Origin of the sequence: Planifilum fimeticola, from assembly GCF_003001905.1 — a bacterium.
GTDB classification, from domain to species: Bacteria; Bacillota; Bacilli; order Thermoactinomycetales; family DSM-44946; genus Planifilum; species Planifilum fimeticola.
Genome location: NZ_PVNE01000017.1, coordinates 1 through 56,431 on the forward strand (window position 1 = coordinate 1; position 56,431 = coordinate 56,431).

Annotated in this window: 61 protein-coding genes (1 of these 61 cut by a window edge); 7 read left to right on the forward strand and 54 right to left on the reverse strand. The window is 58.4% G+C overall.

Annotated elements, in window-relative coordinates; genetic code table 11:
• Positions 1 to 190 precede the first annotated feature (190 nt).
• From CLV97_RS10870 to yneA, 3 genes are all read right to left on the reverse strand, one after another.
• Positions 191 to 1,897, reverse strand: a complete 1,707-nt coding sequence (locus CLV97_RS10870; protein ID WP_106345560.1) for an ABC transporter permease/substrate binding protein — start codon at positions 1,895 to 1,897, stop codon at positions 191 to 193.
• The gene (locus tag CLV97_RS10875) at positions 1,884 to 3,098 is read right to left on the reverse strand and encodes a quaternary amine ABC transporter ATP-binding protein (protein WP_106345561.1); all 1,215 of its coding nucleotides are present in this window, start codon (positions 3,096 to 3,098) and stop codon (positions 1,884 to 1,886) included. The genes CLV97_RS10870 and CLV97_RS10875 overlap by 14 nt, the downstream gene beginning before the upstream one ends.
• 329 nt (positions 3,099 to 3,427) lie before the next feature.
• Complete coding sequence (yneA, locus tag CLV97_RS10880) at positions 3,428 to 3,703, reverse strand: cell division suppressor protein YneA (protein WP_170070468.1); 276 nt, start codon at positions 3,701 to 3,703, stop codon at positions 3,428 to 3,430.
• A 228-nt stretch (positions 3,704 to 3,931) separates the two neighbouring features.
• Here yneA and lexA point away from each other — a divergent pair, with 228 nt between their 5' ends.
• Positions 3,932 to 4,552: a transcriptional repressor LexA gene (gene lexA, locus CLV97_RS10885; RefSeq protein WP_106345626.1), complete on the forward strand. Its 621-nt coding sequence runs from the start codon at positions 3,932 to 3,934 to the stop codon at positions 4,550 to 4,552.
• A gap of 404 nt (positions 4,553 to 4,956) precedes the next feature.
• On the forward strand, positions 4,957 to 6,240 hold the full coding sequence (gene ilvA, locus CLV97_RS10890; RefSeq protein WP_106345563.1) for a threonine ammonia-lyase IlvA: 1,284 nt from the start codon (positions 4,957 to 4,959) through the stop codon (positions 6,238 to 6,240).
• 50 nt (positions 6,241 to 6,290) lie between these two features.
• Here ilvA and ehuA read toward each other — a convergent pair whose 3' ends face one another.
• From ehuA to CLV97_RS10930, 8 genes are all read right to left on the reverse strand, one after another.
• Positions 6,291 to 7,115, reverse strand: a complete 825-nt coding sequence (gene ehuA, locus CLV97_RS10895; RefSeq protein ID WP_106345564.1) for an ectoine/hydroxyectoine ABC transporter ATP-binding protein EhuA — start codon at positions 7,113 to 7,115, stop codon at positions 6,291 to 6,293.
• A 21-nt stretch (positions 7,116 to 7,136) separates the two neighbouring features.
• Complete coding sequence (ehuD, locus tag CLV97_RS10900) at positions 7,137 to 7,829, reverse strand: ectoine/hydroxyectoine ABC transporter permease subunit EhuD (protein WP_211295734.1); 693 nt, start codon at positions 7,827 to 7,829, stop codon at positions 7,137 to 7,139.
• A gap of 1 nt (position 7,830) precedes the next feature.
• On the reverse strand, positions 7,831 to 8,496 hold the full coding sequence (gene ehuC, locus CLV97_RS10905; RefSeq protein ID WP_245891486.1) for an ectoine/hydroxyectoine ABC transporter permease subunit EhuC: 666 nt from the start codon (positions 8,494 to 8,496) through the stop codon (positions 7,831 to 7,833).
• Between the two features lie 48 nt (positions 8,497 to 8,544).
• Positions 8,545 to 9,417: an ectoine/hydroxyectoine ABC transporter substrate-binding protein EhuB gene (gene ehuB / locus CLV97_RS10910; protein ID WP_245891487.1), complete on the reverse strand. Its 873-nt coding sequence runs from the start codon at positions 9,415 to 9,417 to the stop codon at positions 8,545 to 8,547.
• Positions 9,418 to 9,710: 293 nt separating this feature from the next.
• A complete protein-coding gene (locus tag CLV97_RS10915; RefSeq protein WP_106345565.1) occupies positions 9,711 to 10,895 on the reverse strand; it encodes a pyridoxal phosphate-dependent aminotransferase in 1,185 nt (394 codons plus the stop codon).
• A gap of 87 nt (positions 10,896 to 10,982) precedes the next feature.
• Complete coding sequence (locus CLV97_RS10920) at positions 10,983 to 12,488, reverse strand: AAA family ATPase (RefSeq protein ID WP_106345566.1); 1,506 nt, start codon at positions 12,486 to 12,488, stop codon at positions 10,983 to 10,985.
• Positions 12,485 to 13,009 (reverse strand): hypothetical protein, encoded by a 525-nt coding sequence (locus tag CLV97_RS10925; protein ID WP_146130474.1) that lies wholly within the window; start codon positions 13,007 to 13,009, stop codon positions 12,485 to 12,487. Before CLV97_RS10925 ends, CLV97_RS10920 begins: the two co-directional genes overlap by 4 nt.
• Before the next feature lie 112 nt (positions 13,010 to 13,121).
• Positions 13,122 to 13,775, reverse strand: a complete 654-nt coding sequence (locus tag CLV97_RS10930; RefSeq protein ID WP_106345568.1) for a hypothetical protein — start codon at positions 13,773 to 13,775, stop codon at positions 13,122 to 13,124.
• Positions 13,776 to 13,948: 173 nt separating this feature from the next.
• Between CLV97_RS10930 and CLV97_RS10935 the strand changes: the two genes are divergently transcribed.
• Positions 13,949 to 14,143, forward strand: a complete 195-nt coding sequence (locus CLV97_RS10935) for a hypothetical protein (RefSeq protein WP_106345569.1) — start codon at positions 13,949 to 13,951, stop codon at positions 14,141 to 14,143.
• Positions 14,144 to 14,221: 78 nt separating this feature from the next.
• Here the strand turns inward: CLV97_RS10935 and CLV97_RS10940 are convergent, their stop codons facing one another.
• Positions 14,222 to 15,481 (reverse strand): amidohydrolase, encoded by a 1,260-nt coding sequence (locus CLV97_RS10940; RefSeq protein WP_106345630.1) that lies wholly within the window; start codon positions 15,479 to 15,481, stop codon positions 14,222 to 14,224.
• A 100-nt stretch (positions 15,482 to 15,581) separates the two neighbouring features.
• Positions 15,582 to 16,487 carry a non-homologous end-joining DNA ligase gene (gene ligD, locus CLV97_RS10945; protein WP_106345570.1) on the reverse strand — a complete coding sequence of 302 codons (906 nt, stop codon included), beginning with the start codon at positions 16,485 to 16,487 and terminating at the stop codon, positions 15,582 to 15,584.
• Between the two features lie 122 nt (positions 16,488 to 16,609).
• Here ligD and CLV97_RS10950 point away from each other — a divergent pair, with 122 nt between their 5' ends.
• Positions 16,610 to 16,843 carry a hypothetical protein gene (locus CLV97_RS10950; RefSeq protein ID WP_106345571.1) on the forward strand — a complete coding sequence of 78 codons (234 nt, stop codon included), beginning with the start codon at positions 16,610 to 16,612 and terminating at the stop codon, positions 16,841 to 16,843.
• Positions 16,844 to 16,865: 22 nt separating this feature from the next.
• Here the strand turns inward: CLV97_RS10950 and CLV97_RS10955 are convergent, their stop codons facing one another.
• Positions 16,866 to 17,810: an ATP-dependent DNA ligase gene (locus CLV97_RS10955; RefSeq protein ID WP_170070469.1), complete on the reverse strand. Its 945-nt coding sequence runs from the start codon at positions 17,808 to 17,810 to the stop codon at positions 16,866 to 16,868.
• Between the two features lie 94 nt (positions 17,811 to 17,904).
• Here CLV97_RS10955 and CLV97_RS10960 point away from each other — a divergent pair, with 94 nt between their 5' ends.
• Positions 17,905 to 18,219, forward strand: a complete 315-nt coding sequence (locus tag CLV97_RS10960) for a hypothetical protein (RefSeq protein WP_106345573.1) — start codon at positions 17,905 to 17,907, stop codon at positions 18,217 to 18,219.
• A gap of 8 nt (positions 18,220 to 18,227) precedes the next feature.
• On the opposite strand, the gene ku is transcribed toward CLV97_RS10960, so the two are convergent.
• From ku to CLV97_RS11025, 13 genes are all read right to left on the reverse strand, one after another.
• Positions 18,228 to 19,043: a non-homologous end joining protein Ku gene (gene ku, locus CLV97_RS10965; RefSeq protein WP_460416363.1), complete on the reverse strand. Its 816-nt coding sequence runs from the start codon at positions 19,041 to 19,043 to the stop codon at positions 18,228 to 18,230.
• Positions 19,044 to 19,100: 57 nt separating this feature from the next.
• A complete protein-coding gene (locus tag CLV97_RS10970) occupies positions 19,101 to 20,471 on the reverse strand; it encodes a tetratricopeptide repeat protein (RefSeq protein ID WP_106345575.1) in 1,371 nt (456 codons plus the stop codon).
• A gap of 99 nt (positions 20,472 to 20,570) precedes the next feature.
• A complete protein-coding gene (panD, locus tag CLV97_RS10975; protein WP_106345576.1) occupies positions 20,571 to 20,960 on the reverse strand; it encodes an aspartate 1-decarboxylase in 390 nt (129 codons plus the stop codon).
• On the reverse strand, positions 20,945 to 21,817 hold the full coding sequence (gene panC, locus CLV97_RS10980; RefSeq protein WP_106345577.1) for a pantoate--beta-alanine ligase: 873 nt from the start codon (positions 21,815 to 21,817) through the stop codon (positions 20,945 to 20,947). Before panC ends, panD begins: the two co-directional genes overlap by 16 nt.
• On the reverse strand, positions 21,814 to 22,674 hold the full coding sequence (panB, locus tag CLV97_RS10985; RefSeq protein WP_106345578.1) for a 3-methyl-2-oxobutanoate hydroxymethyltransferase: 861 nt from the start codon (positions 22,672 to 22,674) through the stop codon (positions 21,814 to 21,816). The genes panC and panB overlap by 4 nt, the downstream gene beginning before the upstream one ends.
• Before the next feature lie 190 nt (positions 22,675 to 22,864).
• A complete protein-coding gene (locus CLV97_RS10990; protein ID WP_106345579.1) occupies positions 22,865 to 23,857 on the reverse strand; it encodes a biotin--[acetyl-CoA-carboxylase] ligase in 993 nt (330 codons plus the stop codon).
• Positions 23,817 to 25,067: a CCA tRNA nucleotidyltransferase gene (locus CLV97_RS10995; RefSeq protein WP_170070470.1), complete on the reverse strand. Its 1,251-nt coding sequence runs from the start codon at positions 25,065 to 25,067 to the stop codon at positions 23,817 to 23,819. The genes CLV97_RS10990 and CLV97_RS10995 overlap by 41 nt, the downstream gene beginning before the upstream one ends.
• Positions 25,068 to 25,072: 5 nt before the next feature.
• Positions 25,073 to 26,215, reverse strand: a complete 1,143-nt coding sequence (gene bshA, locus CLV97_RS11000) for an N-acetyl-alpha-D-glucosaminyl L-malate synthase BshA (RefSeq protein WP_106345631.1) — start codon at positions 26,213 to 26,215, stop codon at positions 25,073 to 25,075.
• Entirely contained in the window at positions 26,212 to 26,922 is a 711-nt protein-coding gene (bshB1, locus tag CLV97_RS11005) for a bacillithiol biosynthesis deacetylase BshB1 (protein WP_106345581.1), read from the reverse strand. Before bshB1 ends, bshA begins: the two co-directional genes overlap by 4 nt.
• The gene (locus CLV97_RS11010) at positions 26,919 to 27,338 is read right to left on the reverse strand and encodes a methylglyoxal synthase (protein ID WP_106345582.1); all 420 of its coding nucleotides are present in this window, start codon (positions 27,336 to 27,338) and stop codon (positions 26,919 to 26,921) included. The genes bshB1 and CLV97_RS11010 overlap by 4 nt, the downstream gene beginning before the upstream one ends.
• Positions 27,335 to 28,339, reverse strand: a complete 1,005-nt coding sequence (locus CLV97_RS11015; protein ID WP_170070471.1) for a 1-aminocyclopropane-1-carboxylate deaminase/D-cysteine desulfhydrase — start codon at positions 28,337 to 28,339, stop codon at positions 27,335 to 27,337. The genes CLV97_RS11010 and CLV97_RS11015 overlap by 4 nt, the downstream gene beginning before the upstream one ends.
• Before the next feature lies 1 nt (position 28,340).
• Positions 28,341 to 29,144 carry a 4-hydroxy-tetrahydrodipicolinate reductase gene (gene dapB, locus CLV97_RS11020; protein WP_106345584.1) on the reverse strand — a complete coding sequence of 268 codons (804 nt, stop codon included), beginning with the start codon at positions 29,142 to 29,144 and terminating at the stop codon, positions 28,341 to 28,343.
• A 49-nt stretch (positions 29,145 to 29,193) separates the two neighbouring features.
• Positions 29,194 to 29,526: a nucleotide pyrophosphohydrolase gene (locus CLV97_RS11025; protein WP_425440566.1), complete on the reverse strand. Its 333-nt coding sequence runs from the start codon at positions 29,524 to 29,526 to the stop codon at positions 29,194 to 29,196.
• A gap of 173 nt (positions 29,527 to 29,699) precedes the next feature.
• On the opposite strand from CLV97_RS11025, the gene CLV97_RS11030 reads away from it, so the two are divergent.
• The gene (locus tag CLV97_RS11030; protein WP_106345585.1) at positions 29,700 to 30,566 is read left to right on the forward strand and encodes a YitT family protein; all 867 of its coding nucleotides are present in this window, start codon (positions 29,700 to 29,702) and stop codon (positions 30,564 to 30,566) included.
• A gap of 9 nt (positions 30,567 to 30,575) precedes the next feature.
• Here the strand turns inward: CLV97_RS11030 and CLV97_RS11035 are convergent, their stop codons facing one another.
• The 11 genes from CLV97_RS11035 to CLV97_RS11085 form a co-directional block, all read right to left on the reverse strand.
• Positions 30,576 to 31,382 (reverse strand): sporulation protein YpjB, encoded by an 807-nt coding sequence (locus CLV97_RS11035; protein WP_170070472.1) that lies wholly within the window; start codon positions 31,380 to 31,382, stop codon positions 30,576 to 30,578.
• A gap of 138 nt (positions 31,383 to 31,520) precedes the next feature.
• Positions 31,521 to 32,786, reverse strand: a complete 1,266-nt coding sequence (locus CLV97_RS11040) for a TRAP transporter large permease (protein WP_106345587.1) — start codon at positions 32,784 to 32,786, stop codon at positions 31,521 to 31,523.
• Positions 32,786 to 33,271, reverse strand: a complete 486-nt coding sequence (locus tag CLV97_RS11045) for a TRAP transporter small permease (protein ID WP_106345588.1) — start codon at positions 33,269 to 33,271, stop codon at positions 32,786 to 32,788. The genes CLV97_RS11040 and CLV97_RS11045 overlap by 1 nt, the downstream gene beginning before the upstream one ends.
• Before the next feature lie 27 nt (positions 33,272 to 33,298).
• Entirely contained in the window at positions 33,299 to 34,300 is a 1,002-nt protein-coding gene (locus CLV97_RS11050) for a TRAP transporter substrate-binding protein (RefSeq protein WP_245891489.1), read from the reverse strand.
• A 174-nt stretch (positions 34,301 to 34,474) separates the two neighbouring features.
• Positions 34,475 to 35,113 carry a DUF1405 domain-containing protein gene (locus CLV97_RS11055; protein WP_245891491.1) on the reverse strand — a complete coding sequence of 213 codons (639 nt, stop codon included), beginning with the start codon at positions 35,111 to 35,113 and terminating at the stop codon, positions 34,475 to 34,477.
• A 56-nt stretch (positions 35,114 to 35,169) separates the two neighbouring features.
• Positions 35,170 to 35,955, reverse strand: coding sequence for a menaquinol-cytochrome c reductase cytochrome b/c subunit (locus CLV97_RS11060; protein ID WP_106345590.1), 786 nt, complete (start codon positions 35,953 to 35,955; stop codon positions 35,170 to 35,172).
• A gap of 26 nt (positions 35,956 to 35,981) precedes the next feature.
• Positions 35,982 to 36,653, reverse strand: coding sequence for a menaquinol-cytochrome c reductase cytochrome b subunit (qcrB, locus tag CLV97_RS11065; protein ID WP_106345591.1), 672 nt, complete (start codon positions 36,651 to 36,653; stop codon positions 35,982 to 35,984).
• Positions 36,654 to 36,657: 4 nt separating this feature from the next.
• Positions 36,658 to 37,188 carry a Rieske (2Fe-2S) protein gene (locus CLV97_RS11070; protein WP_245891493.1) on the reverse strand — a complete coding sequence of 177 codons (531 nt, stop codon included), beginning with the start codon at positions 37,186 to 37,188 and terminating at the stop codon, positions 36,658 to 36,660.
• A gap of 136 nt (positions 37,189 to 37,324) precedes the next feature.
• The gene (locus CLV97_RS11075; protein WP_106345592.1) at positions 37,325 to 37,792 is read right to left on the reverse strand and encodes a DUF2487 family protein; all 468 of its coding nucleotides are present in this window, start codon (positions 37,790 to 37,792) and stop codon (positions 37,325 to 37,327) included.
• Between the two features lie 56 nt (positions 37,793 to 37,848).
• Positions 37,849 to 38,397, reverse strand: a complete 549-nt coding sequence (locus CLV97_RS11080) for a ReoY family proteolytic degradation factor (RefSeq protein ID WP_106345593.1) — start codon at positions 38,395 to 38,397, stop codon at positions 37,849 to 37,851.
• 95 nt (positions 38,398 to 38,492) lie between these two features.
• Positions 38,493 to 39,623: a hypothetical protein gene (locus CLV97_RS11085; protein ID WP_106345594.1), complete on the reverse strand. Its 1,131-nt coding sequence runs from the start codon at positions 39,621 to 39,623 to the stop codon at positions 38,493 to 38,495.
• A gap of 154 nt (positions 39,624 to 39,777) precedes the next feature.
• On the opposite strand from CLV97_RS11085, the gene CLV97_RS11090 reads away from it, so the two are divergent.
• Entirely contained in the window at positions 39,778 to 40,374 is a 597-nt protein-coding gene (locus tag CLV97_RS11090) for a DUF3990 domain-containing protein (RefSeq protein ID WP_106345595.1), read from the forward strand.
• 141 nt (positions 40,375 to 40,515) lie between these two features.
• Here the strand turns inward: CLV97_RS11090 and CLV97_RS11095 are convergent, their stop codons facing one another.
• The 16 genes from CLV97_RS11095 to CLV97_RS11170 form a co-directional block, all read right to left on the reverse strand.
• A complete protein-coding gene (locus CLV97_RS11095; protein ID WP_106345596.1) occupies positions 40,516 to 41,397 on the reverse strand; it encodes a zeta toxin family protein in 882 nt (293 codons plus the stop codon).
• Positions 41,398 to 41,401: 4 nt separating this feature from the next.
• On the reverse strand, positions 41,402 to 41,914 hold the full coding sequence (locus tag CLV97_RS11100) for a hypothetical protein (RefSeq protein WP_106345597.1): 513 nt from the start codon (positions 41,912 to 41,914) through the stop codon (positions 41,402 to 41,404).
• Positions 41,915 to 42,137: 223 nt separating this feature from the next.
• Positions 42,138 to 43,418, reverse strand: coding sequence for a 3-phosphoshikimate 1-carboxyvinyltransferase (gene aroA / locus CLV97_RS11105; RefSeq protein WP_106345598.1), 1,281 nt, complete (start codon positions 43,416 to 43,418; stop codon positions 42,138 to 42,140).
• A 179-nt stretch (positions 43,419 to 43,597) separates the two neighbouring features.
• Positions 43,598 to 44,695, reverse strand: a complete 1,098-nt coding sequence (locus tag CLV97_RS11110) for a prephenate dehydrogenase (RefSeq protein ID WP_106345599.1) — start codon at positions 44,693 to 44,695, stop codon at positions 43,598 to 43,600.
• The gene (hisC, locus tag CLV97_RS11115; RefSeq protein ID WP_106345600.1) at positions 44,692 to 45,795 is read right to left on the reverse strand and encodes a histidinol-phosphate transaminase; all 1,104 of its coding nucleotides are present in this window, start codon (positions 45,793 to 45,795) and stop codon (positions 44,692 to 44,694) included. The genes CLV97_RS11110 and hisC overlap by 4 nt, the downstream gene beginning before the upstream one ends.
• A 31-nt stretch (positions 45,796 to 45,826) precedes the next feature.
• Positions 45,827 to 46,627 carry a tryptophan synthase subunit alpha gene (gene trpA, locus CLV97_RS11120; protein ID WP_106345601.1) on the reverse strand — a complete coding sequence of 267 codons (801 nt, stop codon included), beginning with the start codon at positions 46,625 to 46,627 and terminating at the stop codon, positions 45,827 to 45,829.
• Complete coding sequence (trpB, locus tag CLV97_RS11125; protein ID WP_106345602.1) at positions 46,611 to 47,837, reverse strand: tryptophan synthase subunit beta; 1,227 nt, start codon at positions 47,835 to 47,837, stop codon at positions 46,611 to 46,613. The genes trpA and trpB overlap by 17 nt, the downstream gene beginning before the upstream one ends.
• Complete coding sequence (locus tag CLV97_RS11130; RefSeq protein ID WP_106345603.1) at positions 47,806 to 48,480, reverse strand: phosphoribosylanthranilate isomerase; 675 nt, start codon at positions 48,478 to 48,480, stop codon at positions 47,806 to 47,808. The genes trpB and CLV97_RS11130 overlap by 32 nt, the downstream gene beginning before the upstream one ends.
• Positions 48,477 to 49,253 carry an indole-3-glycerol phosphate synthase TrpC gene (gene trpC, locus CLV97_RS11135; protein WP_106345604.1) on the reverse strand — a complete coding sequence of 259 codons (777 nt, stop codon included), beginning with the start codon at positions 49,251 to 49,253 and terminating at the stop codon, positions 48,477 to 48,479. Before trpC ends, CLV97_RS11130 begins: the two co-directional genes overlap by 4 nt.
• The gene (gene trpD, locus CLV97_RS11140) at positions 49,243 to 50,268 is read right to left on the reverse strand and encodes an anthranilate phosphoribosyltransferase (protein ID WP_106345605.1); all 1,026 of its coding nucleotides are present in this window, start codon (positions 50,266 to 50,268) and stop codon (positions 49,243 to 49,245) included. The genes trpC and trpD overlap by 11 nt, the downstream gene beginning before the upstream one ends.
• 16 nt (positions 50,269 to 50,284) lie before the next feature.
• Entirely contained in the window at positions 50,285 to 51,808 is a 1,524-nt protein-coding gene (gene trpE / locus CLV97_RS11145) for an anthranilate synthase component I (protein WP_245891494.1), read from the reverse strand.
• Between the two features lie 213 nt (positions 51,809 to 52,021).
• Positions 52,022 to 53,128: a 3-dehydroquinate synthase gene (gene aroB, locus CLV97_RS11150; RefSeq protein WP_106345606.1), complete on the reverse strand. Its 1,107-nt coding sequence runs from the start codon at positions 53,126 to 53,128 to the stop codon at positions 52,022 to 52,024.
• A 2-nt stretch (positions 53,129 to 53,130) separates the two neighbouring features.
• A complete protein-coding gene (aroC, locus tag CLV97_RS11155; protein ID WP_106345607.1) occupies positions 53,131 to 54,294 on the reverse strand; it encodes a chorismate synthase in 1,164 nt (387 codons plus the stop codon).
• A gap of 237 nt (positions 54,295 to 54,531) precedes the next feature.
• Positions 54,532 to 54,978 carry a nucleoside-diphosphate kinase gene (ndk, locus tag CLV97_RS11160; RefSeq protein ID WP_106345608.1) on the reverse strand — a complete coding sequence of 149 codons (447 nt, stop codon included), beginning with the start codon at positions 54,976 to 54,978 and terminating at the stop codon, positions 54,532 to 54,534.
• Positions 54,979 to 55,067: 89 nt separating this feature from the next.
• Positions 55,068 to 56,054, reverse strand: coding sequence for a polyprenyl synthetase family protein (locus tag CLV97_RS11165; RefSeq protein ID WP_342749794.1), 987 nt, complete (start codon positions 56,052 to 56,054; stop codon positions 55,068 to 55,070).
• 119 nt (positions 56,055 to 56,173) lie between these two features.
• Positions 56,174 to 56,431: the final stretch of a menaquinone biosynthesis protein gene (locus CLV97_RS11170; protein ID WP_245891496.1), read on the reverse strand. The gene runs 585 nt beyond the window's last position; the window shows 258 of its 843 coding nt (coding positions 586–843); its start codon lies off the right edge, out of view — the gene reads right to left on this strand; its stop codon occupies positions 56,174 to 56,176.

Below are 56,431 nucleotides of genomic sequence, written 5' to 3' on the forward strand. Positions count from 1 at the left end.
AAACATCAAAAAAATGACCTTGCTCCTCTCGAAGAGAGGAAAAGGCTTTGTGATCCGCCTAATTTACCAAATCTAATTTCCTTTATCTGTTTATTTCCCATAAACATGCAACCCCTGGCGCTTTTCTTGCGAAAAGAGCCAGGGGGTTTGTCATCAATCTCAACCACCGCCGATAAGGCGGTGGTTCATTCTACTTCGTCCACTCCTTCACCTTGTCCTGGTGGTTCTTCACCCACTGAGCCGCAGCCTCTTCCGGCGTTTTTCCCTCCTGAATCAGCAGCATGACCTCTTCCATGTCCTGGGAGGTCCAATGGAACCGATCCATGATCCGATAGGCCTTCGGATTTTCCTCTTGAAGCCCCTTCCGGGCGAGGGTATGAATGTTCTCCGTTTCCCCGAAGGTCTTCTTGGGGTCCTCCAGGAATTTCAGCTTCATCTTGGCAAATTTCCAGTGAGGCTTCCATCCGGTGACCACGATCGGCTTTTTCGCCCGATACGCCTTTTCAAGGGATGCGGTCATCGCCGCGCTGGAACTGGTCACCAATTCCATGTCCAATCCGTAATCCTTGATCGCCTTTTCCGTCAGTTGGACGACGCCGGCGCCCGCTTCGATGCCGATGATCTGTTTGTCAAAATCACCCGCCTGATTCTTCAGGTCCTCGATGGAATCCGCCTTCACATACTCCGGAACCACCAGGCCGACTTTGGTCCCCTCCAGATTGGGGCCCAAATCAATCACCTGATCCTTATATTCAGCCATGTAATCCTTGTGGGTCACAGGCAGCCAAGCCGCCGTCGTGCCGTCCGCATCTCCGCTGGCCACCGCGGCGAACATCGGACCGGCGTCCACTTCCTTCAATTCCACATGAAAACCTTCATCCTCGAGGACATGCTTCAACACATAGGTGCTGGCCACTTCCGATTCCCAATTCACATAGGTCAGGGTGACAGTCTGCCTTTCCGCCCCTTGGTGCTGAGCCAGGGCGGCTCCGACCATCGAGAGGATGATCAGGATCGCCAACATCCCTTTCCAGCGTCCTTTGATTCCCTTTTCCGGGATGGGCGCCCTTTTCCTGTCCCGGGCCAAGCTTTGGGTGATTCGATCCAGGATGATGGCGATAATGACAATGGACAGACCGCCTTCAAATCCCTTTCCGACCTCCAGGCGCGTGATCGCCTGCAGCACGACGGTGCCCAATCCGCCGGCTCCGATCATGGAAGCGATGACGACCATGGACAGGGAGAGCATGATCGTCTGGTTGATCCCCGCCATGATCGTCGATTTGGCCAGGGGAAGTTGCACCTTGAGGAGCTTCTGTGCGGGCGTCGAACCGAAGGCGTCCGCCGCCTCGATCAGGTCGCCCGCCACCTGACGGATTCCGAGATTGGTGAGTCGAATGGTCGGCGGCATCGCGAAGATGACCGACGCGATCACCCCCGGCACGGCGCCCAGGGCAAAGAAGAAAACCGCCGGGATCAGGTAGACGAAAGCGGGCATTGTCTGCATGAAATCCAGAATCGGGGTGATAATGTTTTGCGCCTTCCGGCTACGGGCGGCCAGAATGCCCAGGGGCACCCCGATGACGACGGAAATGGTGGTGGCAGTAAGCACCAGCGAGATGGTTTCCGCCGCCTCATTCCAATAACCCAGATTGTATATCAAAAGCAAGCCGAACAGGGTAAACAGCGAGACCGACAGCCGGCTCGCCAACAGCGCCAGGGCGGCGATGAGAACAGCGGTCAACACCGGGGGCAATGCCGTAAAAAGAGACTGGAAAAAGGCTACCAGCGGCTGGATCCCCGATGAAACCAGATCAAACAGGGCGGCGAAGTGTTCCTGAAGCCATCGGACGGACTCATCCACCCATCGGTCCAAGGGAAGCTTAGGAAGGTTCATCCGGCTTCACCCCATTTCCTGCCAGGGTGGCGAAAATGGCGCCTTGCACCACCACTCCGCGCAGCTTGCCCTGATCGTCGATGACCGCTGCCGGATGAGAAAATTGTTTTTCCGCCATTTTGGGCAAGAGTTCGCTCACGGGTGTATCCTTGTGCACCGTGACGACATCTCTTTCCAACACATCTTCCATGGTCTTATCCTTGTTCTTTTCGTCCAACAAGCTTCTCGCCGCCTCCGCGGTCAGAAATCCGATCAGTTTCCGGGTCCGGTCAACCACCATCAGCCCGGAGAGACCCCTTTCCCTCATTCGCTTCAGTGCCACCCGGGGGCCATCCTTGCCCAGAACCAATTGCTCCGGTCGCTTCATGACGGAGCCGGCTGTCAACACCTTGGTGATGTTGACGTCTTCCACAAATTTTTCCACATATTCGTTTGCCGGGTTGGTCAGAATCTCTTCCGGGGTTCCGATCTGAACGATCACTCCGTCTTTCATGAGGGCGATGCGGTCCCCGATGCGCAGTGCCTCGTCCAGGTCATGGGTGATAAAAATGATCGTCTTGTTCATCGAGGACTGAAGATCCATCATCTCGTCCTGCATTTCCTTGCGGATCAGCGGATCCAGGGCGCTAAAGGCCTCGTCCATCAGCAAAATATCCGGATCGGTGGCCAATGCTCGGGCCAGGCCCACCCGCTGTTGCATTCCGCCCGAAAGTTGCGAGGGGGCTTGGTCGGCATAATCCTTCAGACCCACCAGCTCCAGGGACTCCAGGGCCTTTTCCCTGCGTTCCCGCTTGGGCACCCCCTGCACCTCCAAGCCGTATTCCACATTTTCGCGGACGCTTTTGTGGGGAAACAGCGCAAACCGCTGAAACACCATCCCCATCTTGGTCCTGCGCATTTGCCGCAGCTCATCGGCGCTCATCTTCGTCACGTCGTCCCCATCGACAAGCACCGTTCCCTCCGTCGGTTCAATCAACCGGTTCAAAAGCCGAACCAGGGTGGACTTGCCGCTTCCGGACAGACCCATGATCACAAAAACCTCTCCGGCCTCCACTGAAAAGGAAGCCCGATTGACACCGACGGTCATTCCCGTCTCCCTGAAGATCTCTTCCTTGCTCTTGCCTTGTCTCACCAAAGCCAGCCCTCGCGAGGGATGACGCCCGAAAATTTTGGTGAGATTCCTCACCTCGATTTTCGCCAAAGAGCCCCCTCCTTTCCACGATCTCTCATTTTTAGAATATTCAGATAATATGTGACGGCGCAAAACGGGGCGCTTCGGAAGCCTTTTCTTGGCCCCGACACCCTGCAATCTTGGAAAAATAAAAAAACGCACTCCGAAGGACCCATGTTTATTTTAAAAATAAAAAGATCACCGGTCAAAACCGATGACAAAGCGGTTGAAGTATCAAGTCCAGCTGATAGATGAAAAGAAATAATAGGAGTCGTTCTCTTTAGGAATCCTCCGGTATCGTGCGTTTTCCGAACAATAGCTCCCCAACCGCAAACATATGTGCCCAGATTGCCGAATGATCAATCCCTTTTTCGGACGGGAATTTTTAATGTTTGCCCGGGATGGATCACGGCATCCTCCAAACGATTGATCCGGCGGATATCGCCGATCAGTTCCCGGATGTCGACGGAATCGTCCGCATACCTTCGGGCCAACCCCCATAGTGTATCGCCGGGTTCAACACGGACATTCACCGTCGGCTCCGGACCGTCGCCGGCCGCCCTGTCCACCCACACCACCAGAACGACCATCAGAAAACAGAGGATTCCGACGAGAGCGATTCCCCTCCGGCTCATCCCATCCCCTCCGTCAGCACCCGGATGGTTCCTGCAAATGATTTCCTTCAACCCGAGCATATAACAGAACAAACGTTCTGTCAAGGTGTTCCCGAACTCATGTTTGTGTTTTTTTCACATTTCATGTATACTGAAAATGGGATGAACTAAGCGGGTATGGGTTTTCGGGTTTGGTGCCAATTTAGCCGAAGGCGGTGATTACCTGTGTCCGAGAAAGGAGATGAGCACATGTCCAAACTGTCTCCCCGGCAACAGGCGATTCTGAACTACATAAAAAAAGAGGTGGAGGAAAAGGGATACCCCCCCTCCGTCCGGGAAATCGGCGAAGCGGTGGGGCTTGCCTCCAGTTCGACCGTACACGGACATCTGTCTCGCCTGGAAAAAAAAGGCTTCATCCGACGCGATCCGACCAAGCCGAGGGCCATTGAAATCTTGGACCGTCCAATGACGGAACGTCGCGCGGAAACCGACACGGTGATGGTTCCGCTGGTCGGGAAGGTAACTGCCGGGGAACCGATCACCGCCGTGGAAAATATCGACGAATACATTCCCCTTCCCAAAAAGATGGTGGGCAACGGCAAACATTTTATCCTTTCTGTTCAGGGCGACAGCATGATCAACGCCGGCATCCTCGACAAGGATTACGTCATCGTCCGGCAACAACCCACCGCAGACAACGGCGACATCGTCGTGGCCATGACTCCGGACGAGGAAGCCACCGTGAAGCGGTTCTACAAGGAAAAGGATTATGTCCGCCTTCAACCGGAAAATGACCTCATGGAGCCGATTTTGCTTCCCCGGGTGACGATCCTCGGCAAAGTGGTGGGGTTGATTCGCCACATCCATTGAGCATATGGCGCTATTTATCCTCGCGAAATCGCGAGGTTTTTTAATTGGGCATTTTCTTCGCGAACTCCCCCTGATTCAGCCGAGATTTTTGAGAGCTCCCCTTGAGTTCATCCACCCGGCATCACATCCCCCATCCTTTGAGCCCCTTTCAAACAGTGATCGCCTTCCGCTTCGCTTGCCGGACGCTTTTCCTGAAAAAGTTCCTGAACCATCCCGGAGAATCTTAAATCTGGCCGTGCCAAGCTCCCGAGAGTGTGTTAAAATATTCCTCAATATTTGTGAAATCGCCTTTCACTCTTCAACCCGCCCGCCGGTCGCATCCCTCTCGGAAAAATGCTGGACATTCGGGCGACCGGTACGCTATAAAATCAAATAAATATCAAAAAGCCAAAGGATGAGGTGAGATGGGAAAAGCTCTGGACAAAGTGCACGCCGATCAAGCCGATCATATCAAGATTGAGGATATTCTCATCGCCAGCCAGAGATTAAAAAAAGTATGCGTGCATACGCCCCTTGAATACAATCGCCTCCTGTCCGAAGAATACGGATGCGACGTCCATTTGAAGCGGGAAGACCTCCAAATCGTCCGTTCCTTCAAGATTCGGGGCGCCTACAACACCATTTGCAGCCTCTCCGAAGAAGAGCGAAAAAGGGGCGTGGTCTGCGCCAGCGCGGGAAACCACGCCCAGGGAGTGGCCTATTCCTGCCGTCATCTCGGCATCTCCGGGAAAATTTTCATGCCGACCACGACCCCGCGGCAAAAAATCAACCAGGTGAAGCATTACGGCGGTGAATTCGTGGAAGTGATCCTGACCGGCGACACCTTTGACGATTCCTTTCAACGGGCCATGGCTTACGTGGAGGAACACCAAATGTCCTTCATCCACCCCTTTGACGATTACCGCACCATCGTCGGGCAGGGCACCATCGGGATCGAAATCCTCAACGACTTGAAACAGCCCCCGGACTACGTGTTTGTCACCGTTGGCGGAGGCGGGCTGATCTCCGGCGTCAGCTCCTATATCAAAAGCGTGTATCCACATACCAGGGTGATCGGGGTGGAGCCCGCCGGCGCCCAAAGCATGAAGGAGTCGTTGGAAAAGGATCGGGTGGTGAAACTGGAGAAGATCGAACCCTTTGTGGACGGGGCGGCAGTCAAGCAGGTGGGAAATCTAACCTTCAAGATCTGCCGGGAAAATGTGGATAAAGTGGTTGCGGTGCCGGAAGGGAAAGTGTGCACCACCATCCTGGACCTGTATAACCAGCATGCGATCGTTGTCGAACCCGCCGGCGCGCTTTCCGTTTCCGCCCTGGACTTTTTCCGGGAACAGATTCGGGGGAAAAACGTGGTCTGCATCATCAGCGGCGGGAACAACGACATTGACCGGATGCAGGAAATCAAAGAGCGCTCTCTGATTTATGAAGGGCTCAAACACTATTTCATCATCAATTTCCCGCAACGGGCCGGCGCCCTGCGCGAGTTCCTGGACGATGTGCTGGGGGAGAATGACGATATCACCCGGTTCGAGTACACGAAAAAGAACAACAAGGACAACGGCCCCGCCCTGGTCGGAATCGAGCTGAAAAACCGAGAGGATTATGCTCCCTTGATCGAACGGATGAACAAGAAGGGATTCCCTTATATCGAAATCAACAAGGATCCTCGTCTTTTCCATCTGCTAATATGATCCCCCGAAAAAGCGAAAAAAGGGAGGGCGACCGCCCTCCCTTTGCCATCTCAATTTCCGTTCATCATCATGTTGAAGCGCCTCAAAAAGTCCCGCAGGCGGTCGCTTTCCGGGTTGCCGAAGATTTTCGAGGGGGGGCCCTGTTCCACGATCCGCCCCTCGTCGAAGAAGACCACCCGGTCCGCCACCTCCCGGGCGAAGCTCATCTCGTGGGTGATCAGCATCATCGCCATCTCCCCCTCCCGGGCGATCTCCTTGATCACCCCGAGCACTTCCCCCACGGTCTCCGGATCCAGGGCGGAGGTGGGCTCGTCAAAAAGCATCACCTTGGGCCGCATCACCAGCGCCCGGGCGATGGCCACCCGCTGCTGCTGCCCTCCCGACAGGTTGGCCGGATACTGATCGATCTTGTCCAGCATCCCCACCTTCTCCAGCATGCTCTTCGCCCGCTCCTCCGCCTCCTCCCGGGAAAGCCCCAGCACCTTGATCGGCGCCTCCGTGCAGTTGCGGAGGATGGTCATGTGGGGGAACAGGTTGAAATGCTGAAACACCATCCCGATGTCCCTCCGCACCTCGTGCAGGTGCTTCTCGTCGGCGGGAACGAGTTTCCCGTTCACCTCCTTGTGCCACAGATGCCGCCCGCCCACTTCGATGGTGCCCGAATCCGGCTTCTCCAGGGTCATCAGCACCCGGGCCATGGTGGTCTTGCCGGAGCCGCTGGGACCGATGACCGCCACCCGCTCCCCGGGGTACAGGTCAAAATCGATGTTTTTGAGCACGTGATGGTCGCCGAAATACTTGTTGATCCCCCGATACCTGACGATCGGCTCCGCCTTTCGGGAAGACGGCGCCCGCTCTTCCGCCTTTGCCTTCACTTTTCAACCACTCCCTCCCGTTCATCCTTCCGCGGCGGACTTCGTCCGCTCTCCCAACCGGTTCAGATCGATCTTCCGCTCCACCCGCTTCACGAGCAGGGAGGCCGCATAGCTGAGGATCAGGAAGAAGATCCCCACCAGCGTCATCGGCTCCATGTACCGGAAGGTTTCCGCCCCGATCTCCTTGGCGGTGCCCACCATCTCCATCAGGCCGATGGCGGAAAGGTAGGGCGTCTCCTTGAACATGACGATCAGGTAATTGCCCAGGACGGGAACGACGGGGCGTATCGCCTGGGGCAGGATGATGCTCTGCCACATCTGCCGCTTGGAGAAATTGAGGGCCGTCGTCGCCTCCCACTGCCCCTTGCTCACCGAATCGATCCCGGCCCGGTACACCTCCGAAATGTAGGCGGCGTAGTGGATTCCCAATCCCAGCACCCCCGCCGCAAAGGCGCTCAAGGTGAGGCCGATTTCCGGCATCACGAAGTAGATGAAATACAGCTGCACCAGAAGCGGCGTGAGCCGGACAAACTCCACCACGCCCCCGGCGAGGCCGGAGAGGATTCGGTTTTTGGAGCGGCGCCCCAAGGCGAGAACCAGTCCCAGCACCAGAGCCAACAGAAATCCCGCCACCGTCGCTCCGATCGTCACGTGAAGGACGCCGAACAGCTTCGGAAGCACTTCCTGCCAGGTGTAATCCCACTTCCACACCATGTCAGACCGCCGCCCTTCCCGTACGGAACCGGTTTTCCACCCAGCGCAGGATCTTCGTCAGGAGATAGCCGATGACGAAGTAGCCGATCAGCAACAGGCCCAACAGCTGCGGCGTATGGCCCACGGTGTTCCGCATCTGGATGATGTTGTTGGTCATCTCGGGGATGAAGATGAGCGAGAGCAGAGCGGTTCCCTTCAGCATCTCGATCAGGAGGTTGCCGAAGGAAGGGAGCATGATCCGGAAGGCCTGGGGCAGGATGATGCTCCGCATCCGCTGGGCGGGGGTCATGTTGAGGGCGATCCCCGCCTCGTGCTGTCCCCGGGGGATGGCCAGGATGGCGCTTCGTACCACTTCCGAGCCGTAGGAGCCGTAGTTGAGGGTGAAGGCCAAAATGCCGACGAGGCCCGAGGGCAGGTTGATTCCGGTCAGCACCGGCAGAGCGAAATACAGCCAGTACAGCTGGACCAGCAGGGAGGTCCCCCGGAAAAACTCCACCACCGCGCCGGTCGCCCAGCGAAGGGGCCGCCACCGGGACAGGCGGCCGAAGCCGGCCAAAAAAGAGAAAATAAAGGCCAAAATCGAAGAATAAAGCAGCACTTGAAGGGTGACGACCATCCCCTGTACAAGGGAAGGCATGGCTTGAAACAGAATGCCGATGGCTACCACATCCTTACTTCAGCGAAAATTGCGGAGGGGCCGAAAGGCCCCCGGTCTTCAGCCCTTGCAGAGTTCCTCGGCGGTTTTATCGCCGGGCAAATTCTCCTCCGCAAAGTTGAATTGTTTCAGGATCTCCAACAGCTTTCCGCCTTCCTGCATCTTTTGAATCTCCCGGTTATAGGCCTCCAGCAATTCCTTGTCATCCTTCCTGAAGGCGGTCGCGCCGTAGCCCACAATGCTTTCGCCGTCTATTATCGGTTGTTTGAAATCCTCCACCGTTTCCACTCCGTCATCCCCCTCGGCCTTTAACACTTCCCGAAGGGCCGGGCCGGTCATGGTGATGGCATCCACCCGGCCCGTCTTCAGCATGGCCAGGGCGGCGGGCTGATCCTGCACGGTCTTGATCTGGCTTTCCTTCACACCCACCTGCTTCAAATATTGCTTCTCGATGGCTCCCTGCATCACGGCGACGGTGACATCGGAATTATCCACAATATCCTCATAACTGTGTAGGTTTTTCGGATTCCCTTTCTTCACCGCCAACGCTTGGCCGATCTTGTATTCCGGGTTGGCGAAGGCGACCTCCTTGCATCGTTCCGGAGTGATGTACATGCCGGCGGTGATGGCGTCGAACCGCTTCGCCTTCAGCCCCGGAATCAGCTGTCCGAAGTCCGTGAGGACCGGTTCGATCCTTTCGATACCCATCTGTTTGAAGGCGTGGCGGGCGATCTCCACCGCCTCACCGGTAACCTTGCCGTCCTCGGTCCGGTACGCGTAGGGTTTTTCGTTGGCAAACCCGACCTTGATCACGCCCTCTTCCTTGGCCTTTTGCAGAGCAGAACCGCCGGATCCCCCTACGTCCAGAGCGCCGCACCCGGCGGCAAATGCGGCCAACAGAGCGATCAAGGCAAACCGAATGATAAACTTCAAACCGTTCCCTCCCGATATCCGTTCCATTTTCCCGATCAATTTGGATAATTCGCGATTTGCCCATCTATTTTATCGTTTTCGGACAGAAAGGGTCAAAAAGGAGGATAAAGGGACATCGTGTTCCTGCCAAAGCCAGTCCCGCTGGTCGGGGGTGAGAAACGCGACCTTTATAAATCCTCCCGTTTCAAGCCGTATCCGTCCATATACTGACGATATACAAACATGTGTTTGCGATTCGCCGGATCAAAAAACGGCCTTCCCGCGCGGGAAGACCGTCTTGGTCTTGGCAAGATTCACCGGTGCTTTTTCACAAACCGCTCGATCCGATCCATCGCCTTTTCCAGCTGATCCATCGAGGTCGCATAGGAGATGCGGATATGATCGGGCGAGCCGAAACCGGAACCCGGAACGACGGCGACGAGCTCTTCCTCCAGCAGCGCCTTCACCCACTCATCCACGTCCCGGAACCGCCCCGACGCTTCGACGACATTCCGGACATTGACAAAGGCGTAAAAGGCCCCCTGGGGTTCCTGAATGCCCAACCCCTCGATGTTTCGGATCCGCTGGACGACGTAATCTCTCCGCTCCTTGAAGGCTTTTTTCATCTCTTGGACCGGTTCCTGTGAGCCGGTTAGCGCCGCCAGTGCCGCATACTGGGCCACCGATGTGGGATTGGAAGTGGAATGGCTGGACAGACCGGTCATGGCTTGGATCACCTCGGCATGGCCCGCGGCATAGCCGATGCGCCAGCCCGTCATGGAATAGGTTTTGGAGACTCCGTTGATCACGATGGTTCGCTCATAAAATTCCGGCCCCAGCTGGGCGATGCTCACGTGCGCCTCATCCCCGTAAATCAGGTGCTCATAAATTTCGTCGGAGATGATCACCAGTCCGTGCTCCAGGCAAACCCGGCCCAAAGCCTCCAATTCTTCGCGGTTGTACACCATTCCGGTGGGGTTGGACGGGCTGTTGATGAGAAAAGCCCGGGTCCGCTCCGTGATTGCACCGCGAAGCTGCTCCGGCGTGACCTTGAAGGATCGCGATTCTTCTCCCCGAATGATGACCGGAACCCCTCCGGCCAATTTCACCTGCTCGATATAGCTGACCCAATAAGGGGCGGGAATGATCACCTCGTCTCCCGGATCGATGAGCACTTGGAACAGGTTGTACAGGGCGTGCTTGGCCCCCGAGGTCACGACAATCTGCTCGGGCTGATAAGTCAGTCCGTTGTCACGGCGGAACTTCTCGACGATCGCCTGTTTCAGTTCGGGTATCCCCCCGGAGGGTGTATATTTGGTGTGGCCGGCGCGCATGGCCTCCTCGGCGGCCCGGAGAATCGGATCGGGCGTGTTGAAGTCCGGCTCTCCGGCACCGAGTCCGATCACATCGTGCCCTTGTTTTCTCAACGCCTTGGCCTTTGCCGTGATGGCCAAAGTGGTCGATGGCGTCAGCTGCTGAACCCGCTTGGACAGTTTCACTTTCTCTCTCCCCCCATACTCTGCTCACGCTCTATTATCCCAAAAAGATTCTCATTTAAGAAGATGTTCGGCACAAAAAAACCCGGATCAGATCCGGGCCTTTTCAGGTGCCTGTGATCGAAGCAGCCGGCGAAACTCTTCGCCGGACAAAACCTCTTCCGATAGCAGAGTCTGCAGGGACTGTTCCATCGCCCGCCTGTATTCGGAAAGGATACGGCTTGTCCGCTCTTCCAGCTCTTTCAGGATGCGAACAGCCTCCTCATGCATCTGCTCTTTGCTCACCAATTCCGGATCCACAATCCCCAGATCCGACAGTCCGGTCTGGATCAACATGCGGACATAACGGTGAGCCTGCTGAAAATCGTTTTGGGCGCCGGTGCTGCGATTCCCGTAAAATTCCCGTTCCGCCGCGGTGCCGGCGAGACAGACCATGATCCGCCCCTCGATCTCTTCCCGGGTATACAGGTAACGGTCTTCACCGGGATGCTGCCGCACATATCCCAGCGCCTGACCGCGGGGAGAAAGGGAGACCCGGGAAACGGATCCGGGTTGGACGATTTCGGCGACGACGGCGTGCCCCAATTCGTGAACCGCGACGCGCTCCCGCTCTTCCCGCGTCGCCTGCTTGTCAGTCTTCTCGCCCATCATCACCTTGTCGATGGCAGCGGAGAGATGATGGGGACCAATCTTCTTTTCCCCGTCCCGGAGCGCGTAAATGGCCGCTTCATTGGTCAGGCTCTCCAACTGGGCCCCGGAAAAGCCAAAGGTCTCTGCGGCAACCTTTTCGAGGTCCACCGCGTCGTCCAGGGGTTTGTTCCGCGTGTGCAGCTGAAGAATCTGCTTTCGGGCGCGCATGTCCGGCAAATCCACCTCGATATGCCGGTCGAAGCGTCCGGGACGCAGCAGCGCCGAATCCAGGAGCTCTTTCCGGTTGGTGGCGGCAATCACCAAGACCCGGATTTCCTGATCCGAAGTGATTCCGTCCATCTCCGTCAAAAGCTGGTTCAGGGTCTGGTCGTATTCCCGGTGTTGGGTGCCTCCTTCGCGCCTTCCCCCGATGGCATCGATTTCATCGATAAAAACCACTCCGCTCTTTTTTCCGCTCGTTTTCGCCCGCCTGCGGGCTTCCCGAAAGAGTTGCCGGATGCGCTGCGCCCCGACTCCCACATACATTTCCACAAATTCGCTCCCCGATGCGGATACAAACACCGAATCGGTGTAATGGGCGGCAGCTTTGGCCATCAGGGTTTTCCCGGTGCCCGGCGGTCCCGTCAACAGAATCCCTTTGATGGGCCGTATACCGTAGGAATCGATCTGTTTCCGGTGAATCAGGAAATCCAGGGCTTCCTTCAGTTCCTTCTTGGCCCGTTCTTGACCGCCGATATCGTCAAAGGAGGTGTCCGGTATGCTGATGTCCCGCTTCTTCCCTTTCGTTCCCGCCAAGCTGATCCCTTTGCCGGAGCGGGTGTGAAAATATGCAAAGATGCCCCCTGTCACAATCAACAACAGTACGAGAGGGAGCGGATCGTAGCCGAGATAGAGGGCGAAAACAACCCCTCCTATCAGCGTTCCGGCCAGGATTCCTCTGATCACTCTCCCTCACCTCCCTTGCCGGCCTCCAGGGGGAGCACCCGGTACAGCGAATGATCATGATGGTGAAGGGCCACATAGACGAATTGTTCGTCCATCGCCACTTCGTGACGGATCTTCGCGGTTTCGGCCTCCCTTTCAACGGCTTCCGGGATTTGGGTGTAACGCTTTCGGACCACGGCTTCGGTCACGCCGAAAGCCATCCGGTTCCAGGCCTTCTCCAACAGGGCATCGGCGCGGTCGGTGAGTTCGATATTCACCTGGCGTTTCCCGGCAAGAGAACACAGTTTTTCCCGAAGAGGGATATAATCAGAAGCCAATGAAAAATTTTCATCGGCGTTCAATCGAATCTCAATGCGATCGGGATTTACCCGCAATTCTTCCAGTGTCACATGCGGTGTCGATTGGATCATGTTTTTCAGCGGCTTTTCGACATTGAACCACTGGTGCGCGAAATAGCCTCCAAACAAGACGATCAGCGTGACAAGCAAGCTCAACACCGCGGGCATTGCGCGGATATTCACCGATGTCACGCCTCCCCTCCACACGATAAAAATTCATTTAAATTATATCATATATAACATATTGTCAGATGATAGGAATTTATGGAATAAAAAATGCGGCGGTTTGCCGCGGTTACGGATTTCGAAAGATGTATCGAACGCGCTTCTCCGAGGATGGATTCGTCGAATCCAGGTGGATTTCCATGCGGGTCAGCTCCCGGTCGCGGGTTCGGTACCACAGATGATAGCGCACCTGGATTTTTCGACTGGCGTTCAGAGCGACCTCCCGAGCCGTTTCTTGGGATCCCATCTGCTGTTCCACGATCTGTCCGATCTTCCCCTTGTCCAAAATAATCTCCATTCCCTCAATTCCCTCTTCCGTAGCGGGAATCGGCTTGATCCGTCCGGCCGCCTCCTGGAGCAAAATGAGATGGTCCCGGGGGGAAATCAGCCCCAATTGGCGCTGGGACAATTTTTCCCTGTTATCGCTTTGGACGAGTTCGATTTGATCCCCTTTCTTGGTCAATTTGATCGGTTCGTCCGTACCTTCGCTTTTCAGCGTCCAGTCCGCACCCTTTTGTTCGCCGACGAAGCGGTAATCGGAATGATCCTCAAGGATGATCGAAAAGGATAAGGGCTCGCGATCCAACTGCCGTTTCACAATCTGATTCAAATTTTCCCGAAGCGACGTCTGGTCGGATATGGTGCCGGTTGGCGACGGCTCCGTGTGCACGCTGCATCCGAGGAGGAGGAAAATCAAAGCAAACAGCCACCACAGTTTGCGCATGACGCGGTTCTCCCCTTCGTGTAGCAGGATTTCCTTCCATATGTACGCAAGCGGTTTGTCCCTTATCACCTTTCAAAAGAAAAATGCCCATCCGATGGGCATACATGAAAAAATGTGAACTCATCGTCGGGGGTCCTGCCGGAGATAATAATTTACGCGGAGGAGGTGATGAGGTGACCGCGTCCCTTTCCCCCGGATGGCTGGTCGGAACCCTGGAAACGCACCTGTCCGGGGAGGAAATGGAGAAAATCCGCCCGTTTTTGCACACGGAATCCTGGGCATCCCCTTCCCGGCGAAACCGACTGTTTGAGGTCGAAGACGAAGAAATCCCCCTCCGTTTTCGACTGAACATCGAGTTGAAAGTTTAATCTGTCGTTAGTTTTTAACAAACCTTCTCCTGCCTATTCGCCTCCCCCATCATTTACCTGCCCGCGCGGCAGGTTTTTTCACGGCCGAATCGCATCAAAAGCCCTTTGCGCATGATACCGGATCTTCTCTTCGTCAAGGGTGAGGCATTCCCGGTTCCGGAGCAGGGGCCGGCCGTCCACGTAAACATCCAACACGTCGTCGCGGGAAGCGGAGTAAACCAGATGGGATTCAACGTCGTGCAGGGGCTGCATGTGCGGCCCCGTCAGATCCACGGTGATGAAATCCGCCTTCTTTCCCGACTCCAGAGTTCCGATCCGGTCCTCCAGGAAAAGGGATTCCGCACCGTATAAGGTGCCCATCCGCAGGGCGACGGGCGCGGGAACGGCCTGGGGATCCCGGTTGACGCCCTTGTGGATGAGGGCCGCCAGCCGGATCTCCTCCAACATGTCCAGGTTATTGTTGCTCGCCGGGCCGTCCGTGCCCAACGATGGGCGAATGCCCGCCTTGAGCATCTCCGGAATCGGCGCAATTCCGCTGCCCAGCTTCAGATTGCTTCCCGGGTTGTGGGAGACTTTTACGCCGTATTCCGCCAAAATTCCGATCTCCTCCGGCGTCAGGTGAACCGCATGGGCTACCAGGGCCGGCACGTCGAAAAAGCCCAGCCGGCGCAGGTGCTCCACGGGACGCAGGCCGTATTGCTCCACATTGAGGCGGACTTCCGCCTCCGTCTCCGACATGTGGGTATGAATGGGAATCCCCAATTCCTGAGCCTTTTCCACAAAACGGACAATGTAGTCGGGGGGACAGGTGTAGGGGGCGTGGGGGGCCATCATCGTCGTGATTCTCCCCTTCGCCGCCCCGTTCCACTCCCGGGCGAAGTTGACCGCTTCCTCCAATTTGGCCTTTCGCTCCTCCTCGGAACAAAGGCCGATGGCACCCCGGCACAGGACCGCGCGGATCCCCGCTTCCTCCACCACTTGTCCCACCTGATCCATGTAGTCATACATGTCCAGAAAGCAGGTGGTGCCTCCCTTGATCATCTCCAAAACGGACAAGGCCGAGCCCCAACGATTCTGTTCGGGACCGAAGCGGGCCTCCATCGGCCAAATTTTCTCTTCGAGCCAGGTTTGCAGCGGATCATCGTCGGCAAATCCCCTGAGCAAAGACATGGCGGCGTGTCCGTGGGTATTCACGAATCCCGGCAAAATCGCTTTTCCGGTCATGTTTACCACTTCATCGTATCCGTCGGTCTCCGACGGCACCGGGCCTACATAGGCGATCCGGTCGTCCTCAACGGCCATGGCCGCATCCTTCAGGGGAACCTCTCCTTCCTTCATGGTCAAGATGGTCGCATGAACAAACAGGCGCTTCAACCGTCTTCCCTCCCTTGGCAGCTTCGACACACCCACCATATCGCAAACCTTGCGGGGAGACAAGTCATTTCCGCTTCCTCTCCACAAAATCCAATATGCGCGACAAATCAAAGCGGTTTTCCCGGGACAGAAGCGGTTGAAACAGGTCTCCCGTCTCTGCCAGGCGGCGGTGAACCGCCGGAAGGGTGAACTGCTCCGGGACAAGTCCCGGCCTCAGCTCCGACCACTTCAATGGGGTGGAAACCGTCGCTTGTTCCCTGGCTCGCGGCGAGTAGGGGGCGATCAGGGATTTTCCCCTCCAATGCTGGAGATAGTCGAAATACACCTTATCGCCGCGGTTTTTTTTGATCCGTTCCAGGGTGATGAGCCGCGGATGTTTTTCCTCCAGGTATCGCGCGATAAAATGGCTCACTCTGCGCGTCTGCTCAAAAGTGAACCGACCCTTCAAGGGAATATAGAGCTGCAATCCGGTGGCCCCGGATGTCTTCACCAAGGCATCCAGATCCAGCTGGTTCAGCACCTCCCGAGTCAGGAGGGCCACTTCCATCACCCGGCCAAACCCCTCCACGGAGGGGTCCAGATCGAAGACCAGTTCCGGCGGATGATCGGGATCGTCCACAAGGTTGAAGGAGAGATGAAATTCCAAACAGGCCAGATTGGCCAGCCAGACCAAAGTGGGCGTATCCTCCAGCAGGATGTAGGTGACCTTTCCGTCCCGAGCCGTGGGAATCCAATCGGGCGCATGGGATGGGACGTTTTTCTGATAAAAGAATTCGTCGCCGGTTCCGTGGGGATACCGAATGGTGGTCAAAAACCTGCGCCGGGAGTGGGGCAGCAGATAGGGAGCCAATCGGGTCAAGTGCAGGACGTAATCCCATTTGGTGATCCCGGCCGACGGGTACAGCATTTTCTCCGGATTGGTGATCGCGATTTCTTTGCCTTCCACCGACACCACTCGTTGGTCCGTCATCTCCTATCGCCCCCTTGCGTCCCGGACCGGACAAACGCCCAAATCGGGTGGGACAAATGTCTACCGGAGAAGCCGCTACATACATTGCAAACAGAACCACTTGCGAAAGAGGAGGAGGAAGCGTGAGAGAAAGGAAAATGGTTCCTTCACAGGATTCTTCACAAGCCGAAATCTGGGAACATTACGGAGAGGATTCCGGATACTCCCCCTACGGATACGATGGCGCTATGGGATACCCCGGATACGACCCGCGGGTCAGCGTCTTCCCCTTCTTCCCGATCATTCCCATCCCCATCTATCCCCCGATCTTCTTTCCGCCGCCGTTCTTTCCCCGTCGTCGCCGTTTCTACTGGTGATCCGCTCCAACTCCCGAAACCGTCATCCGGTGTCGGGAGTTGGATTTTTTACTTCCAGGGAGAGAATGGACGGGCTGCGCAGGGTTCCGTCGGGGGTCCATTCCAAAAAACGGATTTGAGCCCGAAGCAGGGGTTCCACCCAAATCTTCGCCGCAGGCGGGACGCGAGTGAGAGAAAGCGGGGGACCTTCCCGCCGGATGTGGGGCAACACCCTCGTCAGGGCCTCGATGCGTTCCTGATCCAGACCGGAGGAGGCCCGGCCGATGTAGGTGAAGCTTCCTTCCTCCTCCCGGGCCAGAAGCAGCGAATTGACCCGCCCCTGCCGCAGCGTGACGCCGACGACGACCGCCTCCAACTGCCGGAAATGTTTCACTTTGAGCCAAGTGGGGTGCTTTTTCCCGATGTGATAGCGCCCCAGCCGCTCCTTGATTACGATCCCTTCCAATCCCTGTTCCCCGGTGCGCTTCCATAGCGCCTCTCCGTCATCATAGCTGTCGCAAAGATGAATCCGACCTGAATCGGGGAGGATGCGGGCCAGCCGCTCCAGCCGTTTTTCGAGGGGTTGATCGGTCAGCCATTTCCCATCCAAATAGATCAGATCAAACACCACATAGTAAACCGGAATCCTCTCCATCAATCCCGGACCGATGCGTCGGGGCAGATCCCTTTTCAGCACCCGGAAAAAATCGGGTTTTCCCGTCCCGGGATCCAGAGCGATCACTTCCCCATCCATCAGCGCGCCGCTTGCGGCCGTTTCCCCCAGCGCAGCAACCAATTCCGGATAGGTTTCCGTCCGCTCCCGCTGGCGCCGGTTCCACAGGCGAACCGACCCCTTTTTCACGTGAGCCAACGCCCGGACTCCGTCCCACTTGACCTGATACAAGCGATCCGTACCTTCAATCACCCGTTGCGAAAGCACCGGTTCCATCGGCCGGATCGGTCCGGGATTCCGTTCCTTCGTCCACATATGCTCTTCGCCCCCGGATACCTTCGGAAAAGATTCTAAACCGCCGTTGATTCCCATATATTTGGTACAAACCCTTCATTCGCGGAGGATTCCCATGTCTTGGTCCGGGAAAAACCGTTGGAAAAGCGCCGCCTTGTACACCGCCGTGGCTGTCAATTTCATGTTGACCGCCCTCATCCTGGTTCGTCACTACTGGGCGCCTCCCGTCGAGGTGCCGTCGATGGCCAGGCCGGAAGCCCCGTCCTACCGTTCGGAGTACCTGGAACAATACGAGGGATCCAGTGTTCACGGCGGCTGGAAGGTGGATCATTACCGTCAAATCGAAGTAATCACCGATGAAGATGGGCATGTGGTGAAGGAGCGGCCGACGCAGGAAATGACCCACATTCGTTATTGGATCGGGGAATGATCCTGCGCTCAGCCGCCCGACTTTTTCTTCCGCTTCCCTTTCCCCTTGGGCTGGGTCGCTTCCAGACTGGCCTTGAGGGCTTCCATCAGATCGACCACCTTCTCCGGGCGGGTTTCGGGCGCCTCGACGATTTCCTCCCCGCGAATCTTCTTCTCGATGATCGCCTCGAGGGACTCGCGGTAACGGTCCTTGTATTTTTCGGGATCAAAGGAAGTGGACAAGTTCCCGATCAGCTGTCGGGCCATTTCCAGCTCCTTCTCCGGCAGCTCCGTTTCCTCCGGCAATCCGGGCACCCGATCGGCGTTTCGCACCTCGTCGGGGTAGAAAATGGTTTCCATCACCAGCGAGCGCCGGTAGGACCGGACGACCGCCAGCGACTGCTTGGATCGGATCGTCAGTTGAGCCACTCCGATCTTTCCTGTCGATTCAATGGCTTCCCGCAATAGGGCGTAAGCCCTCTCCCCGGTGTCTCCGGGACCGAGAAAGTAAGAACGGTCGAAATAGATCGGGTCGATCTCCTTGAGGTCCACAAAGTCCAATATTTCGATGGAACGGCGATTGTCCGGAAGGATCGACTCCAGTTCCTCCTTTTCCATCAACACGAATCGCCCGTCGGCGTATTCGTACCCCTTGACCACCTCGTCCCAGGAAACCTCCTTGTTGCACGTGGGACAGGTGCGGGTGTAGCGGATGGGCGTTTTGCACGGCCGGTGAAGATGGCGGAACGAGACCTGCTTTTCGTCCGTCGCCGCGTACATGCGCACCGGAATGTTCACCAGTCCGAAACTGATCGATCCCTTCCATATGGTGTGCAACCCGATCACCTCCTTTCTTAGGATGAGCGTCCGGAAGATGATTCACCGAGGAAAATCCAGGGGACATCAGCTTCGGACCAACTCTGTCCAACAATTCCGGGTCTCTTCGGGCCGTCCTTCGAGCATGTGACAAACCCCTTCGTAAAAGAGGGGATCTTTCCAGCCGGAGTCCAGATCGCGGGCTTTCCGGAAGTGGCTGGCCGCCCGCGCGGCGTCTCCTTTCTCCAACAACACCCTGCCCAGCTGATAATGCCCGAGCGCTCGAATCCGGGGCTTCTCCTGCTCGATGACCCGCTCGGCCGCCAGCTGCGCCTCTTCAAAGTTGGTCCGGTGGGTGAACACCCGGGAGCGGATCACCAACCACAGGGGCTGCTCCGACCATTCCACGGGAATGCGGTTGATGATCGCTTCCACCTTTCCGACATCTCCATGTTCCAACAAAATCCAGGCGTAGGTGAACAGGAGGTCCGGATCCCCGGGCGCCAGTGACAACCCCTTCTTCAACCAGGCCAGGGCCTCCCGACCCCTGCCGGCAACCCAGGTGTTCCAGCCCATTCCCTGATATGCGGCGATCCGCCTCGCATCCCGACTGAGAATTTTGCGATACCAGGAGATGGCCTTTTCCGTCTCTCCCATCTCTTCGTAATCCCGGGCGATGGTTTCCATCACCTGCAGGCTGTCGGTCTTTTCAAAGGCCATCATCCGCCAGTAGGCGACGCTGTCCCACTGCTTCAATTTTCGATGGCAATTGGCCAGCATCCACATCGATTCGCCGTCATTTTCATCCAACAGCAGGGCCTGATAAAAACAGGGGATCGCTTCGTGATACTCACCGAGCCGATAGTGGCAAGCACCCAGATTGAACCAGGTGTCCCCCTCGTTTTGCCGATAGGAGAGGGCTTTCCGGAACTGACGGATCGCCCCCCGCTCATCCCCCTCCCGGACGCGGACACACCCCATCATGTGATGGGCGAAGGCGATAAACACGTCGTGATTCGTCGTGGAGGCGATCAACTGAAAATGCCGGTGGGCTTCATCCATCTTTCCTTTCTGAAAGTGGCTCAAGGCCAGGTACATCCGTCCCAGCAAAAATTCCGGCTCCTCCTCCACAACTTCCCGGAAGGCTTCTTCCGCTTCGACGAACATGTTCAATTGATAAAACCCCTGCCCTTGACGGAAGCGGCGCACCACCATCTCATCCAGTTCAAATTCCCCCTCCAGTTCCTCCCCCTCCTCCGCCAACTCCGGATGCTCGCGGGACAGGCGGGCGATCTGATCTTCGATGTCGGCCCAGGTCTCCAGGAGGTTGTCGCAAACCCTCTTGATCTGAAAAAACCTCTCCCGCAGTCGCTCCCTTTCCGCCGGCGGGCTGGCAGGGTACTTCCTTTCGATATCCTTCAGCGCTCCCTTCACTGTTTGTATCCACTGGTGAAACATTTGGACCCTCCTCGACCACCAAGGGATGCTACAGGGGATTATGTCCAGTGGAAATAAAAAAATCCGCCGGGATTTTCCCGACGGATCAAAACGGACGGATCAGGAGGTAATCACCGTTCCGTGGAGCTCTTCACCGATCACCTCGATAATTTCGTTTTCTTCACCCATGATGGCGATCCGGGGACGGTGGTTTGCAATTTCCTTTTCATCCATCAGGGCATAGGCGATGATAATCACCTTGTCGCCCGGTTGCACCAATCGGGCCGCGGCGCCGTTTAGGCAGACAGTCCGGCTGCCCCGGGGTCCGGGAATCACGTAGGTTTCCATCCGGGCCCCGTTGTTGTTGTTGACGATCTGTACCTTCTCGTTGGGCAAAATATCCACCCGCTCGAGCAGTTCTTCGTCGATGGTGACGCTTCCCACGTAGTTGAGATTGGCTTCAGTCACGGTGGCCCGGTGAATTTTGGCCTTCATCATCGTGCGGAACATGGCAGATCCTCCTTTTCGTGCAGAATGATGTTGTCGATCAGGCGGGTGGATCCGAATCGGACGGCGACGGCGACGATCACCCGTCGCCCTGTAAGCTCTTTCACCGGAGTCAGTTCGGGGAAGGCAAGCACGTCCACATAATCGATCCGGGCCAGGGGTTTGGAGGAAATCCGCCGCTTCAGATAATCGATCGCCTGGCTTGCCAGGGTCATTTCCCCGCGTTTCACCTTCTCGGCCACTTCACGAAGACCCGCGGACAAAACGGTCGCCTGGCTCCGCTCCTCGGCGGACAGGTAGACATTTCGGGAACTGAGGGCCAGTCCGTCCTCCTCCCGCACCGTGGGACAGGGAACCACCGTCACGGGAAAGTGGAGATCCCGGACCATTTGTTCCACCACGGCCACCTGCTGGGCATCCTTCATTCCGAAATAGGCGCGATCCGGTTCGACGATGTGGAACAACTTGGCCACCACCGTGGCCACTCCGTCGAAGTGGCCGGGGCGGGAGGCGCCGCACAACCGGTCGGTCAATTGCGAAACGGTCACTTTGGTGAGCGGCTGTTGCGGATACATCTCTTCCACGGGCGGGGCGAAGAGAAAATCGACGCCCGCCTGTTCGGCGATCCGGGCGTCCCTCTCCAGATCCCGGGGGTATCGCGCAAAATCTTCCTGAGGGCCAAACTGAAGGGGATTGACGAAGACGGAAAGCACCACGACATCGCATTCCTCCCGGGCTTTCCGGATCAGGGAAACATGACCCTCATGCAGGTATCCCATGGTGGGGACCAGGCCGATTCGCCGGTCCCTCAGGGGGCGGAGACAAGATCGCAACTCCTTGACGGTTTCCACGGTTTTCATCCTTTATCTCCCCCTCTCCCGCCGTACAGGGACGCCTGAACTTCGGAGGAGTGAAAGACGTGCTCCTCTTCCGGGAACCGCCTTTCGCGGACATCTTCCACATAACGGCGAAGGGCGCCCAGTATCTGATCGCCCACTTCGGCGTAAGCCTTGACAAAGGAGGGCTTGAGATCGCTGGCCATCTGCAACACGTCGTGATAAACCAGAACTTGCCCGTCGCAATGGCGCCCCGCCCCGATCCCGATGGTGGGGACGCCGACCGCCCTGGTGATTTCCCGGGCCAGTTCCTCCGGAACGCACTCCAGCACCAGGGCAAAGATGCCGGCCTCCTCCAGCATGCGCGCCTCCCGGAGAATGCGCCGGGCCACCTCCGCATCCTTTCCCTGAATCCGGTATCCCCCCAACTGGTGCACCGATTGGGGAGTCAAACCCAGGTGGCCCATCACCGGAATTCCGGCGGCTGTGCAGGCCCGCACCGCGTCAACGATCGCCTCGCCGCCCTCCATTTTCACCCCCTGGGCTCCGCCCTCCTGCATCAGGCGGCCGGCCAACCTGAGAACCTCCTCCTTTCCCAGATGAGCCGTCAAGAAAGGAAGATCGGCCACAACCATGGCCCGTTTGGAACCCCGGACCACCGCCTTGGTGTGATGCATCATGTCGTCCAGGGTGACGGAGACGGTTGAATCGTAGCCCAACACAACCATTCCGAGAGAATCCCCGACCAGGATGACATCGACGCCCGCCGCCTCCGCCAACCTGGCCGACGGGTAATCGTAGGCCGTCAGCATGGCGATGGGCTCTCCCTTTTTCTTCATCCGGGAGAGAGAACGAGTCGTCACCTTTGAAGCCTTGCCCATGTGTTTCCCCCCTGTTTGCGGCTCCGGGGAGGAGAAGAAAAAACGCCTTCAGCCCACAAAGGACCAAAGGCGCTCCTTTTTCGCCAATCCTCTGTCTCCGTCCCTCGGGCTCGAAGCAGAATGTTTTCAATTGAACGAAGAAATCCGTCAGTACGGCTCCTCTCGGATGCCGCCTTCTCTTCTAGGTTAATCAAAAAGGTCGGGTTTCGCAACCCGCGCTGATTTCCGCCGAGTAGACCGGAGTCAGTCCCCCTTCCGTCTCCAGGAGCAAAGCGCCGTCCTCGTTCAATCCCCGGGCGATCCCCGTCATCTCTCCATCCGGGTTTCGTGCTGTGACCGGGCGGCCGAGGATACCCGACAGCCTTTCCCACTCCTTCCGGATCGTCGAAAAGCCCTGGTGCAGGTACTGCTCATAAATCTTCTCCAGCTCCTCCAAAATGGCGGCAATCAAGGGAGAGCGCCGAAAGGTCCTTCCCGCTTCCGTCGAGAGGGAAGTCACCTTCTCTCTAAGATCCGGCGGCCACGCCTCCACGCCGATATTCACGTTGATCCCTGCACCCAGCACCACATAATGAACCCGGTCCTGCTCACCGCGAAGCTCCGTCAGGATGCCGCACACCTTCTTGTCCCGGATCAGCAGATCATTGGGCCATTTGATCCGAACCGGAAGGCACGTCTCCCGTTGGAGAGCGCGGGTGATCCCGACCGAAGCCATCAACGTCAGCTGGGGCGCACGAGCAATCGGGATGGGAGGGCGGAGGATGAGGCTCATCCAGATGCCCGAACCCGGCGGCGAGTGCCAGGACCGGCCCAGCCTTCCCCGCCCGGCCGTCTGTTCTTCGGAGATGACCGCCGCCCCTTCGGGCGCCCCTTCCTGGGCCCACTGATGGGCGACCATTTGCGTGGAGTCGACGGTCTTCAAGGTGCGAAGGGCGCGGCCGAAGGAGCGGGTGGAGAGGTTTCGGGTGATTTCTTCTTGCAGTATGCGGTCTGGTATACAAACCAGTCTATATCCACTTCTTTGGCGCGCCTCAATTTGATAACCCTCCCGCCGCAGCTCCTCAATGTGCTTCCAGACGGCGGTCCGGCTGAGGCCGAGCTTCCGACTGATTTCCTCCCCTGACACGAAGTCGTCCCCTTTTTCAATCATCATCGCCAGGATCTGCTGTCGTGTCCCTCCCAATCCGAACACCTTCCTCTATCAGCTGTTGATGATCGTTGGCCAGTCGCCCCAGGATGACCGCATCCGCCAAGCGCTCCAGGGTGTGCCCCACCCAGGGGCCGGAGGGACGGCCCGTTGCATCGATCAGATCCTTCCCGTTCACGGCCAATTCCCCCATCCGGCGGATCGGCATCTCGTCGCTCCAACGGTTTAACGCTTCGGACTGGCCCAGGCGCTCCTCCGCATCGATCGCCCCCAGCCTTTGGGATAACTCCAGCGCTTCCCGGCAAAACCGGATTCCGTCGCGGAAAATCCTTCTCTTTCCCTCTTCTTCCGTCAGGATAGGGGGCCAGGATGCGGCGGAGCGATACAGCCGGCCGATTTCCTCCACATCCCGCCTCGGAAGGCGGAGTTCCCTGAGGCGCCTGGCTGCCTCCTCCGGCTTTTGACCGCACAGATGGAGCAGGAGCGCCCAGCGCATCCGACGGGAAGGGGCCTCATCCAGGACGGTCAAGGGGGAAAGACAAGCAGAGGAGGGCAACTCCCACCGGCGGAAGGGGGGGAGGTGGTCCATCATCCCCAGCCGAAACAAGGAGGCGATGGCCTTTGACGACCGGCGGGTCTTCCAGATTTTCTCCAACTCCTGGACAACCCTTTCCACCGACAGGCGGGCCAAATCGGGAGCCATCCGCCGGATCGCTTCCTCCGTTTCCGGGTGAAGGGTGAATTCGAGTTGCGCCGCGAGGCGAATCGCCCGCACCATCCGGAGGGCATCTTCCCGAAAGCGGTCATCAGCTGCCCCGACTGTCCGGATCACCCGCCTCTTTAGATCCCCTTGACCGCCGAAGGGATCGATGAGCCTTCCCCTCCGGTCCACTGCCATCGCATTGATGGTGAAATCCCTCCGGGCCAAATCCTCCTCCACACGCCGAACAAAACGGACATGGGAGGGTCTGCGCCCATCCCGGTACGCGCCTTCGACGCGGAAGGTGGTCACCTCCACCGGGTGCCCTCCCGCGATGACGGTCACCGTCCCGTGGCGGATGCCCGTGGCGATCGTTCGCGGAAACAGGGTTTGAATCTGTTCCGGCCGGGCGTCGGTGCAGACGTCATAATCCTCCGGCTCTCTTCCGAGCAGCCGATCGCGAACGCATCCGCCCACCAGATAGGCCTGAAATCCGGCTTCCTCCAACGCGTTGACAATCGACAGAGCGGCCTGGCAGGGATCCATCCTCCTCATCCCTCCCCGAGCACGCGGCGATAGATGGCCTCATACTGCTCTGCAACCCGATCCACGCAAAAATATTTCCGGACGCGGGCGATACCGCTCTCCGAGAACTTGCGGTGGAGGTCCGGATCGGTCAGCAAACGAACCGCATAACGCGCCATGGTTTCCACATCGCCCACCCCGGCCAAATAGCCCGTCTGCCCGTGGACGACCACCTCCGGCAGCCCGCCGGTATCCGATCCGACCGTGGGAACGCCGCAGGCCATCGCCTCCAGAGCAACCAGGCCGAAGCTCTCCTTCTCCGAGGGAAGGAGCAGGAGATCGGCCAGGGAAATCCATTGGGCCACTTCGTCTTTCTTACCCAGGAACTCCACATAGGGTTCGATATTGAGCTCCTGCACCAGCTGCACCGCCCGCGACCATTCCGGCCCCTCTCCGATCATCAAAAGCCGGGCCGGCACCTGCTCCCGGACCCGATGAAAGATGCGAATCACGTCGGTCGCCCGCTTGACGGGACGGAAATTGGATATGTGCAGCAGAATTTTTTCGCCGGGGCGAGCGATCTCCCGCCGCCAACCCGATACCTCCCGGGGATAGTAGACCCGGCAGTCGACGAAATTGTAGACGAGGTCGATCGGGCGTTCGATCCGGAACAACTCCCGGGTCTGCTTGACCAAATCCTTGGAGACGGCGGTCACCGCATCGCTCTCGCGAATGCCGAAACAGATGATATCCCGAAGGGAGGAATCCTCTCCCAACACGGTGATATCCGTCCCGTGCAGGGTGGTCACCACCTTCAGCCCGGGACCGACCATCTGCTTGGCCAGGTAGGCGCAGATGGCGTGGGGCACCGCGTAATGCACATGGAGCAGGTCCAAACGATGAACCTTGGCCACCTGAGCCATCCGGCTGGCCAGCGCCAGGTCGTAAGGGGGGTATTTGAAGACCGCGTATTGATTGGCTTCCACTCCGTGATAAAAAATGTTCCGGTCAAACCGCCCGAGACGAAAGGGCATATCGTGGGTGATAAAATGAACTTCATGCTCCTTCTCGGCCATCCACTTGCCCAACTCCGTGGCGATCACGCCGGAACCCCCATGGGTCGGATAGCAGGTGATGCCGATATTCAATCGGGTTTTCTCCCTTCTCATGCGAGCCACTCCACGGAAGGGGGGCGGTCCGCCGCCAGCCCTTCCGCATAGTCCGCGCCGATTTGTTGCCCCCAAAGCTGGGCGCGTCCCCGAACCATCGCCAGGTATTGAGGTCGGTTGAGGGGGGTGTCCACTTCCCCCTCTTTCCGGAGAAACTGGCTCCGGTATGCAAGGATCGCCGCCTCTTTTTGTTCGTAAACCTCGCTGATGTCGACGATCAGGTGCGGCCGGTCGATATCATTGATGAAATAATAGTAAAGCCGCTCCACCCGGTGGGCGGGCAAATCCCCGCCCAGGTCCAGCTTGCGGATCCCGGCGTCGAACACCGCTTCCTTCACCATCTGTCCGGCGGCGACATGATCCGGATGGCGATCCTTCGGATAAGGAGCCAGCACCACCCGGGGGCGGAAACGTCGAATCACCCGGGCCATCTGTTCAATCTGTTCCCGGCTCCCCAGCCCCCTGTCGGGAAACCCCAGATTGATCCGGTCCGCAAGCCCCAGGATTTCACCCGCTCTGCGGGCTTCCCCCCTCCGGGTCTCCACCGTGCCGTTGGAGGAAAGCTCCGCCTCCGTCAGATCGCAGATGACCGTTCTGCGCCCGGCCTTCGCATGCTTGGCCAGGATGCCCCCCGCCCCGATTTCCACATCATCGGGATGCGCCCCGAAGGCGAGGATCGCCACCGGGGTGGATTCTTTCGGTTTCACTCCTCCTTCCGCCTCCTTCCGCTTTTGACGACATCCCTCCAGGCGAAATCCCCCTGTTCGATCGATCGAATCAACACTTCCGCCGTGGCCAGATTGGTGGCCAGCGGGATCTGGTGAACGTCGGCCAGGCGCAGCAGGGCAAGGATGTCCGGTTCATGGGGCTGGGCGGTCAAAGGATCCCGCAAAAAAATGATGCAGTCCATTTCGTTCTCCGCCACTTTGGCCCCGATCTGCTGATCGCCGCCCAACGGGCCCGACAAAAAGCGGTGAACCGACAGCCCGGCGGCTTCGGCAATCCGCTTTCCCGTGGTTCCCGTGGCAAAGAGGCGATGCTTTTTAAGCAGGTGTTTGTAGGCGATGGCAAAGCGAACCATCTCATCCTTTTTCCGATCGTGGGCGATCAGAGCGATGTTCATACCCTTTCCACCCCGTCCGCGAGGGTTTTGGCATGGGTGAAGAGCGCCGGCGTGCCGCCGGTGTGCCAAAAAAGAACCCGCTTGTCCTTCCAGTCTCCCCGGCGCGCCAGACCGATCACTCCCGCCAGGGCCTTGGCCGTATACACGGGATCGACCAGAATCCCCTCCGTCCAGGCCAGCAGACGGATCGCCTCCATTCCCTCCCGGGACGGAACGCCGTACTTGGGACCGATATACTCGTCGAAAATCAGATAGTCGCCCTCTTCTCCGCCATCGACCCCCAATTGTGAAAGCAGAGACCGCTCCAGTCGCAGGGTTTCCGCGCGGGCGACGGAAGCCTTCTGCCACACGCTGAACCCGACGAGACCGACCGGCGCCGGCGAAAGCCGCTTCCCCGCGGCCAAGCCCGCCAGCGTGCCGCCGGTTCCTACGGGAACCACGAGGTAGTCGATGGGCGGAAGACTCAACTTGTCCGCTTGTCGGCGCCACTCATCCCAGGCCCGTTTGTACCCGTAATCACCGATCGGAGTGGAGCCGCCCACGGGAATCACGTAGGGTTTTCGCCCTTCCCCTTCCGCCTCACGGGCCAGCTCCTCCATCGCAGCCAGCAAGGCCTCCGAGCCGTACTTGCCCGTCATGCGGATGGATGCCCCGAAAAGTTTGTCGAGCAGCAGATTTCCCTGTTCTTCTCCAGGGTTTCTCCCGGAAAAACAGAGCCACACGTCCATGCCCGCTTTCCGGGCCACCGCCGCGGTCAGCCGGGCGTGATTGGACTGGGGGCTCCCTCCGGTGATGAGCAGATCGCATCCCCTGGAAATCGCGTCCCCGAGCAGGTATTCCAATTTGCGCAGCTTGTTTCCGCCGAAGGCGATCCCCGTCAAATCGTCCCGTTTGATCCAACAACTCTTAAGCCCGATCGCCTCGGCGAAACGGGGAAGGGGATGGATCGGGGTCTCTCCCCACAGCAACGAAACGCGGGAAAAAGATTTCACTCTTCTCACCCTACTCCTCCAGGAGATGTTCCAGACCGTAGACCAGGCGGTCGAGATTCATCACCTTTTGAATGGCCAGCTTGACGCCCGGCATGAACGATTCCCGGTGAATCGAATCGTGGCGCAGGGTCAGCGTTTGCCCGGGACCCCCGAAAATCACTTCCTGGTGGGCGACCATCCCCGGCAACCGGATGCTGTGAATGCGGAACCCGTGTCGATATCCGCCCCGGGCCCCCTCCAGAGTTTCCTTTTCTTCGGGATGTCCCTGACGGATCTCGGGCCGATTTCGGGCGATCATCTCCGCCGTCTTGAGGGACGTGCCCGAAGGAGCGTCCAGTTTCCGGTCGTGGTGCATCTCGATGATCTCCACGTGGGGAAAATATTTGGCCGCCCGGGCGGCGAACATCATCATCAGTACCGCGCCGATGGCGAAGTTCGGGGCGATCACCGCCCCCACCCGGCGCTCTTCGCTCAAGCGGGCGAGTTCTGCGATCTCCCCCTCCGCCAAGCCGGTGGTTCCCACCACCGGACGAACCCCCATCTCCAGGGCGATTTCGGCATGACGCTTGACCGCCGCGGGAATGGTGAAATCAACCAGCACGTCCGGCCGGTTCTCCAAAAGCGCCGACTCCAGGGAATCGGAAAAGGTGACCCCCAGAGAGCCGAGGCCGATCGATTCCCCGACATCCTTTCCTCCTTGCGTGCGGGAAATGCCGCGGACGAATTCAAAGGTCTCATCCTGAACCAACATCTTTACCACTTCACGGCCCATCCGGCCGTTTGCCCCCGCAACGGCAACCCGGATCGGTTTCACGGTCTGTGCGTTCCGGCCGCCGCAGCCGAAACGCTCCCCTCCCTTCCGTTCATTCCGAATCGACCCGGGTCCACCGGTCGGCGTCCCGGGTATTGTATTTGTGCATCACCCGATTGAAGGCCTCTTCCAGGTCGATGCCCATGGAATTGGCGAAACAGATCACGATGAACAGGATATCCGCCAGTTCCATCGCGATTTCTCCCTCGGCCTCATCGGGTTTTTTCGGCTTTTCCCCGTATCGGTGATTCACTTCGCGGGCCAGTTCGCCCACTTCCTCGGCCATCCGCGCCAGCATGGAGAGCGGTTTGAAATACCCTTCGCGGAATTGACCGATATACGCATCCACTTCCTGCTGCAACTGTCTCAGGGTTTTCCCGTCCATCTGCTGCATCCCTCCGATTTCTCCTCCATGGTAACTCAATTGTCCCACGAAAACAAACCCTCTCCGTATTGCCTTGGCCTTCGGGGGTATGTATAATAAAGCGGGATTGAACAGCGAAACGGCCGGAAATGCCGGCCGTTTCTTCGCATTCGAATCACTCGGAGGCGATCTCGATGAATAAGCAGATAAAGAAGCACGCAAAAAACATCCTCATGATTCTCGCGGGAGCCTTTATCTTCTCCCTGGGCATCAACTATTTTGCGGTGCCAAACAAGCTGGGGGAAGGCGGGTTTACCGGAATTGCCCTGCTCGTCCACTATTTGTTCGGCCTCTCCCCGGGGCTGGTCATCTTCACCCTGAACATTCCCCTGTATTTCATCGGTTACAAAGTGTTCGGCAAACAGACGCTGATCTACACCATTATCGGCACCAATGCCGTTTCCTTTTTTTTGTGGCTCACCGAAGGCTGGGGCGATCCCCTGCCCGGTGACCTGCTGCTCGCCGCTCTCTACACAGGCGTGTTGGTCGGCGTCGGCCTCGGCCTGATCTTCCGCACCGGCGGCACCACCGGAGGGGTGGACATCATCGCCCGCTTGGCCCAAAAATACTTGGACTGGAGCATCGGACGCACCTTCATGGTCTTCGACTTCGTCGTCATCGCCCTGTCCGCCTTTCACATCGGCAGGGAAAAGGCGATGTACACGCTGGTGGCCGTATTCGTCGGCGCCCGGGTGGTCGATTTCGTCGTGGAAGGCTTGAACGCCGCCAAGGGCGTCACCATCATCTCCAACTCCGCCGCGGCCATCTCCGAGCGGATCACCAAGGAGATGAACCGAGGGGTGACCCTGCTGAAGGGGAAAGGAGCGTACACCGGAACCGAAAAAGAGGTTCTCTTCGTCGTCCTCAGCCGCCCGGAACTCCCCCGCCTGAAACATTTGGTGCATTCGGTGGATCCCTACGCCTTCGTGACCGTGCACGATGTGAGGGATGTGCTGGGAGAAGGGTTTACCTATGAAAAGGAATCTCCCGAAGGGGCCTGACAGGCCCCCTCACCCTCGCACCGCCACCTGTTCCGCCCGGTATTTCCTCCATCCCACGTAGGCGAGCACCGAGGCAATCACCGCCCCCACCCACAGAAACGGGAGAACCTCCGGTGGATCGGTCCACCGGGCCAGGGCGATCACCTCCTCCTCCGACCCGTAAAAGAGCGGTTCCATCATCTGCTTGAATCGCTTCACCCCGTTCATCAGCCCTTGACGATCCCGTTCCGCGCCGTCGGACTGACCGCGGATAAACGCGATCATCGAATCCACCTTGGCCGTCGTCTGGGGCGTCTTGGACACCACGACAGCGGGGCGGATCAACTGGTACTCGTTGAACAGCTTTTCGACCGCCTCCCGCACTTCCCCCTCGTTCCCCGATTGCACCGCCTGCTCCAATTGTTCGATTTTCCGCATCATTTCCGGGTAGCGTTCGAGCCACAGCGGCTGATTCGGATGGGAAAGGGCGTCGAAGGCCAAGCGGAGCCGGACCGCCGAAGCGAGGATCAATTCCTGATCGGGACGGATCTGGTTCAGCTTCCCTTCCAGATCGAGCAGGCATTCGGACAGGGTGTGGATCGCCTCGATGGACACCCTCTCATCGGAAAAATCCGCCCGGGAAAAATCGGCCGCCAAGCGGGCCAGCGGTTTCCGCGCCTCCGCCCATTTCTTCTCCTTCACCAGCCGATGAATCTCTTCCGCCTGTTTTGTCCAGGAGTCGGCATCGGCCCGGTCCGCTCTCCCCAGGGCGGGAGAAAGGATGAAGACGATGATCGAAACGATGGCCAACCATCGCAAAATCTGCGGCTTGTACACAATATTTCGTCTCCCTTTCACGACCTGATTGCAAAAGCTTTTTCTTCTACCATACATATACGGTGCCTGTCCCGGGTATGAAAGGGATTTTGTGCGCCGAAGAGGGCCGGACTGCAAGCCGATTCCTGAAAAAGCCCCCTAATCTCCGATCAAGGTGAGACCGGGAACGAACGTGACCAACAGGACGTCCACGATCATGATCCACAAAAAGGGGAACACCGCCCGCACCAGCTTTTCGAACCGCACACCCCCCACCTGGGAACCGACATACAGCGAGAGCCCCACCGGCGGGGTGATCAGCCCGATCGCCAGATTGGTGATCATGATCACGCCGAAATGAATGGGATCCACGCCGATACCCGTCACCACCGGAAGCAAAATCGGCGTCAGGATGATGATCGCCGCGATCACCTCCATGAAGGTGCCGACCAGGAGCAGGAGCAGGTTGACAAGCAGCAATACTTCGATTGATGACAGATTGGCGCTCGCCAACCATTCCGCCACGCTTTGCGGAACCTGTTCCCGGGTCAACACCATGCCGAACAGAGCCGCCGTCCCGATCATCAACAGGATGACCGAAGTGGTTTCGGCCGAAGATACAAAGATTCCCCGCAATTTGTTCAGGTCGAGCTCCTTATACACGAACACCCCCACAACCAGACCGTACACGACAGCGACCACCGACGCCTCGGTCGGGGTGAACAGGCCGCTGTAAATGCCACCGAGAATGATGACGGGCATAAAGATCGCCGGGAAGGAACGGACGAATCGGCGGCCGATCTCCCTCAGGCTGACCTTCTGATCGTCGGTACGGTATCCGCGGCTCCGGCTCATGAGGTAAGCCGCCGCCATCAGGGACAAGCCTACCAGGATCCCGGGAACGATTCCCGCGAGAAACAGGGTGCTGATGGATGCTCCCGCGGATACCCCATACAGCACCATCGGGACGCTCGGCGGGATGAGAATGCCCGTTGTGCCGGCAACCGATTGCACCGCCGTCGAAAAGGGTCGGTCATAGCCGGCCCGCACCATCGCCGGAATCATGATCCCTCCCACCGCGGCCGTCGTGGCGGTGGCCGAACCCGAAACCGCGGCAAAAAACATGCAGGCGATAATGGATACATGGGCCAGCCCGCCCCGGATCCGGCCGACCAGACTGTTGGCAAATTGTACGAGCCGCTCGGAAATACCTCCGTGCTCCATCAGCTTTCCGGCCAGAATAAAAAAGGGAGCCGCCATGAGCGGGAAGGAATCCATCGCGGCAAACATCTTCTGCGGAAGCATGACCAGCGGGATTTCGGAACTTGCGGCCAGCACGATCACCGCGGACATCGCCAGGCCGATGGCGATCGGAACATTGATGACGAGTAGGATCAAAAAGACGACGAATAACAAAATGGCCATCAGCTCCGCTCCCCTCCTCTTCCCGTCCGAATCGTCCGGATGAGCACATCGATCAGGTTCAAGGCCATGAGGATTCCGCTGATCGGAATCACTGAATAGACGTATCCCATCGGGAAATTGAGGGCCGGCGAGTGCTGCATCATCGACCGATCCATCAATTCGAACCCGAAAATCACCAGCAGCGCGAAAAACACGAGGCACACAAGTCCGGCCACCGCCTGAACCCATCTCTGAAACCGCATCGGGAGGCGTTCGACGATCACCGAGACGCCGACGTGGGCGCCGCGCCGGAATCCGTAGGATGCGGCCAGGAAAGTCAACCAAATCATGAGATAGCGCGCCGCTTCTTCAGTCCAAGAGAACGACTTAGCCATGACAAGGCGCATGAGAATCTGCAGGAAGATCAGAACCACCATCGCGGCCAGAAAGAGAGCCGTCAAATTTTCCACGGTCCGGTTGATCCCTCTGATCGCTTTGTTCCACAAGAAAGCCCGACCCCCAGGATGATTGCTTCATTTCACTGCTTCAATCCGCTCCACCATGTCCCCGAAACGGTCCCTGTATTTTTCATAGACCGGCTGAACCGCCTTCCGGAACGCTTCCAGATCCAAGTCCTTCGCCTCCACCACTTTCCCGCCTTTTTTGATGAAATCCTCCTTTTGTTCCTTTTCCATCTCCTGATTGATCTGACGCTGAACCTCGGCAAATTCTCTCCCTTTTTCAACGAGAACCTGCTGCACATCCTCCGGAAGCGATTCGAACTTGTCTTTATTCATCAAAAGTGGTGCCGCCGCATAGTAAATGCCGACTTCGCTCAAATGATTCTGCACTTCATACAATTTGGTGGAGTGGAAGACACCGTAAGAGGAGTCCAAACCGTCCACGACATGCTGCTGCAGGGAGGTGTACACCTCCGGGAAGGCGATCGGAGTCGGATCGGCTCCCAGGGCTCTGTATGTCTCCACATAGACGTCGTTTTCCACCGTCCGCATCTTCATTCCCTTCAAGTCCTCCGGAGAGCGGATCGGCCTCTTGTTATTGGTTAGATGGCGCATCCCGTTTTCCCAGATGCCGAGGGCTTTAAATCCCGCCTTTTCCAGCTCGCCCATCAGCTCTTGACCGATCTCCCCATCCAGCGTCTTGTACACATGGTCCAGGTCTCGGAACAAGAAGGGCATCTCCAATACCGAAAATTCCTCCACGAAATTACCGACAGGCCCCGCGGTAACCACCGTCATATCCAGTGACCCGAGCTGCACTTGCTCGATGATTTCCCTCTCGCCGCCCAATTGCCCGTTTCCGTATATTTCGAATTTGACTTTGCCGCCGGTCTCCTTTTCCACCGCCTCGGCAAACTGATTGAATCCCTTCGCGTAGGAATGCTCCTCCGGAGCGATGTGACCCACCTTGAGCACGATTTCTCCGTCTCCGGCGTCACTTTTCCCTCCGCATCCCGTCGACAGGAGGGCGAATAAAAAAATAATGGAAGCCGTTGCGAAAAGGCGCTTTTTCACGGATGAGCAACCCCCTTTTTCAGGAAAAACGACTACCATGAGTATACATCAAATACTTTTTAAGAGTCAAATTTTTTCATATTTACTTAATAAATTTGCGTCAATTTTAACCTCCGCCCCTCCCGTTTTTCCAACCCCACAATCCCGGGAGGGAAAACCCTCCCGGAAGCCTTCTTACATGCCGACCAACCGGAAGCTCCATTTCCGCTCCTCCCTTGGCGGGAGCCCGAGCCGGGCAAACAGGAGCAGACTGACGAAGGAGAGCCCCAGGGTGAAAAGCCCGATCCATCCGTCCAGATGGCTGATGGATGCCGGCAGCCAGGGATGGATATCCAGGAGGTAGTCCATCCCGTCGTTCAACAGGGTCCAACTTCCGACCAGCACCAAGTGATGTCGCTGATAAGTAAAAAACCGGCTGTACAGGATCGCCTCCACCGCCATCCCCGTATGGGAGAACATCAGCATCCAGTCCGTCCAGTGCAGGGATTCCAAAAAGGGTTCGGTGGCCGCGATTCCCCCCAGGAGAATGACGGCCACCGCCCAAACCCCGTACTTGAACAGCGTAACGGCGGCGAAGGCCTCGATGAGGGGGCTCCTCCTCCGGAGGGCGTACAGCAGCAGCACCAGGGTAAAAGCGCTGCTGGCCGTAGGACTGTCCGGAACGAACAGATTGAGCCAGCTTGCGGTCGTCATCAGCTGATCCTTGTACCAGTAAAATCCGTAGATGGACCCGAGCAGGTTGACCGCAAAGAGCGACCACAACATCCAGGGACGATCCAGGTTATCCATCAAAAACCCGCGCAGCGGAACCAATCGGTCATCCCCCTTCACGCAAAAAAGCCCGGGCCGAGCGGCCCGGGTGCGATTTTTTATTTCTGCTTGGCCAGCCATTCGGCCAGCTTCTTTTTCTCCTCGTCCGTTCCCTGGAAGGTACCGGGAGGCATGGCTCCCCGGCCGTTGTCGATGATCTGCATGATGTCCTCAGCCTTCAACTTCTTCCCGACGCCGAGAAGGGACGGTCCGTTTACCCCTTCCAGGTTTTCGCCGTGACACTGGGCACAGGCTTGATTCTTGTAAATATCCGTATAGGCGGGATCATCGGGGGCGACGATTTCGCCGCCGCCATCCCCTCCACCCGAGGGGGCGGATGCCATCTGTTTCTCGTGCTCATCCACGGCTTGCCAGGTGAGAATCACCATGGCCACGAGCGTCAATACCATCAAGCCCGTGGTAACCGGCCGCTTGAGGGGACGCCGTTCCTTGCTCCGGTCCAGCCAAGGAGCCAAAAGGAGAGCGGTAAAGGCGATCCCCGGGATCACCACCGTGCCGATCACCACGAAGGGGCCGGCAGCCCACTTAAACTTGAGCAGCTGGTACAAAAACAGGAAGTACCAGTCGGGAACGGGAATGTAGCTGGTATCGTTCGGGTCGGCCAGTTTTTCGAGGGGCGGTTCCTCCACCATCACCAGCGTCATGAACCCGACGAGAACAACGACAGCCACCATCCACTCTTTCAGGAGAAAGTTGGGGAAAAACGGCTCCGTCCTGCCGGGGAACTCGGAATAATCCTTCGGGGCCGGCTTGGGCCCGTTGGCGCGAACCTTCGAATCCCCGACATAAATAATTTCCTTGTGGTTTCCATTATCGTGTGCCAAGCGATCTCCCCCCTAACGCGTTCGCCTTATAGCGGCCCGGAGATGCCCTGTCTCCGGATCAGGAAAAAGTGGGCTCCTAACAGCGCCAACAAGGCTGCCGGGAGGAAAAACACGTGGAGAGCAAAGAATCGGGCCAGCGTCCGCGCTCCGACGATATCCCCTCCCAGTAGGAAAGAGGCGATGGTCGGACCGATGACCGGGACGGACGCCGCGATTTCAACCCCTACCTTGGTGGCGAAATACGCCTTGTTGTCCCACGGCAGCAGGTAACCGGTGAAGCCGAGCCCCAACATCACAAAAAAGAGCAGGATGCCGATCACCCAGTTGAATTCCCGGGGGTGCTTGTAGGCACCGGTGAAGAAGACGCGCAGGGTGTGGAGGAACAACATGACGATCGCCACGCTGGCGCCCCAGTGGTGCATTCCCCGGACGATTTGGCCGAAGGCCACTTCATTCTGCAAATATTTCACGCTCGCATGGGCGTGAACGATGTCCGGCACGTAGTACATCGTCAGAAACATCCCGGACAAAATCTGAATCACCACGATGAAAAAGGTCAGACCGCCGAAACAATAGATGAACGCGGAAAAATAGTGGGCCGGGTTGACGTGCTCAGGCACCTCGTGATCGGCCAAGCCGCGCCACATCGGCGTAATGTCCAAACGGTGGTCCAACCAGTCATAGATCTTTCGCAGCATCCCATTACACCCCCGTTCGCGGCAAGATCTTGCCCAGGAGGAGCCTTCCGTTCTCCACCTTCGTCTCGTACATGTCCAGGGGAGCCGTAGGTGGAGTACCGGGAATGTTCACCCCGTTTTCGTCGTACCGGCCGAAGTGGCACGGACAAAAAAACTCGTTCTTGAATTGGGGATTGCCCTCCCATGTCACCGTGCATCCCAAATGCTTGCAGACGGGAGAGAGGGCGACGATTTCCCCGTTGGGGTTCTTCCGCACCCAGGCGGTCAGCTTCATCCCCTCTTTGGGCGTGTACCACCCGTCTTCCTGCTTGATGGAGAACTGGACGGATTTGTAGGTTTCGTTGAATTCGTCGACGGGACCGACGTCGACAAACTCCGCTTCCGCCCCTTTTTTCGTCACGGGGTCGACGGCGAACCGAACCATCGGGTAAAGCATCACCGAGGCGAGGAATCCGCCCGTTCCCCCCAAGGTGTAAGTGAGGAATTTACGGCGGGAGATCCCCTTCTTTCGCCGCTCTTTCTCCTCTTCACTCACGACGCATCCGACCTCCCTCTATACGGGTTAAACGTCCACCGGACCGGAACCATCAGCGCTAGGACATATCCATGATAGCCAACCGTCTCACCGCATGTCAAGAAAAGCGTCGCAACCTGCAGGCCTCGGGACTCTTTTAGCTTTCCTCGCCGGAGGCGTTTTCATCACTCACCCCCTGCCACAGGCCGACGATCCGTTCCTGCAGCACCTCCGCCCATTCATCGATCTCCTCCTCCGTCGCCTCTTCCCGGACGGGCAACGGATGAACCGTGATCTTTCCGCGATCTTCCGCCGCTTCCGCCAACTCCTCCGGCAAAATGACCACGAAATGATGAAAGGCCGAACGGACCAATTCCGCCAAGACGCTGCTCAGGTAGGCGCGAAAGGCTTCCCGATCCCCCCCTTCATAAGCGATCGCGGGCAGCAGAAGCAATCGTCCCGTGAGCGCCCTCTCCACCCGTTCCGCTACCGCTTCGACGATCCGCCTCTCTTCCAGGTGGATCTGCTTCTCCGAAAGGAAGAGGCGGTAAACCGGGAGGCAGAGAGTGTCGACATACGGAGCGACCTTCGTCCATTCTTCCTGATGCATCGTTGTCAATTGCATGGAAAACACCTTTCACAAAAAAAATGCCCGGTCTTTTCCGAGCATTATACCCTAAATCACCTCTTTTGTTCCACCAGGTTCCGCCATTCTTCGGTTAATTGTAAAAACTTCGCTTCGTCCCCTTCCGCCAAGGCCTGATCAATCTGCCGGTACAACTCGCGTTCACGAAAGTCCCTGATCGCCTGATCGAGGACGATCTCCGCCAACAGCCCCAACAGAGTGTCTTGAACAAGATCTTGTCTCTCCATGGGATTAACCTCCAATACTGCGGCGTATTCCGGACAAGCTGAACGGTCCTTGAAGTACAGGCCGATATAGATGTCTTCATGGGGACAGGAACGAATATCGTAAAACGCCGTCTCGACGTCCGTGCTCACCCGGTTGTTTTTTGTGAACTTGAAGGAGGTCATGCGGATGCAGCGCGTCGATATCACAATCGTTTTTGGCAAATTTCTTAAGTTTTCAACAAAATGAACGCGTTTGAGCAGCTCATCGTCGGAGGAGAGGTAACTGAGCAGCCAGGCCGACTCACGCTTTCGAAGTTCATAACGATTCAAAAACCACTGGATAAAATCCTTCTTGTCGGATATGCTCACATCGCCCATCGCAATCCTCCCTTCGACGATTGAATATTCCGCGATTTTCCGGCGGCGGTTTCCTCTTAATTCCTAAATTCCACACGACCGGCGGAATTTCCTCCTCACACCATCCGGTTTCCAGATAAAGGATTTGAAAAGCGGTCGTCCAATCCCTCTTCGGTAAAGCCCGAAATGCCGGTGATCAGCGCATGTCCCTCATCGGTGACGGACACCAGCTTCTCTCCGTCCGCTCCCTCTCCCATCCGGATAACCCCGAGATGCATCATCATCTTCAGAATCCGCCGCAGAAGGGATTCCGCCGTCTCGTAATAATAGGGCTCGATCCAGCCGTTGACGGCCCTTTGGATCACCTCGACCGGGGTCCATCTTCCCCGCGCAAGGAGATCGATCCAGCGGACCACGACCGGGAGATGGGGAACGGGTTTTCGGTAGAGGCGCAGCCAAAAGCGGTACATCTCTTGGCCGGGTTCCGTTTCCTTATTTAATATTTTCCCCGCTCCTTTCTCCGTTAAACGGATCCATCCCGTTTCCTCTTCGGTGATGTAACCTTGGTAGTAGGCATAATCGTAGATCAGCGAAAACCGGTCGGGATACAAATGATACCGGCGCCCGAAACCGAATCTCCATCCCTTTTTTTCAACCGGTTTTTCCGGCACGATGAAGGTTTTGAACAGTTTCCGCTGATGCTGGCGATAAATCGCTCCATCCGCGGTGAGCGGCACCTCGTTATGCATCACGAAGGCCAGAAAGCGGCTCAGGTCCTGCGCAAGCATCCCCTGCTCATCGCGGTAGGCCACCGGTTCATCGCTGGCATCCTCCAGAAATTCCTCCGCAAACAGGCGATTGATCCGCTCCTTCAAATCCCTGGGAACCTGGTACAGGTGGCGCGTGCGCAGGGTGACCCCCGGAAACAGCCATCCCCTCTTGAGGAGCCAAAGGATCAGACTCCGGGAATCCCCCTCTTCCTCTCCCCAGGCGGCCTTCGCCTTGCCCAGGAGCTCCTCCATGCTGAATACGTCCCGATAATCAAAAAAAACCAATTGCAAAAAGCGGGTCTGAACCGCATCACACCCCCGTATCTGTTCGGCCAGCTCTTGTCTCCTGCCGAGATGGCACAGGAGTGTTCGGATCAATTCGTTTTTGGAATGGACGCTCCCCTCGAATCCGTAAGTCTTCCGGATCCGGTTCAGCTGATCGATATCGGTGTAGGTCAACAGCTCGGCGAAGTTCACCGCTCATCTCCCCGTTTCCGCTTCTTTGGACGTTAGTGTGTGCAGAAACAGGGAAAATATGCCTTATTTGCCTCCCGTTCTCCTTTTCCTTCCGGGTCCCCTTTTCTTGAAATCCGCATAGGATGTGTTGGATACCGGGCAAAGGAGCACCCCCATGATTGTATACCACGGGACCAATCTGTTTTCCGCCAAGGTGATTCGACGATACGGCGTCTGGTTGTCGGTGCAGCGCCCTTTGACCGATTTCGGCCGGGGCTTTTATGTCACCTTTCATCTGAAGCAAGCAAAAAAATGGGCAAAGGTTCGGGCGCTGCACCCCCAGGTGCATCCCCTTCTGCTAAAGCGGCTCAAGATGTCCGAAGAGGACTTTTGGCAACATTCGGACACGCAACAGCCGGCCTATCTGATATTCCATCTGGACGTCGGCCGGCTGCGCACCCTGCGCGGCAAGGTCTTTCCCACTCCTCGCGATCCGGAATGGCCGATATACCGCCGCCGTTGGGCATCCTTTGTCACCCGCTGCCGCGCAGGGATCCAACATCCCTATGATTTTGTCTACGGGCCGGTGGCGGGGTGGCACCGCCTCATCCCCGGTCGAATCCGTTTGGCTTTCCGCAAAGACCAATTATCCCTGAACAGCCCGCGCGCCCTTCAATGTCTGAGCGGCGGAACGGTGGTGGTCCTTTCGCAGACGAAGCCGAAAGCCGGGTTGAAGCTCAGGGAAAACGGGTATCTTCCATCCCGGCTGTGAAATTGATCTCCCTCTCGGGTACTCGGGACCCGGCCACCTCTGAACGCGCGTTGCCGCCCTCAATACAAGCGCTCAACCCTGTGAAGTAATCCTGACGGCACCCGCACCCGCGGGAAAAGACCAGAAAGCGCCGCGATCCCTTCAGGGGCCCGGCGGGTTCAAAACATCATCGGCCAAATCCGCTTTCCGGGCGATCTTCGCTTTCCTCTTTCGCCTCCCCCTCTGTCCTTTCTTCAAAAAGCGATCATACCGCCCCCCGTCCACATACTCCTTGGAGGCGATCAGTTTCGGACCCTTTTCCATATCATACACCCAATAGCAATCCACACGGTCCTTGATGGCCTCCAACGTCCCCGGAACCAATCGATGGGTGATCTCGATGACGCGCGCAGGCACGGTTCTACCGGTGCGTCGCGCCCGCTCAACGGCCCGCCGTTTGGCTATCCGGAGAGGGACATCGGCAACGAAAACCACTATTCTGTAGCCGGCCCCCCTCAAGCGCTCCACCAGCCGTATGTATTGACCCGTTCTGGCCATGGTCCCCTCATAGATGAAACTTTTGCGCTCCGACATCAGGCGCTTAAGCAGCAGGGCCCCGATATCGCAGGACTCCCGGTGCACGAGGCTGGCCGCGCGCTTCGGGTCCGTCTTTTGAAACCCTTTGTATTCGGGAATGCGAGCTTTCAATTCATCCGGGTCAATCAGTGCGGCTTTGATCCTCCGCTTCTTCAATTCCCTTTGAACAAGTCCCTTGCGGAGAGTTGTCTTTCCTGAAGCGGTGCCCCCGCCGATCAAGATGGCGATCGGAGCGCCTTTATGATGGCCTTCTGCTTTTTCCGCGATTCTCCTGACAATCTTCCTGTGCAGCCTGTGCCTCTCTTCCGTATATCGGCGGCCGACCGTGTGCATCATCTTGGTGTCTCTGAAAGGTTTTCGGGAGCGGACAAAAGGGTCGGCGTTCCCTCTCCGCAGCATGGCCGTGATGATCTTGATCCCCCGCTTCAGACAGAATTTGGCCGGCATGCGATCAGCTCCGAAAATGGCGGATTTTCGCGCGGTGTCTGTCCGTTTCGCCCCGCTGGTCTCTGTCCACGATCCGGACTCCCCGTCCCGCCGTGTAGAGCAGAAGCGTCAGGAGAATCGTCGCTCCGGGAAGGAGATCGGGGTCCATGAGCCGAAAGATCCCGAGGGCATCCCCCATCAGCCCTTCCCAGGTAACTCGGACGGAGCGAACGATGGAAAGGGACGCCAAAGGGGGGGCCCAGCCGATCAGCACTGGCGCATGAACCGCCGCAAAAGCTCCCAAAGATCGCGCGTATGAGAGACCGTACACGTGTTTGGCCGCCGAGCCCAATCCGGCGTATATGAGCGCGGTGATCGCTCCCGTGAGGATCGCGGTCCGCTCCAGTTGCGCGGATGCCAGTTCCGCGTCGGTGAACCAGTATCTGATGAAAAGGGGAAACAGCCATTCCTTGAGAAAGGCGACGGAGACGAGTACGAAAACCATCTCCGCCATCAGCGGTCCGACCCTTCCATTCATGCCTCCCCCCTCCCTTCCCTGTCAGGGTATGTCCCTCGCGCAAAAAAAAGAACCGCCCGTCGAGCAGGCGGATGGCACAGAACGTGCACGATTATGGATAGGAGTGGAGAGAAACCATACTGTAGTTTCATTATACAAAGGGTCCTACAGCATGTCAACAGGTAATTCTCAATTTTCAGATGGATTCCCTCTGCCTGTTTTCCTCGAATATTCCTTTATGTCTTCATTCCAATTCCTTGAGAATCTCGGCGAAATTGGGAAAGGAAACGGAAATGGCTTCCGCGCCCTTCACCCGCACTTCCCCTTCGGAAGCGAGGCCGGCGACCGCCATGGCCATTCCGATCCGGTGGTCTCCGTGGCTGTCCAGCAGAGCTCCCTGCAGGGAAGTGGGCCCTTCGATGATCAGCCCGTCCGACGTCTCGTCCACCTGCGCCCCCATCTTGCGGAGTTCCTCCGCCACCGTGGCGATCCGGTTGCTCTCCTTCACCTTCAACTCGGCGGCATCCCGGATCACCGTCCTTCCCTCCGCCTGGGTGGCCACCACTGCCAATACCGGGATCTCGTCGATCAAGCGGGGAATCAAATCGCCGCCCACCTCGACTCCCCGAAGCGGCCCGCCGGCCACGGTGACATCCCCCACCGGTTCGCCGCACCACTGATCCGTGGGGGTCACGGTCACCTCCGCTCCCATCGATCGAAACACATCCAGAATGCCCGTTCGGGTGGGATTAATCCCCACGTCCCGGACCGTCACCCGGCTGCCGGGAACCAGCAGAGCGGCCGCGAAAAGAAAGGCGGCCGAGGAGATGTCTCCGGGCACTCGGACATGACAGCCGGCAAGGCTTTGTCCTCCCCTGACGGATACCGCCCCTTCTCCCAGAGAAAGCTCCGCGCCAAAGGCTTTCAGCATCCGTTCGGTGTGATCCCGGGAAGGGTGCGGTTCCTTCACCTTCGTCCATCCCTCCGCCCGAAGTCCCGCGAGCAAGAGGCAGGACTTCACCTGGGCGCTCGCTACGGGGCTGTGGTATTCAATTCCCTTCAGCTCTCCCCCGCGCACAGCAAGGGGGGCGAATCTCCCGCCAGCGCGGCCGTCGATCCGGGCCCCCATCCGGCGAAGGGGTTCCACCACTCGGGCCATCGGTCGGCGGGCAATCGATGCGTCCCCGTATACCGTGGAAAAAAAGGGGCTGCCGGCCAGAATGCCCAACAGCAGGCGGATCGTCGTTCCGGAATTGCCCACATCCAGGCATTGATCCGGCTCCCGGAGTCCCTTCCATCCCTTCCCGTGAACGGTCAGGGTGGTGGCCCCCTCTCGCTCGATCTTCACGCCCAAACGCTGAAAACACTCGATGGTATGGTGACAATCGTCACCGGGCAAAAAATTCTCAATCCTTGTCGTTCCGTCGGCGATGGCTCCGAGCATCACCGCCCGGTGGGAAATCGATTTGTCCCCCGGAACCCGGAGCACTTTGTTGAAGGCTTTTCCTCTTCCGACTCTCAGCATCTACACTCTTTCCCTTCCTTATAGCTGTGAAATTAATGTGTTCTGGGCGTCCGGGTTCGTGCTTGGAGCCGCTTCCGCGCAAACAGGAAACCGCCGGGCCCTGATGGGGCGAACCCGGCACCAAAATCGGGGAATGACCGCGGGGCGGCTTTATTTTGCAAACGGAAGCCGAACTTTCTTCAATCGAAGGAAAAGACCCGATAGCCCGCTTCGTTCAGAAAACGGATGGCCCGCTTCAGATCCTCTTCCTTCTGGAACACGAGGCGAAGCACCCCGGCGGTGTCCTCCCGGTTTTCCATGATTCCGATGTTGCTCAGGTTGATCCCCTCTTCCCCGAGCAACATAGCCACCCGACCGATCATGCCGGGTTGGTCCGGCACGTCCACGTAGCACTCGAAGGAAGGAAGCAACATTCCCTTTCTTCGTTCGGGAAGCCGTTCCCTCAAAAATTTCGCCCGGCGGAAAAAGTCCTCGATCTTCTCCGCATCTCCCCGCTTGATCGCATCCCGGACCTTTTCCATCTCCGAAAGCCAATCGTCCATCAGCTTTAACAGTTCCCCGCGATTGCTCATCAGGATGTCCCGCCACATGACGGGATGGCTCGCCGCAATCCGGGTCAGATCCCGGAACCCTCCTGCGGCCAAACGGTGAAACCATTCGTTTTCCTCGTTGTAGCGCCCCACCTGGTTGACCAGCCCGGAAGCGATGACGTGGGGCAAATGGCTGATCGCCCCCACCAACCGGTCGTGGTGAAAGGGATCCATGATCACCAGCTTGGCCCTCGTCGCTTCCTGCAGGAGGCCGCTCAACTTTTGCACTTCGGAAAGCGGCGTCTCCGGCGAAGGAGTCAGGATGTAATAAGCGTTCTCAAACAGCAGGGAATGGGCCGCCTCCACACCGGAGCGGTGGGAACCGGCCATCGGATGTCCGCCGATGTATGTCACACCGCGCTTTCGGAACGGCTCGGACCAGCGAACCAGCTTTCCCTTGGTGCTGCCCACGTCCGAAATGATGCACCCGGGAGAAAGGGATTGCCGTTCCAGGCGGGACAGCAGCTCGGGAATCGTTCCCACGGGAACCGCCAAAAAGATGAAGTCCGCATCCTCCACCGCCTCTTCCAGATTGCGGCTCCCATCGTCGATGACACCGGCGGCGACGGCCCAGTCCAGGGTCTTCTGGGAGAGATCATAACCGGAGACGTGACAGGACGTCCGCTCCTTCAGGCAAAGGGCCAACGAGCCGCCGATCAGGCCGACTCCCAGTATCGCCGCCTTCATGGCTGATCCGCTTCCCCTCTGGCCACAAACTCCCCGAGTGCATCCAAAAAGCGGCGGTTTTGTTCCGGCGTCCCCACCGTCACCCGAATGAAGGTGGGATAGCCCAGGGCCTTTCCGGACCGGACGATCACGCCCCGCCGAAGCAGAAATTGAAAGGCCTCATCCGAGGGACGTCCCGTGTCCAGCAAGATGAAATTGCCGTGGGCGGGATAATAAAACAGATTCCACTCCTCAAGCCGGCGGCAGATCTGCTCGATTCCCCGCCGGTTTTGTTCCCGGCATTCCCGGACGAAGGCTTCGTCCTCCAGAGCGGCAAGCGCCGCCCGCTGCGCCAGGCGGTTTACGTTGAAGGGCTCCCGCACCCGGTGCAGCTCTCGCACGATCTCGGGATGGGCCAAACCGTAACCGACCCGGAGGGAGGCCAGCCCGTGGATTTTGGAAAAGGTCCTGAGGACGATGAGCCTGGGATATTTCTCAAGGAGGCGGGCCGAATCGGGATAAGCGGGATCCGTCACGTATTCGGCATAGGCTTCGTCGATCACCACCAACACGTGATCGGGCAATTCCTCCAGGAGCCCGGTGAGCGAAGCCTTGTCGACGATGGTCCCCGTCGGATTGTTCGGATTGCAAATCCACAGAATTTTGGTCCGGGGCGTCACCTCCCGCAGCATGCCCGAAAGGTCATGCACCCCGTCCCGCAGGGGAACCTCCACCGGCCTGGCCCCTTCGATCAGGGCCTGGGTCTTGTACCGGGGAAACGTCTTGTCCGCCATCACCGCTTCATCGCCCGCTTCGAGATAAGCCCGGGATATCATCTGTATGATCTCATCCGAGCCGTTTCCGAGGATAATCCCCTCGGGATCCACCTTCAGCCGTTCCGACAACGCTCGGCGAAGCTCCGGAGCGGTTCCCTCGGGATACAGGGGAAGCGAGGAAAATTCGGTGGTCAGGCTCTCCATCACCCTTGGGGAACATCCAAAGGGATTCTCATTGGAAGCCAGCTTGATCACTTCTTCGAGCCCCAGCTCCCTCTTCACTTCCTCCAAAGGCTTGCCCGGTTCATAGACCGGCAAGCCGCGAATGGCAGCCTTCGGTTTCATATGGTTCCTCCCCGCCGTTTTTCTCTCTATCTTACTCCGTTTTTAGTTCCCTGACAAACCGTCGGATTTCGTCCAGGGCCTGCGGTCGCTCCTCTGCCCGCCGCAGCCGCTCCGAGACGGAAGCGATTCGCTCGACGAGGGCGCTTCCGACCACCACTCCGTCGGCGAACCGGGAAAAGTGACGGACATGCTCACCCCGGGAGATCCCGAATCCCACCACGGTGGGAACCGGGGAACGGCTGCGAACCTCCTCCAGGAAGCTTTCCACCCCCCGGGAAAAGCGATCCCGCCTCCCCGTCGTCCCCAGCGACGAAACACAATAGACAAATCCCTTTGCCCGGGACACGATCCTACCGATCCGCTCCCGGGAAGTGGGTGCCACCAGCGGAATCAGGGCCAATCCCCGCTGATCGCAGAGTTCACGCAGCCCTTCGCTCTCTTCCACGGGCAAATCGGGAACGATGATTCCGTCGAATCCCGCCTGCTTGGCATCGGCTGTCAATTGGTGAAGTCCGTAGGAGAGCAGCGGATTGTAATAGGAAAACAGGATCAGCGGCACCCGGACCCCCCGCTCCCTGGCTGTGGAAATCATCTCCCACAAGCGGCGCAGCGTCATCCCCTGGCCCAAAGCCCTCGAAGCGGCCTGTTGGATCACCGGACCGTCGGCCAGCGGATCCGAAAAGGGAAAACCCACTTCCACCGCCGCCGCTCCCTCCTGATCCAACACCCGCAGCAAGGAAACCGTCGAATTCAAATCGGGGTCCCCCGCCATGATGAATGGAATCAACCGGGGAGCCTGCCCCCTTTGAAACGTTTCATGAATCCGTTCCATCCGCCGACCCCTCCATATGTGCCGCAATCGTCTCTACGTCCTTGTCTCCCCGGCCGGACAAACAGATCAGCACAATCCGGTCCCGTCCGGCTCCTTCCGCGATCCTCACCGCTTCTGCGACGGCGTGGGCCGACTCCAGCGCCGGCAGAATGCCTTCCGTCCGGCACAGGAGGCGAACCGCCTCCAGGGCCTCCCCATCCGTCACCGCCGTATACCGGACGCGTCCCGTGTCCTTGAGATGGGAGTGTTCCGGTCCCACCCCGGGATAATCCAACCCCGCCGAAATCGAATGAGCCGGAAGCACCTGCCCGTGTTCATCCTGCAGGAGATAACTGTAGGAACCGTGCAAAACGCCGGGCCTTCCCTTGCACAGTGTCGCCGCGTGTTGCCCGGTGGAAAGCCCCCTGCCCGCCGCTTCCACGCCGTGCAGTTGAACTTCGAGGTCATCCAGAAAAGAGGCGAACATGCCGATCGCGTTGCTGCCTCCGCCGACACAGGCCACCACGTGATCAGGCAAACGCTCCTCCTTTTCGAGTATTTGTTGTCTCGCCTCGTCCCCGATCACCCGTTGAAAATACCGGACCATCTGCGGATAGGGATGGGGTCCCACCGCCGACCCGAGCATGTAAAAGGTGTCTTCCACGTGGGTGACCCAATACCGGATCGCCTCATTGGTGGCATCCTTGAGGGTTCGCGTCCCCGAACGGACGGGAACGACCTCCGCGCCCAACAGCTTCATCCGGAAGACGTTCAGCCGCTGCCTTTGAACATCCTCCTCCCCCATAAACACAAGACACTCCATTCCGAGCAGGGCCGCCACCGTTGCGGATGCCACCCCGTGCTGTCCCGCGCCGGTTTCGGCCACCAGCCGCTTCTTCCCCATCCTCTGGGCCAACAGCGCCTGTCCCAGGGTGTTGTTGATCTTGTGGGCGCCCGTGTGATTCAAATCCTCCCTCTTCAAATAGATTCGGGCGCCTCCGATCTCGCGAGTCAACCCCTCGGCAAAGGTAAGAGGTGTGGGGCGGCCGGAATATTCCTCCCTCAGCTCCTTGAGCCGCCTGAGAAATCGAGGATCTTCCGCCGCCTGGCAAAAACCCTCTTCCAGATCGAACAGGGCGTTCATCAAGGTTTCCGGTACGTAGCGGCCCCCGTAGGGGCCGTAATGGGACGATGTGAATTTAGTTTGCTTTGCAAACTGGTTTTCGATCATACATCCTCACCCTTTCCACAAAGGAACGGATCTTGCCTCGATCCTTTCTTCCCTCCGTTTCCACTCCGCTGGAAACATCAACACCTTCCGGTGCGCACCGCATCAGGAGTTCCCCCACATTTTCCGGGCTGAGCCCCCCGGCCACCCAAACCGGCCGCCCCGCTCCGTTCCACTTTTCCCTGAGGTGGATGACCCGTTCCCAGGGAAAGCGAACGCCGGTTCCTCCCTTTTGCCCGCCGGCTGCGGAATCCAACAGCACACTGTCCACCCAGGGGGCGTAGGCTTCCACAGCTCCCCTTTCCGCCGCTTCATCCGGGGTAAAAGCCTTGATGACCCGAACCGAGAAAGTCTTTTTGATCCAACGGCAAAAGTCGGGGGACTCTTCTCCGTGGAGCTGCACCGCGTCCAAGTCGGCCCGGAAGAACCAATCCATCACCTCATCCCGCGACGGATTCATCATCACGCCGACAGCCATGGCGCCCGGAGGGAGCCTCCGGAGGAGACCCTTCAGCTGATCCGCCTGCACGGTCCGCCGTCGGCCGGGAACCAGTATAAACCCCACGGCATCCAGATCGAGGCCCTGGAGAGCCTCCATGTCCGCCTGCGTCCGCACCCCGCAGATCTTCACAAAGGTTCGCCTCAAGGTGCCCCACCTCCGATCAGTGTGCGCACGGCCCGTTCCGGATCGGCCTGTCGCATGAGATACTCGCCGACCAACACGCCGTCCACTCCCGCCCGGGCCATCCGCCGCACATCTTCGGGGGAGGAAACCCCGCTTTCCCCGATCACCGGTATCGTGTCCGGAAGCAGCGGCCTAAGCCGCTCCGTCGTCCCGAGATCGGTGCGGAATGTGACCAGATCCCGGTTGTTGATCCCGATCACATCCGGTTCGCATGCCAAGGCCCGCTCGATCTCATCTTCCCGATGGATCTCCACCAGGACCTCCATGCCGTGGGAATGAGCGGCATCGCTCAATAGCAAAAGCCGCTCACGATCCAGCACGGCGGCGATCAACAAAATGGCGTCCGCTCCGAGCATCCGACTTTCCTTCACCTGGAGCGGATCCAGGATGAAATCCTTCCGCAGGACGGGAAGGGACACCGCTTTTTTCACCTTTTGAAGGGAAGCCCCTTCCCCTCCGAAAAAGCGTCGGTCCGTCAAAACGGAGACGGCGCTCGCTCCTCCCCGCTGATAGGCGGACGCCACCTGCCCGGGATCCACCTGTTTTCGAATGACCCCCTTGGACGGAGAAGCCGGTTTCACCTCGGCGATCAAGGCCGGTCCGCCCCGATGATTTCGAATCGCCGCCGACAGGGAGACCGTCTTCATCCCGGGCTCCTCGCTCCCCTCGGAGAGGGTATTCTTCAGCTCTTCGATTTCCCTGCGCTTTTCCGCGACAATCCGCTCAAGAAACATGGTTGACCTCCTGCGAATAACGGATCATTTCCTCCAATTTTTCGACCGCCTGTCCACTGTCCACCGCATCGGCGGCCGCTCGGACCCCCTCGGCAATGCTCTTCGCCCGGCCGGCCACATACAGGACGGCACCGGCGTTGACCAGAACCACATCCCGGCAAGGCCCCTTTTCTCCCCGGAAAACCTCCCGCAGAATCCGCGCGTTGGTCCGGGCATCGCCGCCGGACACCGCCTCCGGCGCAACCCGTCGAACCCCGAGATCCTCCGGAGCCACCGTATAGGTTTTGACCTGTCCGTCCTTCACCTCGCTGATTTTCGTCGGAGCGCAGATGGAAATCTCATCGATTCCGTCCAGGCCGGCCACCACCAGAGCCCGTTCGGCACCCAGGGTCAGGAGAACGCGGGCTACCGTTTCCGTAAGGGACGGATCAAACACGCCCATCAGCTGCCTCTTGACGCCGGCGGGATTCACCAAGGGCCCCAGCAGGTTGAAACAGGTTCGGAATCCCAGCTCCTTGCGCGTCGGCATCACTCGCTTCATCGCGGGGTGAAACAGCGGGGCGAACATGAAGCAGATCCCCAGCCGCTCCAGCGTCGTCTCCGCTTCCTTCGACGACATCTGAATGCGGACACCGAGGGCCTCCAACACATCCGCGCTCCCGCTCCTGCCGGATACCGCCCGGTTGCCGTGTTTGGCGACGGGAATGCCCGCCGCTGCGGCCACAATCGCCGCTCCTGTGGAGATGTTGAAGGTTCGTCCTCCGTCACCGCCGGTGCCGCAGGTGTCCACCGCTCCGGGAACTCGCGGGAAAACGGAGGTCGCTTTGCTCCGCATCCCCTCCGCCAATCCCGTCAACTCCTCCGCCGTTTCCCCCTTCATGCGCAGGGCCGTGAGCAATCCGGCCGTCTGCGAAGGGGAGAGATCCCCTTCCATCATCCGGATCATCAGCTGACGCGACTCTTCCCGCGTCAGGCTCTCCCCCTGAACCAACTTTGACAAACACTCCCGGATCATCCGCTCTCCCTCCCCGTCAGGATCGAATCGGTTTAAACAAGGTTTCCGCCAGCTCCAGCGCCCGAAACATCCCTTTGGCTTTGTTGAGGGATTCCACATATTCCCCCTCCGGGGTCGAATCGGCCACCACTCCCCCTCCTGCCTGGATATATGCGTTGCCGTCGCGGAAATGGAGGGTGCGGATGGCGATGCAGGTGTCGAGATTGCCCGCAAAGCTGAAGTAACCCACAGCCCCCGCGTACACCCCCCGCGGCTCCGGCTCCAGCTCCCCGATCAATTCCATCGCCCGGACCTTCGGGGCGCCGGAGACGGTCCCCGCCGGAAAGACGGCCCACAGAGCGTCGATGGGCGCGCGGCCCTGAGCCAGATCTCCCGTCACGTGGGAAACCATGTGCATCACGTGGGAATAGCGCTCGATCGCCATCTGCTGGGTCACGCGCACCGTTCCGTAACGGCAGACGCGTCCCAGGTCGTTTCTCCCCAGATCGATCAGCATCACGTGCTCGGCTCGCTCCTTTTCATCCCGCAGCAGCTCGGCCTCCAGTCTCTCGTCCTCCTCGGCCGTCCTTCCACGGGGACGGGTCCCCGCGATCGGCCGCGTTTCCACCTTTCTTCCGGTGACCCGGACCAGCAATTCCGGCGAGGCGCCGGTCACCACCTCGTCCCCCATCTTCAGGTAAAACATGTAGGGCGAAGGATTGAGGATCCGCAACACGCGATACACATCAAAGGGAGGAGGAGAAGGATGCCAGGTCCACCGCTGGGAAGGAACCAGCTGAAAAATATCTCCCGACCGGATGTGCTCCTGGGCCCTTCTCACCATCGCTTCATAATGATGCCGGCTCATGTTGGAATCGGCCCGGGAAAGATCCGGCTCCCCCCTTGTCTCAAAGGGAGGATCGTGAAAGTAGGCCAGATTGGGACGACAGGTGCGTATCCTGCGCGCCCGCTCCTCCAGCTCCTCCACGGCCCGCCGATAATGCTCCAAAAGCGTCGCTTCCTCCGGCTTTTCGGGGACATGGAGATGGTGCACCAGCGTCACCTGCTGTTTCAGATGATCAAAAATCAGCACCCGATCGCAAAACATCAGGTGGAGATCCCGGGCCCCGGTCCCCTTTCCGATGTGGGGAAAGGGAGGCAGGGATTCCATGTAACGGACCGCCTCATAGGCGATGTACCCCACCGCTCCGCCCAAAAAGGGAGGATGCCCGGAATAGCCGGGTGTCCGGTACCGCAAGAGCAAATCCTGGACCACATTGAAGGGGTCAGCGGCAAAACGCTTTGTCCCTTCCTTTCCGGACAGGGTCACCTGACCATCCCGGCACGTAACAATCAAGAATGGATCGGCTCCGATAAAGGAATACCGGGCCCACTTTTCGCCGCCTTCCACGCTCTCCAAGAGAAATGAATAGGGCCGGTCGCGCAAGCGGTCATACAAGGAGACCGGCGTTTCCGTGTCCGCAAAAATCGTCTTGCACAGGGGAATGGATGAAAAGTTCTTCGCAAGCCGCTTCACTTCGGCATACGGGGGGTAAATCACATTCTCCCTCCTTCCGGGAGGGCAGAACGGACAGAGGAAAAACCAAGAGGAAAAAAGAGGAAAAATAAAAGATCAAAGCATGGAAAGCTTTGATCGGAGATTACTTCCCTTTGGCTCCGCTCCGCTCTGCTCTCCTCTGCTCTTCCTTCTCAGCTGGGCTCTGCTCAAAGATTCAATGGATTATAATCACTTTAATCGAGTTCGCCGTTTCTGTCAATCCATTTTAGTCTCACCGGACTGAAGCTGACGGAGCACCCTCCGGATTGCCTCCTCCGGAACGCCCCGCACCACCCGAACCGCACCGACTCGCTTCGGAAGCACAAAGGTGTAAGCTCCGCCTCTCGCCTTCTTATCCCGGCGCATCAATTCCAGGAGCTCGTCTTCAGACCACTCGCCCGCAAGATGGACCGGCAGGTGAAAGGCCTGAAGCAGCCGCCTCGTCGCTTTCACCACATCCCGCGCCGTTCCCAGCGCCTCCCCCAACATCGCCGCTCCCACCATGCCGATGGCTACCCCTTCTCCATGGGTCAACCCGGCATATCCCGAAGCCGCCTCCAGAGCATGCCCGATCGTGTGTCCGTAATTGAGGATCGCCCTGAGTCCCGCTTCCCTCTCATCCTTTGACACCACTTCCGCCTTGATCCGGCAACCGTTCCAGATCGCCTCCTCCACCAGGGAAGGCTCCAGTTGCAGAAGGCGTTCGCTGTTCTGGAGCAACCAGTCCGCGAAGGAATCATCCGCGATCAGGGCGTGTTTGACCACCTCCGCATAGCCGGAGATTACCTCCCGCCTCGGCAGGCTGCGGAGGGTGTCCACGTCGAACACCACCATGAGCGGCTGATGAAACGCTCCGATAACGTTTTTTCCGAGGGGATGATTCACCCCCACCTTCCCTCCGACACTGCTGTCGTGGGCCAGGAGGGTCGTGGGCAACTGAACGAAGGGAATCCCCCGCATATATGAAGCCGCCAGAAACCCGGCCAAATCCCCCACGACACCGCCCCCGAGGGCCAACACCACTCCCTGGCGATCCAAACCGAATCGAAGCCCTTCCTCCACCAACCGGGAGAGCTGCTCCAGGTTCTTGGAGGATTCTCCGGCGGGCACCGTCGCCTCTCCCACCCGGTAACCCGCCTCCCGCAAGGGGCCGGCCACCTTCTCCCCATACAGCGGGCCGACATGGGTGTCCGTCACCAGCATCAACGGGCGCTCCGGGCCGATCCCCCGATCCCGGAGCCATTCGGGCAGCCGGGCGTACAGAGCGCGCCCGATCCGGATCGGGTAGCTGCGCTCGCCCGTGGAAACCTTCAGCGTCCGCATGATCAAAACCTCGCGATCCGTCTCCGATATTGCTCGACCTGTTCAACCATCTCCGTCATCGTGTCGGCGGGGAATTTTTCCATTAGCGCCTGCGCCACTTCCCAGGCCACCACATTTTCGGCCACCACGCAGGCGGCGGGGACAGCACAGCTGTCGGAACGCTCGATGCTCGCCGCAAAGGGTTCCTTCGTCTCGATGTCCACGCTGCGGAGGGGTTTGTACAAAGTGGGGATCGGCTTCATCACTCCCCGCACCACAATTCGCTCGCCCGTGGTCATCCCGCCTTCAAAGCCTCCGGCCCGGTTGGTCGCCCGGTAAAACCCCCTGTCCTCGGCCCAAAGGATCTCGTCATGCACCTGGGATCCCTTCCGCCGGGCCGCTTCAAAACCGATGCCGATCTCCACTCCCTTGAAGGCCTGGATGCTCACCACCGCACGGGCGATGCGGGCATCCAGTTTCCGGTCCCAATGAACGTGGCTGCCGAGACCCGCCGGCGCCCCTTCAACGATCACTTCCACGATGCCGCCCAGACTATCCCCCTCTTTTTTCGCCTCATCGATCAGGCGCATCATTTCCTTCTCCGCCTGCGGATCGAGACAGCGAACGGGAGAATCCTCCGCACGGCGAAGAATCTCCTCCAGAGGCAGGTCCGGCGTCGCCTCCGCCTCCGCCGTCCCGATCCGCACCACGTGTCCCGCCACACGGATCCCGCACAACTCCAGCATTTGGCGAGCCACCGCGCCGACGGCCACCCGGGCGGCCGTCTCCCGCGCGCTGGAGCGCTCCAGCACATCCCGAATATCCCGGTGCCCGTATTTCAAGGCCCCGTTCAAATCGGCATGACCTGGGCGGGGTCGCGACACCCGGCGTTTTTCCGCATACTCCGGGATGGGATCCGTTCCCATCACCTTTTTCCAGTGAGTCCAATCCTTGTTTTCAATCACCAGCGTCACCGGTGCGCCGGTGGTTTTTCCGAACCGCACCCCCGACAGCACCTGAACCCGGTCCGACTCGATCTGCATTCTGCGCCCACGGCCGTACCCCTTCTGCCTGCGGGCCAGCTGTTCATCCACCTTTTCCCTCGAAAAGGGCAGCTGGCTGGGCAAGCCTTCGATAATCACCGTCAACTGGGGACCGTGGGATTCACCCGCCGTCAAATAACGCACGACTTCTCCCCTCTCCCGAAAAACTTCGTCACAAATTTTTCTTAGTATCATATCACACAAACGGACGATTCGGAATCGCCTTTAGGCGTTTCCCGCAGAACATGGCTCAAATAGTTTGTGTAGCAAACTTGTTTAAAAAATTAACTGAGTAGCAAAGAAAAACCGTTATCCCATCCGGTCGGCCGTTCCTCGCGCAAAAACAAAAAAACCCGGCTCTCGCCGGGCCTCCGCAGGACCTCAGTAGATCCAGCGGTCGATGGTTTTGTCATAGGCAATCTGATCCTGCTCTTGGAACCAGAGGCCGATCTCCCGCTCCGCGCTTTCCGGAGAGTCTGAACCGTGGATGATGTTCATCCCCACGCTGACGCCGTAATCGCCGCGGATCGTTCCGGGTGCCGCATCGGCGGGATTGGTTTTCCCCATCATCTGGCGAGCGACGGAGATCACATTCTCCCCTTCCCAGATCATCGCGAACACCGGTCCGGAGGTGATAAAACCGACCAATTCCTCAAAAAAGGGCTTTTCCCGATGCTCCGCATAATGGGCCTCGGCCAGCTCCCGGGACACCGTCATCAATTTTGCGGCCACCAATTTGAAGCCCTTTTTCTCAAACCGGGAAACGATCTCGCCGATCAGACCCCTCTGCACGCCGTCGGGTTTGACCATGAGAAACGTCTTTTCCATGCATGATCCTCCGTTTCCAACAACATATGTAATGGATGTCGCTTCAGGGGCAATCGGATTGTACCAAAAACCCGGCCGAAAAGCAAACCTTAATAGGAGCGGCTGCCCACAAACCGGGCGATGCGCTCCAGGGAATCCCGCGCACCGCAAGAAGGGAGACGGTTTAAAACCAAAAGCGCTTTCTGGAGGTACCGTTCCGCAAGGCGCATCGAATAATCGATCCCCCCCGACCGGCGCACGATATCCAACACGGTGGAAAGGGGGACCTTCCTCCCGTTGGATTGCAAATAGGTCAATATGCGCTCCCTCTCCCGGGGTTCGGCGGTGCGAAGGGCATAGATCACCGGAAGGGTCACGTTCCCCTGGCGCAGGTCGCTGCCGGCCGGTTTTCCCAATACCGATTCATCGCCGATGAAGTCCAACACATCATCGGTGACCTGAAAAGCCATGCCCACATAATACCCGTAAAGATAGAGGTTTCGGACAATCCGCTCTTCCGCCCGGCTGACCAGGCTTCCCAGTTGGCAGCTGACGGCCATCAAAAGCGCCGTCTTCCGCTTGATCCGCCGGAAGTAACGGAGGAGGGACGGGGAGGCGTCGTAAAAATCCCGGACCTGCTCGATCTCTCCCCGGCACATGTCCATGATCGAGCGGGAGAGAATCCGATGAACCGCGGGATCCTCGATTTCAGTCACCACCTGCAGCGAACGGGCAAAAATGTAATCGCCGGTGTACATGGCCACCCGGTTGTCCCATTGGGCCTTCACCGTCTTCCGGCCGCGGCGGGTTTCCGCGTCGTCGATCACGTCATCGTGGACCAGCGTAGCCATGTGGATCAATTCCAGCGGGACGGCCACCCGTTTCAGCCGGTGGATGTCATATTGTCCGAAGCGTCCGGACAAGAGCACGAAGAGAGGACGAATCCGCTTGCCTCCGGCTTCGAGAAGATGGCCGGAGGATCGGTTTAAACCGGCCTGGCTCGTTACAAGGGAGTCGGCCAACTCTTCTTCGATGATCTTCAAGTCGCTTCGCAGTTCCTCATAAATATCCAAGAGCTTCATCCACAACGGGCACAAAAAATCCGCTTCCCCGATGAGGGAGCCGTGCGCCCTTCCATCCCTTCTTTGACGATTTGCGGAGGATGAAGAGGCCTGGACTTTCAGACCGATGAGCCCCGCGGCTCGCAATCTCCCGCCTAACAGGGCGTCCCCGCCGGAAGATCCAACACGCGGATCCGAACGTTTTCGGGAAGCAATCCCAGCTCCCCGGCATATTGATAATACGCTTTCAACCCTTCCAGTTGCCTTTCACCCAAATCATAACACAGCCCGGTGTAATACTGGAACCAAAACTCGGGACTGCCCCCCAGCCGCCTGCGGGCTTCCTCAACCACCGGGAACAAATCCTTCAGACCCTTCTCTTTGCTTCCGATCAACCGGGAGGCAATCGCCGA

What these genes read in the sequence shown, in the direction of transcription:
- CLV97_RS10870 (WP_106345560.1), bottom strand. Translation starts at nt 1,897, where the DNA reads ATGAACCTTCCTAAGCTTCCCTTGGACCGATGGGTGGATGAGTCCGTC.
- yneA (WP_170070468.1), bottom strand. Translation starts at nt 3,703, where the DNA reads ATGAGCCGGAGGGGAATCGCTCTCGTCGGAATCCTCTGTTTTCTGATG.
- lexA (WP_106345626.1), top strand. Translation starts at nt 3,932, where the DNA reads ATGTCCAAACTGTCTCCCCGGCAACAGGCGATTCTGAACTACATAAAA.
- ilvA (WP_106345563.1), top strand. Translation starts at nt 4,957, where the DNA reads ATGGGAAAAGCTCTGGACAAAGTGCACGCCGATCAAGCCGATCATATC.
- ehuD (WP_211295734.1), bottom strand. Translation starts at nt 7,829, where the DNA reads ATGGTGTGGAAGTGGGATTACACCTGGCAGGAAGTGCTTCCGAAGCTG.
- CLV97_RS10930 (WP_106345568.1), bottom strand. Translation starts at nt 13,775, where the DNA reads ATGCGCAAACTGTGGTGGCTGTTTGCTTTGATTTTCCTCCTCCTCGGA.
- CLV97_RS10940 (WP_106345630.1), bottom strand. Translation starts at nt 15,481, where the DNA reads ATGAAGGAAGGAGAGGTTCCCCTGAAGGATGCGGCCATGGCCGTTGAG.
- ligD (WP_106345570.1), bottom strand. Translation starts at nt 16,487, where the DNA reads ATGACGGACCAACGAGTGGTGTCGGTGGAAGGCAAAGAAATCGCGATC.
- CLV97_RS10955 (WP_170070469.1), bottom strand. Translation starts at nt 17,810, where the DNA reads ATGTGGACGAAGGAACGGAATCCCGGACCGATCCGGCCGATGGAACCG.
- CLV97_RS10960 (WP_106345573.1), top strand. Translation starts at nt 17,905, where the DNA reads ATGTCTTGGTCCGGGAAAAACCGTTGGAAAAGCGCCGCCTTGTACACC.
- CLV97_RS10970 (WP_106345575.1), bottom strand. Translation starts at nt 20,471, where the DNA reads ATGTTTCACCAGTGGATACAAACAGTGAAGGGAGCGCTGAAGGATATC.
- panD (WP_106345576.1), bottom strand. Translation starts at nt 20,960, where the DNA reads ATGTTCCGCACGATGATGAAGGCCAAAATTCACCGGGCCACCGTGACT.
- panC (WP_106345577.1), bottom strand. Translation starts at nt 21,817, where the DNA reads ATGAAAACCGTGGAAACCGTCAAGGAGTTGCGATCTTGTCTCCGCCCC.
- panB (WP_106345578.1), bottom strand. Translation starts at nt 22,674, where the DNA reads ATGGGCAAGGCTTCAAAGGTGACGACTCGTTCTCTCTCCCGGATGAAG.
- CLV97_RS10995 (WP_170070470.1), bottom strand. Translation starts at nt 25,067, where the DNA reads ATGGATCCCTGCCAGGCCGCTCTGTCGATTGTCAACGCGTTGGAGGAA.
- bshA (WP_106345631.1), bottom strand. Translation starts at nt 26,215, where the DNA reads ATGAGAAGGGAGAAAACCCGATTGAATATCGGCATCACCTGCTATCCG.
- CLV97_RS11010 (WP_106345582.1), bottom strand. Translation starts at nt 27,338, where the DNA reads ATGAACATCGCTCTGATCGCCCACGATCGGAAAAAGGATGAGATGGTT.
- CLV97_RS11025 (WP_425440566.1), bottom strand. Translation starts at nt 29,526, where the DNA reads ATGGACGGGAAAACCCTGAGACAGTTGCAGCAGGAAGTGGATGCGTAT.
- CLV97_RS11030 (WP_106345585.1), top strand. Translation starts at nt 29,700, where the DNA reads ATGAATAAGCAGATAAAGAAGCACGCAAAAAACATCCTCATGATTCTC.
- CLV97_RS11040 (WP_106345587.1), bottom strand. Translation starts at nt 32,786, where the DNA reads ATGGCCATTTTGTTATTCGTCGTCTTTTTGATCCTACTCGTCATCAAT.
- qcrB (WP_106345591.1), bottom strand. Translation starts at nt 36,653, where the DNA reads ATGCTGCGAAAGATCTATGACTGGTTGGACCACCGTTTGGACATTACG.
- CLV97_RS11075 (WP_106345592.1), bottom strand. Translation starts at nt 37,792, where the DNA reads ATGCAATTGACAACGATGCATCAGGAAGAATGGACGAAGGTCGCTCCG.
- CLV97_RS11080 (WP_106345593.1), bottom strand. Translation starts at nt 38,397, where the DNA reads ATGGGCGATGTGAGCATATCCGACAAGAAGGATTTTATCCAGTGGTTT.
- CLV97_RS11090 (WP_106345595.1), top strand. Translation starts at nt 39,778, where the DNA reads ATGATTGTATACCACGGGACCAATCTGTTTTCCGCCAAGGTGATTCGA.
- CLV97_RS11095 (WP_106345596.1), bottom strand. Translation starts at nt 41,397, where the DNA reads ATGCCGGCCAAATTCTGTCTGAAGCGGGGGATCAAGATCATCACGGCC.
- CLV97_RS11100 (WP_106345597.1), bottom strand. Translation starts at nt 41,914, where the DNA reads ATGAATGGAAGGGTCGGACCGCTGATGGCGGAGATGGTTTTCGTACTC.
- aroA (WP_106345598.1), bottom strand. Translation starts at nt 43,418, where the DNA reads ATGCTGAGAGTCGGAAGAGGAAAAGCCTTCAACAAAGTGCTCCGGGTT.
- CLV97_RS11110 (WP_106345599.1), bottom strand. Translation starts at nt 44,695, where the DNA reads ATGAAGGCGGCGATACTGGGAGTCGGCCTGATCGGCGGCTCGTTGGCC.
- hisC (WP_106345600.1), bottom strand. Translation starts at nt 45,795, where the DNA reads ATGAAACCGAAGGCTGCCATTCGCGGCTTGCCGGTCTATGAACCGGGC.
- trpA (WP_106345601.1), bottom strand. Translation starts at nt 46,627, where the DNA reads ATGGAACGGATTCATGAAACGTTTCAAAGGGGGCAGGCTCCCCGGTTG.
- trpB (WP_106345602.1), bottom strand. Translation starts at nt 47,837, where the DNA reads ATGATCGAAAACCAGTTTGCAAAGCAAACTAAATTCACATCGTCCCAT.
- trpC (WP_106345604.1), bottom strand. Translation starts at nt 49,253, where the DNA reads ATGTTTCTTGAGCGGATTGTCGCGGAAAAGCGCAGGGAAATCGAAGAG.
- trpD (WP_106345605.1), bottom strand. Translation starts at nt 50,268, where the DNA reads ATGATCCGGGAGTGTTTGTCAAAGTTGGTTCAGGGGGAGAGCCTGACG.
- aroB (WP_106345606.1), bottom strand. Translation starts at nt 53,128, where the DNA reads ATGCGGACGCTGAAGGTTTCCACGGGCGAGCGCAGCTACCCGATCCGG.
- ndk (WP_106345608.1), bottom strand. Translation starts at nt 54,978, where the DNA reads ATGGAAAAGACGTTTCTCATGGTCAAACCCGACGGCGTGCAGAGGGGT.